This is a genomic window from Oryzibacillus soli, from assembly GCF_051594765.1.
Classification (GTDB): Bacteria; Bacillota; Bacilli; order Paenibacillales; family NBRC-103111; genus Paenibacillus_AR.
Genome location: NZ_JBPPGJ010000026.1, coordinates 1 through 57671, shown reverse-complemented (window position 1 = coordinate 57671; position 57671 = coordinate 1). Strand labels below are relative to the sequence as shown.

52 protein-coding genes and 4 tRNA genes (1 of these 56 running past the window's edge) are annotated in these 57671 nt (G+C 54.8%); 10 read left to right on the top strand and 46 right to left on the bottom strand.

Annotated elements, in window-relative coordinates:
• From ACSEXW_RS25650 to ACSEXW_RS25630, 5 genes are all read right to left on the bottom strand, one after another.
• Positions 1–22, bottom strand: the beginning of a protein-coding gene (locus ACSEXW_RS25650) for a MerR family transcriptional regulator (RefSeq protein WP_438449039.1). The gene continues 1208 nt to the left of window position 1, outside the view; 22 of the gene's 1230 nt are visible here — the first part of the coding sequence; the start codon lies at positions 20–22; the stop codon falls past the left edge of the window.
• A 109-nt stretch (positions 23–131) separates the two neighbouring features.
• Entirely contained in the window at positions 132–1082 is a 951-nt protein-coding gene (gene nudK, locus ACSEXW_RS25645) for a GDP-mannose pyrophosphatase NudK (RefSeq protein ID WP_438449038.1), read from the bottom strand.
• A 100-nt stretch (positions 1083–1182) separates the two neighbouring features.
• The gene (locus ACSEXW_RS25640) at positions 1183–1575 is read right to left on the bottom strand and encodes a nuclear transport factor 2 family protein (RefSeq protein ID WP_438449037.1); all 393 of its coding nucleotides are present in this window, start codon (positions 1573–1575) and stop codon (positions 1183–1185) included.
• 95 nt (positions 1576–1670) lie between these two features.
• A complete protein-coding gene (locus tag ACSEXW_RS25635) occupies positions 1671–2696 on the bottom strand; it encodes a leucine-rich repeat domain-containing protein (RefSeq protein ID WP_438449036.1) in 1026 nt (341 codons plus the stop codon).
• Between the two features lie 49 nt (positions 2697–2745).
• On the bottom strand, positions 2746–3036 hold the full coding sequence (locus ACSEXW_RS25630; protein WP_438449051.1) for a DUF2500 domain-containing protein: 291 nt from the start codon (positions 3034–3036) through the stop codon (positions 2746–2748).
• 269 nt (positions 3037–3305) lie between these two features.
• Here ACSEXW_RS25630 and ACSEXW_RS25625 point away from each other — a divergent pair, with 269 nt between their 5' ends.
• Entirely contained in the window at positions 3306–3722 is a 417-nt protein-coding gene (locus ACSEXW_RS25625; RefSeq protein ID WP_438449035.1) for a VOC family protein, read from the top strand.
• Positions 3723–3895: 173 nt separating this feature from the next.
• Here the strand turns inward: ACSEXW_RS25625 and ACSEXW_RS25620 are convergent, their stop codons facing one another.
• The 16 genes from ACSEXW_RS25620 to ACSEXW_RS25545 form a co-directional block, all read right to left on the bottom strand.
• Positions 3896–5404, bottom strand: a complete 1509-nt coding sequence (locus ACSEXW_RS25620) for a UDP-N-acetylmuramoyl-L-alanyl-D-glutamate--2,6-diaminopimelate ligase (RefSeq protein WP_438449034.1) — start codon at positions 5402–5404, stop codon at positions 3896–3898.
• Between the two features lie 491 nt (positions 5405–5895).
• Positions 5896–6342 (bottom strand): class I SAM-dependent methyltransferase, encoded by a 447-nt coding sequence (locus tag ACSEXW_RS25615; protein ID WP_438449033.1) that lies wholly within the window; start codon positions 6340–6342, stop codon positions 5896–5898.
• A 38-nt stretch (positions 6343–6380) separates the two neighbouring features.
• A complete protein-coding gene (locus ACSEXW_RS25610; RefSeq protein WP_438449050.1) occupies positions 6381–6767 on the bottom strand; it encodes a DUF5412 family protein in 387 nt (128 codons plus the stop codon).
• Between the two features lie 174 nt (positions 6768–6941).
• A complete protein-coding gene (locus ACSEXW_RS25605; RefSeq protein WP_438449032.1) occupies positions 6942–7799 on the bottom strand; it encodes an AraC family transcriptional regulator in 858 nt (285 codons plus the stop codon).
• Between the two features lie 133 nt (positions 7800–7932).
• A complete protein-coding gene (locus ACSEXW_RS25600; RefSeq protein ID WP_438449031.1) occupies positions 7933–8454 on the bottom strand; it encodes a DEAD/DEAH box helicase family protein in 522 nt (173 codons plus the stop codon).
• 214 nt (positions 8455–8668) lie between these two features.
• Positions 8669–9820 (bottom strand): GerAB/ArcD/ProY family transporter, encoded by a 1152-nt coding sequence (locus ACSEXW_RS25595; RefSeq protein WP_438449030.1) that lies wholly within the window; start codon positions 9818–9820, stop codon positions 8669–8671.
• 15 nt (positions 9821–9835) lie between these two features.
• On the bottom strand, positions 9836–9970 hold the full coding sequence (locus tag ACSEXW_RS25590; protein ID WP_438449029.1) for a hypothetical protein: 135 nt from the start codon (positions 9968–9970) through the stop codon (positions 9836–9838).
• Between the two features lie 99 nt (positions 9971–10069).
• The gene (locus tag ACSEXW_RS25585; RefSeq protein WP_438449028.1) at positions 10070–11236 is read right to left on the bottom strand and encodes a Ger(x)C family spore germination protein; all 1167 of its coding nucleotides are present in this window, start codon (positions 11234–11236) and stop codon (positions 10070–10072) included.
• 15 nt (positions 11237–11251) lie between these two features.
• Entirely contained in the window at positions 11252–12709 is a 1458-nt protein-coding gene (locus tag ACSEXW_RS25580; protein ID WP_438449027.1) for a spore germination protein, read from the bottom strand.
• A 75-nt stretch (positions 12710–12784) separates the two neighbouring features.
• On the bottom strand, positions 12785–14494 hold the full coding sequence (locus ACSEXW_RS25575; RefSeq protein WP_438449026.1) for a GMC family oxidoreductase N-terminal domain-containing protein: 1710 nt from the start codon (positions 14492–14494) through the stop codon (positions 12785–12787).
• Positions 14484–15110 carry a hypothetical protein gene (locus tag ACSEXW_RS25570; RefSeq protein ID WP_438449025.1) on the bottom strand — a complete coding sequence of 209 codons (627 nt, stop codon included), beginning with the start codon at positions 15108–15110 and terminating at the stop codon, positions 14484–14486. Before ACSEXW_RS25570 ends, ACSEXW_RS25575 begins: the two co-directional genes overlap by 11 nt.
• 136 nt (positions 15111–15246) lie before the next feature.
• Entirely contained in the window at positions 15247–15744 is a 498-nt protein-coding gene (locus ACSEXW_RS25565; RefSeq protein WP_438449024.1) for a VanZ family protein, read from the bottom strand.
• Between the two features lie 21 nt (positions 15745–15765).
• The gene (gene vanY, locus ACSEXW_RS25560; protein ID WP_438449023.1) at positions 15766–16623 is read right to left on the bottom strand and encodes a VanY-A/VanY-F/VanY-M family D-Ala-D-Ala carboxypeptidase; all 858 of its coding nucleotides are present in this window, start codon (positions 16621–16623) and stop codon (positions 15766–15768) included.
• A 256-nt stretch (positions 16624–16879) separates the two neighbouring features.
• Positions 16880–18367, bottom strand: a complete 1488-nt coding sequence (locus ACSEXW_RS25555) for an IS1182 family transposase (RefSeq protein ID WP_438449022.1) — start codon at positions 18365–18367, stop codon at positions 16880–16882.
• Between the two features lie 212 nt (positions 18368–18579).
• Complete coding sequence (locus ACSEXW_RS25550; RefSeq protein ID WP_438449021.1) at positions 18580–19968, bottom strand: FAD-dependent oxidoreductase; 1389 nt, start codon at positions 19966–19968, stop codon at positions 18580–18582.
• 36 nt (positions 19969–20004) lie between these two features.
• Entirely contained in the window at positions 20005–20955 is a 951-nt protein-coding gene (locus ACSEXW_RS25545; protein ID WP_438449020.1) for a D-2-hydroxyacid dehydrogenase, read from the bottom strand.
• A 96-nt stretch (positions 20956–21051) separates the two neighbouring features.
• Between ACSEXW_RS25545 and ACSEXW_RS25540 the strand changes: the two genes are divergently transcribed.
• A complete protein-coding gene (locus ACSEXW_RS25540) occupies positions 21052–21963 on the top strand; it encodes an AraC family transcriptional regulator (RefSeq protein WP_438449019.1) in 912 nt (303 codons plus the stop codon).
• Between the two features lie 168 nt (positions 21964–22131).
• On the opposite strand, the gene ACSEXW_RS25535 is transcribed toward ACSEXW_RS25540, so the two are convergent.
• The 6 genes from ACSEXW_RS25535 to ACSEXW_RS25510 all read right to left on the bottom strand — a co-directional run bounded on the left by ACSEXW_RS25535 (position 22132) and on the right by ACSEXW_RS25510 (position 28945).
• Complete coding sequence (locus ACSEXW_RS25535) at positions 22132–22824, bottom strand: YceI family protein (RefSeq protein ID WP_438449018.1); 693 nt, start codon at positions 22822–22824, stop codon at positions 22132–22134.
• A 76-nt stretch (positions 22825–22900) separates the two neighbouring features.
• Entirely contained in the window at positions 22901–23749 is an 849-nt protein-coding gene (locus ACSEXW_RS25530; RefSeq protein WP_438449017.1) for a M56 family metallopeptidase, read from the bottom strand.
• Between the two features lie 4 nt (positions 23750–23753).
• Positions 23754–24167, bottom strand: coding sequence for a BlaI/MecI/CopY family transcriptional regulator (locus ACSEXW_RS25525; RefSeq protein WP_438449016.1), 414 nt, complete (start codon positions 24165–24167; stop codon positions 23754–23756).
• A gap of 130 nt (positions 24168–24297) precedes the next feature.
• Positions 24298–26898: a chemotaxis protein CheW gene (locus ACSEXW_RS25520; protein ID WP_438449015.1), complete on the bottom strand. Its 2601-nt coding sequence runs from the start codon at positions 26896–26898 to the stop codon at positions 24298–24300.
• A complete protein-coding gene (locus ACSEXW_RS25515; protein WP_438449014.1) occupies positions 26891–27355 on the bottom strand; it encodes a chemotaxis protein CheW in 465 nt (154 codons plus the stop codon). Before ACSEXW_RS25515 ends, ACSEXW_RS25520 begins: the two co-directional genes overlap by 8 nt.
• Positions 27356–27367: 12 nt before the next feature.
• Entirely contained in the window at positions 27368–28945 is a 1578-nt protein-coding gene (locus tag ACSEXW_RS25510; RefSeq protein ID WP_438449013.1) for a methyl-accepting chemotaxis protein, read from the bottom strand.
• Between the two features lie 255 nt (positions 28946–29200).
• Between ACSEXW_RS25510 and ACSEXW_RS25505 the strand changes: the two genes are divergently transcribed.
• Entirely contained in the window at positions 29201–30364 is a 1164-nt protein-coding gene (locus ACSEXW_RS25505; protein ID WP_438449012.1) for an RluA family pseudouridine synthase, read from the top strand.
• A 200-nt stretch (positions 30365–30564) separates the two neighbouring features.
• Entirely contained in the window at positions 30565–31647 is a 1083-nt protein-coding gene (xerS, locus tag ACSEXW_RS25500; RefSeq protein ID WP_438449011.1) for a tyrosine recombinase XerS, read from the top strand.
• An 83-nt stretch (positions 31648–31730) separates the two neighbouring features.
• On the opposite strand, the gene safA is transcribed toward xerS, so the two are convergent.
• From safA to pulA, 3 genes are all read right to left on the bottom strand, one after another.
• Positions 31731–32375 carry a SafA/ExsA family spore coat assembly protein gene (safA, locus tag ACSEXW_RS25495; protein WP_438449010.1) on the bottom strand — a complete coding sequence of 215 codons (645 nt, stop codon included), beginning with the start codon at positions 32373–32375 and terminating at the stop codon, positions 31731–31733.
• 62 nt (positions 32376–32437) lie between these two features.
• On the bottom strand, positions 32438–33310 hold the full coding sequence (locus tag ACSEXW_RS25490) for a DMT family transporter (protein ID WP_438449009.1): 873 nt from the start codon (positions 33308–33310) through the stop codon (positions 32438–32440).
• A 77-nt stretch (positions 33311–33387) separates the two neighbouring features.
• A complete protein-coding gene (pulA, locus tag ACSEXW_RS25485) occupies positions 33388–35379 on the bottom strand; it encodes a type I pullulanase (RefSeq protein ID WP_438449008.1) in 1992 nt (663 codons plus the stop codon).
• 292 nt (positions 35380–35671) lie between these two features.
• On the opposite strand from pulA, the gene ACSEXW_RS25480 reads away from it, so the two are divergent.
• Together ACSEXW_RS25480 and ACSEXW_RS25475 are read left to right on the top strand one after the other, a co-directional pair.
• Positions 35672–37417 (top strand): alpha-glycosidase, encoded by a 1746-nt coding sequence (locus ACSEXW_RS25480; RefSeq protein ID WP_438449007.1) that lies wholly within the window; start codon positions 35672–35674, stop codon positions 37415–37417.
• 80 nt (positions 37418–37497) lie between these two features.
• A complete protein-coding gene (locus ACSEXW_RS25475; protein WP_438449049.1) occupies positions 37498–37986 on the top strand; it encodes a spore coat protein in 489 nt (162 codons plus the stop codon).
• Between the two features lie 74 nt (positions 37987–38060).
• Here the strand turns inward: ACSEXW_RS25475 and csaA are convergent, their stop codons facing one another.
• The 5 genes from csaA to ACSEXW_RS25450 all read right to left on the bottom strand — a co-directional run bounded on the left by csaA (position 38061) and on the right by ACSEXW_RS25450 (position 43796).
• Complete coding sequence (csaA, locus tag ACSEXW_RS25470; RefSeq protein ID WP_438449006.1) at positions 38061–38390, bottom strand: chaperone CsaA; 330 nt, start codon at positions 38388–38390, stop codon at positions 38061–38063.
• Positions 38391–38552: 162 nt separating this feature from the next.
• Entirely contained in the window at positions 38553–40235 is a 1683-nt protein-coding gene (locus tag ACSEXW_RS25465; protein ID WP_438449005.1) for an alpha-amylase family glycosyl hydrolase, read from the bottom strand.
• Positions 40236–40272: 37 nt separating this feature from the next.
• Positions 40273–41109 (bottom strand): sugar ABC transporter permease, encoded by an 837-nt coding sequence (locus ACSEXW_RS25460; RefSeq protein WP_438449004.1) that lies wholly within the window; start codon positions 41107–41109, stop codon positions 40273–40275.
• Positions 41106–42458 carry a carbohydrate ABC transporter permease gene (locus ACSEXW_RS25455; protein WP_438449003.1) on the bottom strand — a complete coding sequence of 451 codons (1353 nt, stop codon included), beginning with the start codon at positions 42456–42458 and terminating at the stop codon, positions 41106–41108. Before ACSEXW_RS25455 ends, ACSEXW_RS25460 begins: the two co-directional genes overlap by 4 nt.
• Positions 42459–42488: 30 nt before the next feature.
• A complete protein-coding gene (locus ACSEXW_RS25450; protein ID WP_438449002.1) occupies positions 42489–43796 on the bottom strand; it encodes a sugar ABC transporter substrate-binding protein in 1308 nt (435 codons plus the stop codon).
• A 384-nt stretch (positions 43797–44180) separates the two neighbouring features.
• On the opposite strand from ACSEXW_RS25450, the gene ACSEXW_RS25445 reads away from it, so the two are divergent.
• On the top strand, positions 44181–45206 hold the full coding sequence (locus tag ACSEXW_RS25445; RefSeq protein WP_438449001.1) for a LacI family DNA-binding transcriptional regulator: 1026 nt from the start codon (positions 44181–44183) through the stop codon (positions 45204–45206).
• A gap of 68 nt (positions 45207–45274) precedes the next feature.
• Here ACSEXW_RS25445 and ACSEXW_RS25440 read toward each other — a convergent pair whose 3' ends face one another.
• The 5 genes from ACSEXW_RS25440 to ACSEXW_RS25420 all read right to left on the bottom strand — a co-directional run bounded on the left by ACSEXW_RS25440 (position 45275) and on the right by ACSEXW_RS25420 (position 51049).
• Positions 45275–46987, bottom strand: coding sequence for a methyl-accepting chemotaxis protein (locus tag ACSEXW_RS25440; RefSeq protein ID WP_438449000.1), 1713 nt, complete (start codon positions 46985–46987; stop codon positions 45275–45277).
• A 393-nt stretch (positions 46988–47380) separates the two neighbouring features.
• On the bottom strand, positions 47381–49699 hold the full coding sequence (locus ACSEXW_RS25435) for a glycoside hydrolase family 65 protein (RefSeq protein ID WP_438448999.1): 2319 nt from the start codon (positions 49697–49699) through the stop codon (positions 47381–47383).
• Positions 49700–49795: 96 nt separating this feature from the next.
• Positions 49796–50497 carry a beta-phosphoglucomutase gene (gene pgmB, locus ACSEXW_RS25430; RefSeq protein WP_438448998.1) on the bottom strand — a complete coding sequence of 234 codons (702 nt, stop codon included), beginning with the start codon at positions 50495–50497 and terminating at the stop codon, positions 49796–49798.
• Positions 50498–50861: 364 nt separating this feature from the next.
• Positions 50862–50935: transfer RNA gene (locus ACSEXW_RS25425), tRNA-Pro, on the bottom strand.
• A gap of 30 nt (positions 50936–50965) precedes the next feature.
• Positions 50966–51049 (bottom strand) — tRNA-Leu (locus ACSEXW_RS25420).
• 198 nt (positions 51050–51247) lie between these two features.
• Between ACSEXW_RS25420 and ACSEXW_RS25415 the strand changes: the two genes are divergently transcribed.
• On the top strand, positions 51248–51469 hold the full coding sequence (locus ACSEXW_RS25415; RefSeq protein WP_438448997.1) for a hypothetical protein: 222 nt from the start codon (positions 51248–51250) through the stop codon (positions 51467–51469).
• Positions 51470–51475: 6 nt separating this feature from the next.
• On the opposite strand, the gene ACSEXW_RS25410 is transcribed toward ACSEXW_RS25415, so the two are convergent.
• A complete protein-coding gene (locus ACSEXW_RS25410; RefSeq protein WP_438448996.1) occupies positions 51476–53191 on the bottom strand; it encodes an ATP-binding cassette domain-containing protein in 1716 nt (571 codons plus the stop codon).
• Between the two features lies 1 nt (position 53192).
• Positions 53193–53972, bottom strand: a complete 780-nt coding sequence (locus ACSEXW_RS25405; protein WP_438449048.1) for an ATP-binding cassette domain-containing protein — start codon at positions 53970–53972, stop codon at positions 53193–53195.
• Between the two features lie 141 nt (positions 53973–54113).
• On the opposite strand from ACSEXW_RS25405, the gene ACSEXW_RS25400 reads away from it, so the two are divergent.
• Positions 54114–54716 carry a biotin transporter BioY gene (locus ACSEXW_RS25400; RefSeq protein WP_438448995.1) on the top strand — a complete coding sequence of 201 codons (603 nt, stop codon included), beginning with the start codon at positions 54114–54116 and terminating at the stop codon, positions 54714–54716.
• Positions 54717–54779: 63 nt separating this feature from the next.
• Entirely contained in the window at positions 54780–55196 is a 417-nt protein-coding gene (locus ACSEXW_RS25395) for a hypothetical protein (protein ID WP_438448994.1), read from the top strand.
• Positions 55197–55244: 48 nt separating this feature from the next.
• Here the strand turns inward: ACSEXW_RS25395 and ACSEXW_RS25390 are convergent, their stop codons facing one another.
• The 4 genes from ACSEXW_RS25390 to ACSEXW_RS25375 all read right to left on the bottom strand — a co-directional run bounded on the left by ACSEXW_RS25390 (position 55245) and on the right by ACSEXW_RS25375 (position 57603).
• The gene (locus ACSEXW_RS25390) at positions 55245–56015 is read right to left on the bottom strand and encodes an SDR family NAD(P)-dependent oxidoreductase (RefSeq protein ID WP_438448993.1); all 771 of its coding nucleotides are present in this window, start codon (positions 56013–56015) and stop codon (positions 55245–55247) included.
• 15 nt (positions 56016–56030) lie between these two features.
• A complete protein-coding gene (locus tag ACSEXW_RS25385; RefSeq protein WP_438449047.1) occupies positions 56031–57344 on the bottom strand; it encodes an MFS transporter in 1314 nt (437 codons plus the stop codon).
• A gap of 94 nt (positions 57345–57438) precedes the next feature.
• Positions 57439–57522: transfer RNA gene (locus ACSEXW_RS25380), tRNA-Leu, on the bottom strand.
• Positions 57523–57527: 5 nt separating this feature from the next.
• Positions 57528–57603 (bottom strand) — tRNA-Val (locus ACSEXW_RS25375).
• Positions 57604–57671 lie beyond the last annotated feature (68 nt).

The window sequence follows — 57671 nt, the reverse complement described above, 5'->3', positions numbered from 1 at the left end:
CTTTATCTTCACGCGCTGGCATCCACAAGATCCCCCATTGCAACGTTTGTTATCTTGCTTATTCAAATGGCATCAAAAAAGGAGTACCTCCCCCTGGGATGACTCCTCTTTTAACCATACTATAACCACATCTATACGATTCGAGGAATGTCTCTTATATCACTATAGATGACCTTTCCCATTTCCTGTGCCACGCTCACCATTTCATCGGCGCCTTGGGAGGGCCCTCCGATTCGAAGAACCGCATCGCAATGATTCAGTAGTCGAACGGAGGATGGATGGAAGATACGATTAAATATATCATCTCCGATCTGCCGTGAACCTGCTTTCTCGATTAGTGGAAGTGCATACCACTCTCCAAGTACAGGCAAATGACCCGCCTCATATACCTGAAGCGCGATATCGTTCATAAATTCGATGTTCAGATGAATCAAATCCGGATCGTCTCCCGTTCCCGAACGGTATGGTCCTGCGATGAGGATATGCTGCTGTCTAAAAACGGAATCAAGCAGCCGATTGATTTGAGCATATTGAAGCAGCATAATCGTTTTTCCGTCTTTGATCTCTCCTGTTTTTATCATATCGAGCGCCTGCTGAAAGGGATATTCCAGCACTTCAATGTTCTCTTGCTCCTCCTTGACTCCTCCGCCCTCTCTAATTTTCATAATTGGCGAGTATTCCGCGATGAAAAAATGCAAAATTTCCGTCACAGACCCTGGCGACATATAGGCTTCGCCGATTTTTTGTATGTTGGCTACCCTGTAACCGGTCTCCTCTTCGGTCTCCCGGCGAATGCTGTCTTCCGCGCTTTCCTTGTTCAACAAACCTGCGCAAGCTTCGATTAATAACCCTGTCTCGTTTCCGTTCACGTATGTCGGGATCCGGAACTGCCGCGTCAAAATAACCGTCTGCTTCTCCCGGTTATAGAGCAAGATTGTTGCACCGTTCCCACGGTCGTATGATTCTCTGGATTGACTATTCCAGGAACCATCCCTTGCTTCGCTCAAGTAAGTAATTTTCTTAAGCACATACCAGTTATCGGACAAAATTTCTTCGTTTACGATTCGGATCTTTGGATTCATCGTATTCCTCCCTCTCGATGAATCTCATTATATCGGGTAACGTTACGTCATCTTCAAGCCTTTTTTCAATTTATGGTTATCTATAAACTTCACACACAGACTAAAAACGTTCGAAGCAATCGTAATTGCGCTGGCGGTAAATTAATCCATCCTTAAATTCGAACACACAACAAAAATACGCTTTTAATTCTTGGCCTTCTTTAAAAACTCCAAGATTGTTGCCTATTACAGCTGTCCAAATTACCTCAGTTATTACAGCATCCTCTGTTTCATACGCACGCTGGATATCATATTGCTGGGATGCCAATAGTTTTGCTCCGTTAGGCATACGTTTCAACAGCATCTCCCGATTGCTAACCATAAGCTGTGAAGTCAACCAATTGGGATACTCCGTTTGTTCGATGTCAGGGTGAAAAATGTCCGTATAATCGGATTCCTCCGTCACAAATTGCTCAGTTAGAGTAAAATACTTTTTTACTATCTCCAGCTTCATCCTATTTCCAGCCTTTCCCGTTAGTGTAGTCTAAAACAGATATTCTTTCTGGTTGCCGCGGCAAGCAACTCCCTGGATAATTTCCAAACGTTTAACTACTTCAATGATACATTGATGTAACTCAGTTGTTTCATACCCTGGATAAAATCTGGCTTCTGATGGATCATACTCATTCCCAAGTCCAAGACTCGCAAGTTTTTCAGTTTCCCTAGTTCAGGTGGCAGCTCTTGAATCGAGGTGTATTGAATCGTAAGGCGCTCCAGTTGCTCCAATTCTCCAATCTCCTGGGGAATACGGTTTAGGCTAATCGCTTCCCTCGGCTTAGGGCTCCATCCGGGAGCCGGCCGATCCGAACTCGCACAATGGATGCTAAGCACTTTTAGATTCTTCAGGCAGGCTATAGATCCTGGAATACTCTCTAAATCAGCCGTCATGATGGTTAAGCGCTCCAGCTTGCTTAACGCGAACAATCCTTCCGGTAAACGATAAAGATCCTGTTCAAATATCTCTAGCTCACGTAGCTCTGTAAGCTCCCGAATTCGCTCAGGCAGCTCTGACAGCCCGTGACCACTTATATACAGCCGATCGGTTTTATGCTTAATAGCATCATCCAGCAGACGATCCAAGTCTCGATGAGCCTTTAATTCCAAAAATAACCCTGTGATCCGATCCATCAGTTCGATTGCTTCTTCCTCAGTTACTTCCAAACCATACATGTGTTCATGCACAATGGAAAAAAGATAGTCTCCACCACCTTCTTTCAAGAAACACAAATCTTCCGGCAGGCTTGGATAGATCCAATCTGACAGGCGTGTTGCCATTTTCTTCAGAAGATTCCCGCTTTCTTCGCAGCATCTATAAAAATAATACGTTCCCGCGCTATAAAAGGCCGCACTTTTGTATGTATTTTTAAGTTGTATAACCTCTTCCAAATTATCTTGGGTTACGATTGTCTTAACCAGGTATGGCTCCAGCGCTTCCAATACGCTTGAGTAACGGCTGCGATCCACATACAACGAATTCCCTATCTTCTCCCCGAGCACAAACCACTTCGAGTTTTGTATCGCCAGCTCTATTACTTGCTCGTAAGCATCACCTTTAGGGTCTGTATACATCCTCATCCGATAAGTCTCCCTATTATTCGATAATAGTCCATACCACTAAAATGCTTCATCGCTGAAAAGAGTTAAACCGCGATCCCTGATTCGTTAATCTTCCCCTGTCACCTTCTGCGATAAGCCCGTATTCCGAGCCGCTCAACTGCAGCTCTAGCCGCGACCGGTCGTCGAACTCGAATGTCACGAAGTAAGAAGTACTCGCGCTTGAATCTCCGGATCCGCCCCATACTTTCGTTCGTTTCGAGACGACTGTCGCATCCCTTCTTAGTACAGGCGATGCATTATTTCGTGCCCAGGTATTGATTCCTCTTATTGCGACAAAGACGATCATTCCAATTATCATCAACGGAATCAAGACAAACATCGCTTTAAAAATTAACGGCGGTCCATCAAAGCCCATCGACATATCAGCCACGCCCTTCCTGTAAATTTTTTCTAACAATGTATTTTACGACAATCCATGCCCCAAAGTTTCGTTACTTATGGGCTGAGTTGAGATCGAATATGCGATCTGTTAACCTAATTGAGACCGATGAATTACCGGATCGGTTGTCGTCTATATAAACGAAGGCTTAAATGAACACTAACTTATTTGACGAAGAGGTGTTTTAAATGGCGTTAACGTCCGCATTCACGAGCTTCAACCTGCCTGTAAAAAATGTAGAACAATCGAAAGCGTTCTTCACCGGACTCGGATTCAAGCTCAATACGCAATTCCCCGACAACGAGACTTCGGTAGCCATCGTGATCGGCGACAACCTGCAGGTCATGCTGATCAATCAAGCATTCTTTAATACGCTCACGGAGAAGGAATCCGTCGATACGAGCAAGTATGCACAGATGACGATCGCATTGGCCTTCGAGAGTCGGGAAAAGGTCGATGAAATCGTGAATACCGCGGTCTCCTTGGGCGGGAAATTGCACGCTGAACCTGAAGATCATGGGTTCATGTATCATTGGGGCTTCGTGGACTTGGACGGCCATCTGTGGGCCATTAACTGCATGAACACGGATGCGGCACAAGGTTGAGGCTAACGGAGTGCACGCTCGTACTAGGGTTCCTCGATCATTTCAACCCCCAGTCGAACTGGGGGTTTTCTTATACGAAAAAATGCCGCGATATACGCGGCATTTAACGAGATAATGTTCTTGTCATCCGACACTTTATCCCATTCCCCCCCCAGTGAGCAATTTCGCTCCTATTAACCGGACATTCCGACCTTCCTCTCCCGAATAGCGTCCCTCGCGACCTCACGGTCGTCAAAATGGATCTTTTCATCCTTCATTATTTGGTATGTTTCGTGCCCTTTACCTGCAATTATGACGACGTCCCCCGAATTTGCCATCGAGACTGCACGCTCGATAGCTGCGGCGCGATCCACCAATAATTCGTACCTATCAGTAGAATACTGCTTATTCAGCAGACCTTCCTCAATCTCGGATAAAATCGATTCGGGATCCTCGGAACGCGGATTGTCGGATGTGACGACAACATAGTCACTGTATTCAGCCGCAATACCACCCATGATAGGGCGTTTCGTCCGATCACGGTCGCCGCCGCATCCGAACACTGTGATGACCCTTTTCTCGGCGAATGCCCGAACAGCCCGAAGAACATTGTCCAATCCGTCTGGAGTATGGGCGAAATCTATTAACACAAGAAACGGCTGCCCCTCGTCAACGATCTCTAGTCGTCCAGAAACACCGGGCAGTGATGCAAGTCCGTCACGAATTACTTCCAATGTTAATCCCTCGGCAAGCGCAGCCGTAATTGCTGCCAATGCGTTGTAGACATTATAGGTGCCTACCATTCCGATCTTCATTTCAGCTGTTCCCTTGTAAGTAACAACCTGGAACGACGTTCCCTGAGCGCTTAATCGAATATCCGTTGCTCGTACGTCTGCTTCCTCACGGATGCCATATGTCAGTACATGAGCCGCTGTCATTTTCTGAAAAATGGACGAAACTGGGTCATCTGCGTTTAGAACGGCGAACTTGCACGCATTAGGATCCTCAGTGAACCCGTTACCGAGGCGGGAAAAGAAAAGTCCTTTTGCAGCGATATATTTCTCCATCGTGCCGTGGTAGTCTAGATGGTCCTGTGTGACGTTCGTAAACACTGCCGTACGAAAATCGCAGCCAAGTACCCGGCCAGCATCAAGCCCCTGTGAAGTCACTTCCATCAGGGCGTATGAACAGTCCGCATCGACCATTCGCCGAAGATTAGCCTGAAGTACCTGTGGTTCCTGTGTATTGATATCTGTATCAAACTGTTTATCACCAATCTTTGTTCCTAAGTTCCCCATCAGCCCAGTCTTGTTTCCGGCATAACGAAGAATCGCCTCAATCATGTGAGCCGTCGTCGTTTTGCCGTTGGTACCTGTGACACCGATCAGCTTTAACTCTCGGCTTGGATATCCGTGGAAATGTGTGGATAGCATTGCAAGGGCGTGTTGCGAATCCTTCACTATCAACACGGGCACGTCGACCTCAATACCTCGCTCCGCAACGACGGCTACCGCACCCGCACCAACTGCATCACCGGCATAAGGATGCCGATCTTCCTGATAACCTGGAATGCCTGAGATGCACACAAACAGGTCACCTGGCTTAACGCGTCGCGAATGATTGGCAATCCCTGTAATATTAACTTCTCCATCTCCCTGGACAATCGCATTCGGAATAAGTGCGGCCAATTCACTTAATTTCATTTGTTAACCTCCTCGTACTTGCACAACCTACTATTATATAAATCTCCAGTTCAAGGTTTCTTTCCCTTCACTACCAAAAGGAGATGCACTTTGTAGTCCCAGAGGTTCTCATGATTTAGTATCATTTCTTTTCGTTGATCAAATCTGCGGTTAATTAATGCCCTTAATTCACCCGCATAAGTGTAATCATAATCTAATTGGTTAAGCCCCACTTGCAGGGATTCTAAAGTCTGGTGCCGATCCTTATCAATTATCGTTAATTTCTGTTCCGTGGTGAAACTCGGATTATCGATTGCCACGGGCAATGCTATAGAGTCCACTTCCACCTCCACAAAACCTAATTGCTCAAATAGTAGTGGAATATCCCTGGGAGAAAGGGCATATGATCCAACACCTCTTTCACAATCCTTTGCATTACAGCTTTTATGAATGGGGTTCCATAATTCCTTTTCTCGATCTGTAACTAATCCTTCTGCAAATGCATCGATGGATTAATCGGGACGTGCACTCATGACAGAAACGATCCCGCCTGGTTTACAGATTCGCTTTTGTTCCAATAAGAACGGTCTGTTGGGTACGTGCTCGATCACCGTATGGGATGTACAAGCGTCTACGCTGTCAGCAACAATTGGAAGCTGTAAGGCATCACCACAAATGTAATCGATATTCCTGTGACCCTGTCTTAATGCTTCTTTTCTCGCATAATCAATAAATGAAGCATCAATGTCTACCCCGATCATTTTGGAGCTATTCAACCACCCTGCTAATTTTCTGGTCAATGTCCCCGGTCCACAACCAACATCCACGATAGTCATTCCATCAACCAAACCCATACAACGTAGAAACAAATCCTTATGTTCATCTCTAAATCTCAATTTTCTGGTAAAATCTAATGTTTGGGGTCCTTGTACAAAACTAGACCATTGGGTTATAGACATGTTCGACCTCACTTCAATATTATTTTTCAAATCCGATTTTATCTTTGATTATATTCCGGTCTCATTCGAAGTTGGTAACTAGATCCCCATATATTCAATGGAATGTTATTAATAACGACGGTGTAGTTATTTACCCATTCACCTTCTGAGGCGGATGTACTATCTTGGTAATAGATGGTCTTCTTTGTTCCATCCTCGAACTCTACTTCGCCTCTTATTGAATACGGTGAAGTTAACATTCCTGTATTCCTAATTTCATATAACCTCAGTATCCTATCGTTGCGAGGGGATGGAACAGTTAATACTAATGTACCTTTGGATAATGAAGCTAGATTATTCGCTTTATACTGATATACCATATAGACCATACTAGTGATAAAGTACAGTACAAGTAAAGTTACTGTTGCTCTTTTTAGTACCTTCATCATAAAAATCCCCGGTCCGTAAGATTATGTACTTCTCCATATAATATACAGCAGTAATGGCTATATTGGGAATATATCCCTTCCCCCTTGATCACATCTGCACGGTCATACAAAAGGCTTTTCCGGCAGCGGCATCGCCGCCTGCGGAAAAGCCCTTTTTGTCGTCTCGGATGATCAGACGACCGGAATGTAGAGATCCAGCTCGGAGTCAGGGGAGGTCGGGTGGAACCTTCCGTCGTACACCTCCAGGTCGAAGCCTCCGCCGTTCATCGTACGCAGCGTACAGCCTGAATGGGGAAGCCACTCCTCGTAGATGAAGCGGAAGGTCTCATTCAGCAGCTCCGTCGACCCCCGATGGGTGAAGACGGCATAACGTCCTGCGGGGAGCAGCTTGTAGAAAGCTCCTTCGGGAAGATCGTCCGTTTGGCGCTCCACCTCCGAGGCGGCAAGATAAGTGAAAGCCCCGTTCCGGTGGTTGCTCGCTTGCTGCGTGCTGCTCGTTTCATACAGCTCCAGTCCGAAGGCCCGGCCTTCCTTGCGGTTCGGTATAGCGCAGACTACACGGTCATACTTCTCCCAAGCGCCGGTTATGTTCCTGTCCTTCGAGGTATCCGTGCTGCAAGGGATGCCCGCCAGGAGCACACTTTCCATATCAATCATCTTCGGTTCCATCGTCGTGATATCCGTCACCCTCCTTCGGTATTGGCCGGGAGTAACTCCATAGCGGCGCTTGAATGAACGGATGAAGGTCTCCTGTGTAGAGAAGCCGCTGTCATAACCAATGCGGGTTGCGCTGTGCCGGCTGCTTCGAAGTTCGCGGACCGCAGCATCCAGCCTTCGGTCCCGCTGCCATTCCGCCGGTGTCATACCGGTCAGTCCTTGGAATAACCGGTGGAAGTGGAAGGGAGAATAGCCGGCGGCCGCAGCCAGCTCCTCCAACGTAATGCCCTCTCTCCACCGGTCATCCATCAGCCGGAACAGATGCTCCACCGCAGCTTGCAGACGGTTCTCTTGAGTGGTTTCCTTCTCCATCGTATATGCCTCCTCGCCTCTGGATTCCCCCTGCTGAAATAAGCATACTCCATGGAATGCCAGCAGGCTTGACGGTTTTTGCGAAGTTCAGGCATAGGAAGAACAGTCGTTTTACTACGATCATTGCACAGAATTACATCATATTCTGCCTAATGATAGCATCGATTTGTTTTGCGGTTTCATCTGGACTCATATGTGTATTGTCTACCAATTGGATTGTTGGGGTCGTTTTTGTGGCATTGTCTTTTAACCACTCATTAAATTGAACAGAACTTTCAATCCACTTTTCATCGATAACCCCCCTACCCAGTTTCATTCGGCTAAGGAGTTCCCTTTCTTCAGCCACAATCGCAATATATATGATCTCGGAAAAATACGTTCTCCCCTCACACATCTCAAACTGTTCAGGTGTTGCACATCCACATAATACCACCGGCATGCCGATTTGAGAGATATTACTGCAGACACGCATCCATAATTCTCGATAAGCCCTGTAATTATCTTCCGGTGTATTATACTGATCTGACCATAGTAAATCGCCCTCCATGACGATATAATCGGTTTCATTAATAAATAATCGTTCACAAGCAGTAGATTTCCCAATACAACTGGCTCCCGTAATGATATATAATTTTTCTTTTTTTGTTGGTTGCATGTACATTCCTCCCCTATAAGTCACCTACCACTTCCCCCATCATATCAAGTCTTTAGATCAATGAAAGGTAGAATACAACTATAGATAACTGCCCGTTGAAAAAAAGGCTTTCGCAAAAACGACTAATTCCGAACATAGAATCTCCAGATCTTCTCCATAAGTACCTAGACAGGACAAAAGGGCTTCGCCATTCGAAGCCCATCGAGAAGGATCATCATACCCGGATCTGTTTTTTGTTTCGACGGAACGGCCAAAAGTTGATGGATCGGAAGCTGTTTTTCTCCCCCTTTTTCAAAACAAAGGCAAATAGCAGCAACAGCAGCTCCAATACGGTTTCCACGAAGAAGGCAATGCAAGGAAACGTAAATTGCAGAAATTCCGCATTCATGGGCTGACTGGGAAAGGAGGTTTCCTCCAGTACGACGGCAACCAGGGCCGAGGACAGTATCAGAGGCTTGTAGTCCTTCAGCCCGAACGTATCGGCCAGCCCGACACTGAACGCCCAGATCAGTTGAGCGGAAGCCATGATGGCGGCGCCCACCGCAGTGAGCATCCACAGCATCTCGAACCTCTCCAGGAAGTGGCTGACACTGGCGGTTCTTAATAAGGCAAGGCTAGGGGAAATCTTGTTAATGGCTTGCTTGTATCCGAAGACCACGATACTGAAGAAGACCACGACGCCGACCAGGAATCCTCCCATGGTAACCCCTCCGAATTTCGCGAGGAAACCGTTCTCCGGCCGGTTGCAGATCGGGATGAACATGGCCATCATGATGCAGATGCCGTAGAAGGAGACGATGTAGAAGGATCCCCGAATGATGGGCTCCAATCCATCCTCAAGCAAGGGACGGATCCGATCGATGTCTGCGGATGACATCAGCATGAAGGAGACGACAAAGGCGCTGGCGAAATAGATCGGTCCCAGGATTTCCGCGATGCGTCCGATGACTTCAATCCCTTTACGCGCCGCATAGGCGACTACGGCGAAGCCGGAGAACGTGATTATGGGCAGCGGCGTCTTTGGCAAGAAAGCCGTGTGGATAATCATACCCAGACTCCTCATGACCAGTACACAAGCTAATAAAAAAAAGAGCGGGAAGCAAAGCCCGACCACCTTCCCTACTCCGCGACCCAAAATTGTTGAACTGTATTGGACAAAGTTCTCCTTTGGAAACCGGACGCCCATGTAGGCATAGGCGAGGGCCAGCATAACATCCAGGATCACCCCTCCGATTACCGCAATCCATGCATCACGGTGACCGGTCTTAATCAGGATTCCAGGCGCCTGCAGAACAGTGACCGAGGTGATGATGATAAAGAGCATCCATACAAATTGATTGGTGCTGATCTGCTCCACACGCCGCATAATCCTCCCCCTCCTCTAGTTCTTCCAGATGATCCGGCCCAATGGACTGATCCAGGCATGGAGCCCTTCGATCGGGGAAGGCCATCCCATCAGCTGGCCTCCTTGCAAACCGGAGGCGACGAGAATGAGCACGCCGATGACCCATAGCATGTCCTTCCTTTTATGCCGAATAGCGGGTAGAACATCCGACAATCCAATCACCAGTAAGGCGGCGAGAAATAAACCTATCTTAATCAACATTAAGCTTCCTCAGATCTCTATTGGATTTTTGGTAATACCCTGACGGTCGATTTCGATATTAACGGTTATCCGGGTTTGAATCCGAGGAAACACGTCTTTCCAATCCTTCTTCAGCCGATTCCATTCCGACGGGTAATCATTATGGAACTTATCCGCGAAGCCAACGAAGTCCGTCTTCATCTCCTTCTGGGCGACATCGATGGTATGCTGGATTCTGGTGGTTAGTAAGTTCACCACCGCCTTCTCCAGGTCCTCGATGATTTCCGGCTCGAAGAGGACGGCACCCTGCACTTCGGTTTCTCGAATATGAGAGGAGGCGGAACATTCGATAACCATGGTGATGGTGTCCGGCGCCTGGAAGACGGGAGTGATCCGGGTATGTCCTTTTTGGATCTCGACAGACACATTTTTCTTCAGACTGCTCTTCCCCTTCATGTAAGGGAAGGTTGCATTTCCTTGAAACAGTCGGTCTTCGAGCCATAATAAGCCTCGGGTTTCATTAACATTCAGAGTTCCGACCATCCGATCCTTCCGGAACACGGCGGTGGATTCGAATTTGATCCGTCCCCCCTCTTTGTTGACATATGGAGCTACCGCCGCGGCCGTATCCCCCTGCACGTTCATATAGAACTGAGTGAGGTTGGTCGGATGGGCCATGGAAGTGCTCTTCAGGTTCTCCAGCATGGTGACCAATCCGGACGAAGGAATGGATCCGGTTCCTAAGTCTCCTTCCAATACTTCCTTGGCAGTGGACTCAGCTACGATAAGCCAAGACGTCGGTCGGATTTCCTTCTCTCTTAAGAGATAGTCGGATATTTCTGCGATTCCGTGCTCAGCTAAGCTCTTCCCGATGACAATGAGCTTGCTATGGGGAAGAACGATTTTTTTATAGGAAATCCGGTCGATCTGGTCAAAAGCATCAAACACGGTTTCTCCCCGGATTACGTAGGTCTCGTAGGCTTTTGTGCTTCCGTTTCCTTTGGGTTCCCCGTTTTGTCCGGCGGAAGGCTTGACGGTCTGAAGGGTAAGCTGGATCGGTTGATCCCCATCCGCATAGTCAAGACCGATGCCCATGACGATCCCTAATTCCTTTACCTCGATTTTGTCCCAGCAACCGCTTAGAGGCAGTACCAAGGAGAGAGCCATCACGATCCGTACCCAAGTCGTCCGTTTCACCAGAAGTGCGCCACCTTATTGTTTTTTGTGCCCAACGCTCATCTTCGATCGCTTGGCAAGACGATTCCAGGGAAACCGGGCGCCGGTATCCTCCCAGGCTTGCAGCCGAACCGGTGCAATGGGAGACAGATAAGGAACGCCGAATGAGCGCAGAGATGCGATGTGGATGAGAACAGCCAGCATGCCAAGCAGTACGCCGTATAAGCCCAGCGTGGCTCCGATGAACATGAATCCGAACCGGAGTAAACGAAGGGATATGGCGAGATTGTAGGACGGGATGACAAATGACATGATACCGGTCAGCGACACCACAATGACCATTGCGTAGGACACCAGACCAGCCTGAACGGCAGCTTGTCCGATGACGAGGGCGCCGACAATACTGACCGCCTGTCCGATGGGACGAGGCAGCCGGATGCCTGCTTCCCGGAGAATCTCGAAGGTAAACTCCATCATCAGCGCTTCCACGAACACCGGGAAGGGAACCTTCTCGTAGGAGTTGACAATAGAGATCATGAGCGGTGTGGGCACCATCTCCTGATGGAAGGTGGTGACCGAGATATAGATCGATGGGAGCAGCATGGAAAAGGCGGCGGCGATGTACCGGAGGAACCGGATGAACCATGCGAATGGATACCGTTGGTAATAGTCCTCGCTGGAAATCAGAAGCTGAGGCAATGTAACCGGAAGGATCATTACAAAGGGGGTGCCATCCACGAACAGTGCAACCCTACCAGCCAGCAAGGCGGCGGCCACCTTATCGGGGCGCTCCGTGCTCTCCACTTGGGGGAAGATGGACAAGGTATGGTCCTCGATCCACTCCTCAATGTATTGACTCTCCAGAATGCTGTCTACGTCGATCCGGTTCAGCCGCTCCTTAACTTCGTCCAGAAGGGTCTCGGAGACTGTATCTTTCAGATAAGCGAGACGGATCTCCGTTTTGGTCACATGGCCCAGGAGATAATGCTCCGACTTCAAGCGGGTGGACCGGAGTCTTCTGCGCAGCAGAGAAAGATTGATCTGGATGGATTCATTGAAGCCATCCCGCGGGCCTTTGACTACCCCTTCCGTCACCGGCTCTGAGATCGGGCGGTGCTCCAGGTTGGAGGTGTCGAAGATGATCGCGTCGGCCGAACCCTCCCGGAGTAGGACCGAGTCGCCGGATAGAAGTGCATCTGTCAGACCCGACAACGCTTGTTCCGGGGATTCTGTCTTACCCGCGGTTATCGTCTTCTTGCAGAGATCCGCCACATCTTGTTCCCATTCCCGGTGGAAGGTCTCCAATCTGGACATGTAGCTCAACAGTTGCCGGATGCTTGGCTCATCCGACATGCCGCTTATGTAAAAAAGACATGCCGGAATCCCCTTGTCTCCACCGATCGTGAAATCATGTGCGACAAAGTCATCACACTCGGAGAACAATGAGGTCAGCATGTCTTTATTCTGCTTCAGATACAAGCTGATACCGTGCATTTCCCGGCCCCCTCCCTTCAGCCACATTGCCAAACAGGAGTTAGCATTAGGAAATTCACCTATATTTATACTTTGTTATGGGAAGTACTTCATGGCCAGCCGCTCAGCAGTCCGCGTAGCCAGAGCCTGTGTGGTGAGCGTAGGGTTGGGCCCCCCGATGGAGTTGTAATGCACGCTGTTATCGGCAATAAACAACCGGTTCACCTGTAAGGCCTCGCAATAGGGATCCGTCACCAAGCCCATTCTCATCGTGCTCTCCAAGTGGATGAACAGCTCCGGAGGCAGGTCGGACCGGTGGATACTCTTGGCGCCTGCAGCCCGCAACAGATTCGCCGCCAAGACCGCCAATCGGTTCCTTCTCTCGACGGTCTTCGGTGTCGGCGTGTACCGGATGACGGGGACCGGGCCGTGCTCATCCCTTCTGAGGGGATCTACGCTGACTCCATTCCGGTAGTCGACCTCATCATCGGTGATGATCAGCAGGTTCAAGGTTCTTGAATATTGATCCATCCTGATCTTCAATTCCGGCCCGACGACAAGACCCCGGTGATCCCATGGAGAGCCGGCCTGAATCTCATTCATGGCGGCGAAGCCCGCGCCGCTGGTTCCATAGGTCAGTCCGGCCATTAGACCGGGACTTACTCCGAAGGGCTGGAACAGACCGAGACCGGGATGATCGAACCGGGCGGCTGACGTATTCCCTACGAAAGGTCTCACATCCTCCGTTCCCAGGATGGCCATTAGATCCTTCTCCTCGAAGATGCCGGATACCAGATCGAAGTAATGGTTCGTCAGCCCTCTTCCCACCCATGGATTGTCCGGAAGATCGGAGTTGAGCCAGAGTCTCGGCGTTTCCACACAGCCTGCCGCCATGACGACCGCCCTCGAACGAAGCTCCTCCAATTCGCCGCTCCATACATTCCGGTATTGCACGCCGGTCGCCCTCACACCGCCGGCGGGGTCTTGATCCGTCATGATCCGGGTGGCAAAAGCATTGGGAATCACCGTCACATTCCCTGTTTTCAAGGCAAGAGGAATGTAGCTGACATTCGTGGACCGCTTGGCGATCCGGTCAACCGAAGGACCCGTGTCACAGCCGTTGACGCAGTGCCCGCGGAGGGTACACCCCTCCATCCGGGAGAGCTGCTCCAAGCTATAGGACGGATTCATCAGCTGCTCATTCGGCGGCAGAATGGCTGCAGGCTGCGGACGGTATCCGGGAGTGGTTACATCGAGGGTGGGTATGAGCTCCCAGCCTGCTTTCTTGGCGGCATAATAGAAGAGCTCCTCCTTCGGGGTGACGGCTGCGAATTGCACCGGAAGAGTGGCCTCCACCTTCTCATAATAAGGAACGAGATCCCGGTAGGAGAGCGGCCATTGTCCGTCGATGGCGGCAGGGTAAGCTCTGGGCGAGTTCCCCCAATAGTGCATGGTGGTCCCTCCGACTCCCGAGTTTTGCCAGAGGTACCCGTTCTGTCCCAAATTGCGGTACCACGGCGAACGTCTCCGGTCAACCGGCCCCCATCTCATTCTGCCGAAGAGAATGTCGTTCATGTTATATTCCAGCTCATTCATGGTTTTACGATACAACCCAATATCTAGATCCTCGAACCGGGAGCTGCTTTTCCCTCCGCGGTCCAGCCCGGGATGGGGCCATTGCTTGTTTCCATACCAGCCTCCGGCTTCAAGGACGGTGACCTTCAGCCCTAATTCACCAAGTTCCTTGGCCACTACAGCTCCGCCGCCGCCTGAACCGATCACGATTACATCCGCATCATAGGCCATGCTCAACATCACTCCCCCGGTTGATTCGTAACAGATAGCCCCTTAGCTCGCGGTATCCGTAAGAAGGTCCGGGATATCCCGCTTGCCTCCAGCCTTCCGGGAACCTCTCCATGACCCGGTAATCGGGACTGAGCAGCCTGGTCGTGCCATAGCCGATCCATTCCGAATAGAAGCCCATCATAGGCAGGGTCGTCAGCACATGGAACATAGTGCGGACAAATCCGGCGTTATACGTGTAGGGAGACGGCAAGCTCCCTAGTTCCAAACGGGGGCCTTGCAGGAGGGACAATGCTCCGGCACGGTCGCGGGTGTTCAAGGAGGCGAACAAGCCGGGGACAGGACATACGGGCGCCGGGGGCGAACCCGGATGTTGGACGGATATACACCAAGTTGCCGCTGCGGCATCAAGCAGAGAGGCAGTTGCGCGGGAGAGCTGCACTGGGATCTGACCGAGGTCGGATGGAACGGTAACCATGTGGTCCAACTGCCACATGATGAAGTGCTCCACACCATAATCGACTGCGCCTGGTTCGCCGTATGCAGCGGGAACAACCGTATCGGAAAGTGCCTTGAAGGCGGTGACGACATCACGTTCGGACCGGGTTGGGCGATTCACCAGCTTCCCCCTCTCAAGAATAAACTCTGACCTTACTATCATTATTGGAACTTCCGCCGGAATATGTTTGGATCATGACGAAGAGACTTCATCTTGGCCGGCCAAGAATGAAGTCCCTGTCGATGTCACCATGTCACTAAGCGTACTTTATTTTCAACTGGGAACGGTAATACAGCAATACTGCAAGTAAGAGCATACCGGCACAGATAATGACGATGTCTAATATTTTCTGATTCATATGCTTGCTGCAAAAACCATACATCTTCAGTCCAAGGATGCCTCCAAGCGTATTGGCAATGACATCTGTTATGTCTGTCGCCCCAATCGCAAAGATATATTGGAGTAATTCAAAGGTAAGGCTTAAAGCTAGGATAAAAGCAAATTTAGATGAAACCCTGATATTTTTGAAATGGACCTCTAACAGCAGGCCCAACGGAACGAAGATGACCACATTCTCTATCATCTGTCTGAAGCTTCCGTCTTCGATGGATAGCGCGACAAATGGAATGAAGTTCAGACTTCTGAAGTGATAATCGAATACGGACAAGATGTCATATTGTAGCTTGAATAACACTAACCAGATCAGCACCCCTAAATAGAAGATCAACAATCCTCTCGAACATCCTTGAATCATAACCAACTCTCCTCTATTCGTTCAACCTGATCGGATCACGGTGACGATTACACCATCCCTATTGTTGCCGGATATCTCCCAGCGAAGATTGGAAGGCACCTGGATGGTCGTATCGCGGGTTACGGGGTAATAGGTAATCTCATATTTTTTGCCATTTGACGTGGTGGATATGGACTTTTGATTCTTCAGGAAGTCCAAATATTCTTCCAACGATAAATGGGCGTCCTGCATCATGGCACTATGCGGTAATCCAACATAGCGAATGTGCCAAGGTTCATATCGAATCCCTGTGATGGCCGTTTTGTCCTTGGGATAGCGGATAATAAAACCGTATTTCCAAGCATTCTTTTCCAACCATTTGCCTTCAGGGGCTCCATCCATTTTCATTTGGGTGGATCCGACATCAAGCGATAAGCCTAGATTATGCTCGCTATGGCCTGCAGGCAAGGCATAATCTGGCCCCATCTCCTGATATAGCCCATCTTGCTCCTTATAGTCTCGATAGCCGCTATTAATCGCAAAATGGCGCACCCCATCTTTTTCAGCGGCGGCCATCATCACCGAGAAGGTTTGTGCAAGGTTCTTGGACAATTTGACATCATGATCACCCAGCTCGTAACCCCTCACCAGGTCCTTATGCTTCCCTAATAGCACCACATCTGATTTTATACTCTCTTGATGGATCGGATTTACTTGGTTAACCAAGAGCAGATTTCCTTGATAGACCTGATCTTTTGTAATCCGGATCGTTCGGAAACTTCCGGCAGCCTCCTTATTTACGTTTTGAACCACAACTTTATCTGGGTAGAACAAGTCTTTATGGGCTAGGACGAAGCTTAGACCTATGACAACGATACATATAAACGCCCACTTCTTCATCTCACAATTCCCCTTAGATAACACGTTTCACAACATGTCTCCATGTTAGCAAATCCAGATACGCCAGTTATTAAGGTGGAGTGGATTAATTCATAAGAAAATCCTAAGGTTAGGTTGATTTTTTCCTAATAGGCGAATGAGAACGACAAAAAAAAAGCGCCCCAATAGGAGAGTCCTGCAAAAGCCTTGCGTTAGGTGCAGTACGGACTCTAAATTGGAAAAATGAGCACTAAGAATTGAAAAAAGCAGTCCATCCTCAATTGAGGGCGGGCTGCTTTTGCTCTATTAGCTTGACCATCCGCTTCGCGTTTACAACGAAGGCGGTTAGATAGGCCTGCATACGCATGCGGAAGAGACCCCGGTATCTGGCGGTGTCCATGCCGTGAAATCTTTTCATTTCTGCGTTTTTATGCTCAATAATCGGCCTTCTTTTTATCCGCTCTTTGAACGTGTCACTAAGTTCGAACTCGATCTGCTCTTTGAAATGATCAGCGATGATGCGGATCGAATACGTCTTGCTTTTAGCCCCTGATTTGTAACAGCCTTCACGAAGCGGACAGGCCTTGCATTTCTCGACGTCAAAATAATACACGAGCGAGCGGCTTTCCCCACTGGTCTTGCTTCCCTGGATCGCTTTACGCTTGCTGCGCTCTCCCGCCGGGCACAAGACGAAGTCGGCATCCTTGTTATACTCAAAACCTGCCTGACGGTCGCCTCCCTCGTGGACGATGGGGTGCAGCGGTACGACCGGCGATATGCTTTCTTTCTTCATGATCGCCAAATTTTCTTTACCGGAGTATGCCTTGTCTGCGATGATCTCCTCTACGTTTATGCCATGTGTTTTGGTTTGTTCGAGCAGGACAGGAAGCTGTTTACCGTCGTCGGTACTTCCCGGCGTTACTTCTAAGGCTGTAATGATTTCTTCTTCTGTCATGGCAACATGCTCTTTGTAACCGAAAAATGATTTTGAACTGCTCTTCCAGCCGAAGCGTGCATCCGGATCAATGGCGGACAGAATGCCTTTTTGAGAAAGTAGCCGCTCGTCTTCAACGATTTGTTTTGCCGCGCCGAGCTTTTCACTCACGGCCCCTTCATGGTCCGGTAACAAGTTCTCCACCGTCTGTCCGAGTTCCGCTAGGTATGCCAGCATGGTTTGTTCCGCGTCCACTTCATCGCTTTTGATGCGCGGCAGCTTAGGGAGCTTCTTCTCTAGTTTGGGATGACGTTTGACCACAACACGAAACAGGCGCTTGGCCGCGTCCCGCAATACGTCTAATGGCTTTTGTTTTTGGCTTCCTGCCAGAGTGTGCGTAGAGTCGATAAGGATAGCCTTACTTTTAACCAAACCCTGCTCTATGCATTGGCTGACCACATGCTTTAGCACGTCTTCCACCTGACTTGCTCCCAGCCGATGATTGCGAAAACGCGAGAGTTGCGATGCATCTGGAAGCGGATCTTCCGGATTAATCCCAATAAACCATTTGTAGGCCAGGTTTACCTGGGCATCCTGGATAACACGCTCATCCGACAGACTGTACAAAATCTGCAAAAACAACAGACGAAACAGCAGCTCCGGCTCATTTGCCGGTCTGCCGTAGTACTTGCAGTAGGATTGCTCCACTAATTCATATACAAACCCGAAATCCACCGCAGCATGTATCTTCCGAAGCAGATGGTCTTCCGGTACAAGTTTATATAACTCCGCATGAAACGATGCGGTTAATTGTCTGGCTGGCTGAAGCAACTTGGCTCAACTCGCTTTTCCTTTTCCCCTAGTATACAACAAACCCAGTACCTGCGCGGTACTGGGTCGTTTTTTACAAAAACTGTATCCGTTTTGCAGGACTCTCCAATAGCAGCTTCCAAGGGAACGCGTCCACCAAAAACATAAAAGCCGCGGTATACGCGGCTTAAGGAGCTGAAGCTCTAGTCCCGGCACTCGATACGGAGAACCGATCAATCCCGGGTCATCCCCTTGCTTACAGTGGTCTGAGGGAGATACGCATCTGCGCGGCGCAGCGTGTGGACCAGCTCTTCCGTGTCCAGCGCATAAGCGGGCTGCCCCGTACGGATGGATTGGGCGGCCGCAGTACCTGCCGCTTGCCCCATCATCGAGCAGGCCGGCTGTACGCGAATCGAACCATGGACGAGAACGTCGCTGGAGACGCACCGTCCGGCCACCCATAGGTTCTCCCAACCCTTCGGAACCAGTATGCCGTACGGGATGCCAAAGTGCTCGCCCGGCTTTAATTTGAAGCGATTTATCTTCTCTTCCATATGGAGGCGATAGGCTTCCTCCGAACATTCATAGGGATGGATATCGACGAATTTGTTAAACACTCCGATCTGATCGGGAAACTCCCGCTTGGACGTATAATCCTCGATCGTCAGTTCGTATTCGCCGACAATCCTCCGGGATTCGCGGACTCCGATTAAGGAGGCGGTTGTCACATGCTCCATGTGCTCGCAACCGGGGATGTACTTGCGGTAGAACGCAAGGTACTCCTCGGCAATTTTGCGTCCGAACATCATGCCGTCCGTCAGATCCTTCACCCGCAAGGCATTGAGATGGAACAGATGCCCGCCGTTCAGATAGCCGACGTGATGGCCGACCTTCGTCAGCCCTACCAGGAATGGATCCGGTTGGGTGAAATGTCCGTCCTGGATCGCCTTCCGGACCTCAACTCCCGCCTGCTCGTTGATTTTCTCCTTCTGTTCCCAATCGATATTCGTAAACAACGACGCCAGCGTGGCCGGCATAATATGGGGCGTATCACGCCCGGCTTCCCTGCATGGGACCCCGCACAAATCCGCCAAAACGGCGTCACCGGTGGAATCCACAAAGGCTCGTGCCGGAATATAACGGTAGCCCTCGATATTGTGCACGACCACTCCGTTTACCTTACGGCTTGGTGCATCCACATCCGCATCGATCAACCGCGTGAAGAACCGGACCTCCACTCCTGCGCGGATAACCAATTCGTCCAGCACACGTTTGTAGCCCTCCACTTGGAAGGGGGACCAATGATGGTAGTACAGGCGCCAGCAATTGGGGTCGATTCCAGGGCTCATGTAGCCCCGGGCGTACATCGTCTCCACGATTTCCTTCATCAATCCGCCCACGAGCATTCGTTCGCCGTTGGCCATCGGGTCAAACGCCGTCACCAATCCGGAGGTACCCATCCCTCCCATCGTTCCTGTCGCTTCAACGAGCAGAACCTTCAACCCAAGCCGTGCGGCACATACGGCGGCCGCCACGCCTGCCGGCCCTCCGCCGGCCACAACCACGTCATATTCCGGTTCAACCGGAATATCCCTAATCAATCGATACGAGGTGTCGTACATTCCGAACATCTCCTTCCCTAAGTTGGATGGATAGGCCTACCGGTTGACCACGTTAACCGGCTGCCCGTCCAGATAACATCGAATATTCTCTACGGCCACCTCCATCAGCCTGGAACGGGCTCCCACCGTGGCCCAGGCGATATGGGGGGTGACGATGCAGCGAGGCTCCCGGAGCAGCGGATTGGCGGGATCGGCCGGTTCGATGGAGAGAACATCCAGCGCTGCTCCCGCGAGTCTCCCTTCCTGCAGCGCGTCAGCCAAGGCCTCCTCGGAGATCAACGGACCCCGGGAAGTATTGATCAAGTATGCCGAAGGCTTCATGAGCGCCAGTCGGTCCTTGTTGAGCAGCTGCGTGGTCTCCGGCGTCAACGGACAATGGAGACTAACCACATCCGCCCGCTGCAGCAGCTCCACCAGCTCCACATCTTCGTCCGTTGGGAGTGTGCTCCGATCCGCACCGGCTGCGAGGACGTTCATCCCGAAGGCTCTAGCGATCATCGCCGTCTGACGACCGATCCGGCCGTACCCGACGATTCCCATCGTCTTCCCTGCCAGCTCAACCATGGGCTGCAAGGTGAAGCAGAAGTCGGGGCAAGACGACCACTGGCCTCTTTGAACCGCCTCGGCATGCTTGCCGACCTGCTGCACCAGCTCCAGGAGCAGGGCGAAAACGAATTGCGCCACGGACTGTGTTCCATAGGACGGCACATGGGTGACCGTAATCCCGCGCCGGCGGGCAGCTTCCACATGTACCACATTGTAGCCGGTGGCCAGTACCCCGATATATCGCAGATGGGGGAGCTGCTCCATGGTTTCCTCCGTCAACGGAGTTTTGTTCGTTAATAGAACGGCCGCTCCCTGGGAACGGTTCACGATTTCCTCTGCCGGCGTCCGATCATAAACCGTAACCTCTCCCATAGCCTCCAAGCCGCTCCAGCTCAGATCACCCGGATTTAACGTATATCCGTCCAGCACAACTATTTTCATTTGTGTGTATCCTCCTGCCTTTGGTTGTATTGTCTATTCCTACTGCCTTCTGTACAATGTGCATATAAGATCGGATGACAGGATGGAGGTTGGAATATGAGCTTTCCCTTCCCCACGACCAATCGCAATACCAATCTATGGAACGGGTACGAGATCGATCCGTTTCTGCGTTTTGCGGAGCCTCTCGTCAGGAGCAGCCTGCAGATCAAGCCGAGGAAGCTGATGGACTATTGGTTATTCTGGCTGCAGGAAGGATCGGTGCGCCTAACTTACGAAGAAACGACCATCATGTTGAAGCAAGTAGACCTGATCCTGGTGCAGCCGAATACCGTGCACCATATGGAGGCACAAACACCGGTCGTACGGGGATTGTCTGCCCACTTCGATCTGTTCTTCCATCCGGATCGGGATACCATTCATCCCATTATGCCGGACATGCTGGATCCGCGCTTCGTTCCCTACATTCAGCCCAAGTGGAATGACATGGGCGGACCCCCGCTCCCCCTTGTACTCGCCCCCCATGATGCCCCCCGTTTCTTGGCCGCCTTCACGGAGGCCGTGGAGCAGTGGGAGAACAAGTCCGTCATCTCCCAGCTCCGGGCAGCCATGCGAATCACCGAGATGGTCGCCATGCTGTGGGAGCAATACGGATTTGCCGCCCATCCTGCAGATTCCGGAAGAGACGACCGTCTGCAATGGATGCTCTCCTATATCCACTATCATTTGGATCAGCCCTTGGAGGTCCATGAGCTTGCACGCTTATTGAATCTCTCCCCTTCCCGCTTCTTCTATCTGTTCAAAACCCGCCTTGGCTGCAGTCCGCACCAGATGATTCTCCGGCTTCGCCTGGAACGCGCGGAAGAGCTCCTGCGGATGACGGATCTGCCCCTGGGCAAGATCGCGGAGCACTGCGGATTTGCGAACGAACATCATTTCTCCAAGCTGTATAAGCGCAAGCGCGGAACAACTCCGGGAGCGGCAAGAAAGGCGCTGAAGCTTCAGCCGTAATTCTCTTCTTCGTGCTCACAGCTCCATTGTAGCTCGTACGGGAGGAAAACCAATGCCTATACCTCCTGATTTGCAGGGTCTAAACCTCCTGCCCCCAATGAAAAAACCGGGCATGGAGAGACTTCTCCATAACCCGGTTCATTCAAGATGGTCCATGCGCCTCTCCGATTAGGCAGAGGCTCCCTTCCCCAGCAGCAGGCGGAGCTGAACCTTAACGTCATTCTCGGTGTTGAGCACCACCGTATGGGGATTCTTCATCCCGAAGTCCATGAATGTCACCACCGTGCTTCCCTCCAGCTTCAGCTGCCCGCCGGACATCTGAACCTTGCTGTCGAAGGTTACCTCCTTGGTCAAGCCCTTGATCGTCAGCGTGCCGCTGATCGGCACGCTGATGGTCTCTCCCTCCTTCCACTCCCGGGGCAGATTGCCGAAGGACTTGGCGGTGAAGACGGCCTCAGGGAACTGCTCGACGGCCAGATAATCCTTGCCCTTGATATGATTATCGCGCTGGCTGTTGCCGGAGCCGACGGAGGTCATCTCGACCTTGCCTTCTGCCGCGTTGGCGCCAGTGTCGGAGATGTTCAGCTTCCAGCTGCCGGTTACGGACTTGCCCACAAAATTGACGGTCTCCTTGGAGGTGGTGACCGAGAAATAGACCTCGGAGCCGCTCTGGATGCTCCACGTCCCGTTGACAGCAGCGGCTTCCACCGGCTTGCCGGCGGCACTGCCCTCCACGGCTTGGGCAGCGATCACTTCCTTGACCTCCACATGATTTCCCGCATAGTAGTCATAAGCGGCATAGCCTCCTCCTGAAGCAGCTAGCACAATTCCGGCGGCGAGAGCAATCCATTTTCCTTTCATTCGGTATGCCTCCTATCCTAGATTTGAGATGATCTATATTTAACACTACGCATTGTAGTGTAAATATCCAAAAAAATTACAGCGGCGCAGGCAGCAGCAGTCCGGTTATGGCTGCCGTTACGGAGATGGAAATCAACGCCGCTTTCCATGGCATGCGGAAGGGTACCTGGGCATCCGGATCCACCAGCTGCCGAATTCTCACATTCATGGAGGTGTCCGTAAAGGAAGCATGTGCGAAGGTGACGTCTGCGGACTGAACTCGGACCAACTTCAGCAGCGCGCCCCCCAAGCCAGCCGGCGAGCCGCCGGTGCACACCACCGCGTAGCGGTCGGCCATGACCTCGCAGGATATTTTGTATACAGAATGGCACCACTTCAGGATCGGGACATACCACAGCACGGACGATGCCAGGTAAGTAAGCAGGGTCTTCAGCGGGTCCAACTGCAGCAGATGATACTGCTCATGCCGGATCACCGCCTCCAACTCCTCCCGCTCCAGAATCCGGATCAAGCCGGTTGATAGGATGATTCTGGGACGGATGAAGCCCATCGTCAAGGCCACCGGCTCGGCGTGCCCGATGACGGTTAGCCTCCCGCTCCCCCCTATGTACTCCCGGTCCAGCGCTTCCGTCAGACGTGTATGGGTCATCCGGCGGATCCGCCGCTTGGCCCGCATCAGCAGGAAGGCTTGCCTGGCGCACAGCCAGACGCTGACTGCGAAGGTGCTCACGATGAGCACATCCAGCATCATCTGAATGAAGGGCCATCCCATGGAGCCGAGCCAGGTGTGGCACAGGTTGAAGACATTCAGCGGAAGGCTCCAACGGAAGATCGATTGAAGCATATAAAGGGTCATCTGGAGCAGGAGTGTTCCGGCAATCAGCATGCAGGTCCAGAAAATCGCATGGGAACGATTGTTCGGCATAAGATCACGTGTCCTTTTTCAGAGCTTTGATTTTCTCCTCCAGCTTCAGGAGAAGGTCGGAATCCGCCTCATCCAGCGCATCGATCATGTGGGTAACCACCAAGGAACCGAAGTCCTCCAGGAGCTCATGGGTAATCTCCTTAGACTGGATCTCCATGAACTCGTCCTTGGTGTAGGCAGGGTGGTACAAGGAGGTGCGGCCCTCCAGCCTTTTGCCGAGAAGTCCCTTCTCCAAGAGCCGATTCATCACCGTCATGACGGTATTGAAGCTCAGATTCTTCTCCTGCTCCAGCTTGATCTGCACTTCCTTGATGGACAGCTCCCGGTGGGTCCATAGAATGTCCATAATCTTGGCCTCAAGCGGACCGAAGAACCGGTTGAGTCCCTTCTCGCTAAACTTGAAGTGTTGAATCTTCATCGTGTAAACCACCTCACACTACTCATTGTAGTGCAGTGAAGATTCCCCTGTCAAATGCTTCCGATACCCCGAAGAAACCGGTACGGAACATAAAAAAGAGGCTGGCAGCCCACGCCGCCAACCTCCTGTCTCATGCCACGCTTCCGGCATGCAGCTTACTCACATCCAATACCGGGATCATCCGTTCGCTGCGCTTCAGTACACGGCTCACCAACGAGGACGCATCGTGCATACCCGGTGGCACTTCCTCCACCTGATCCTCCCGGTATCCGACGACCTCGGACACTTTGTCGACCAGAATCCCCAGATCCCGCTCCCCCTGATCCAGAATGATGATCCTGGCGTTCGGACCGAATTCCGACGCCCCCTCGCCAAGGTAGCGCTGCAGATGAATGACGGGCAGCAGGGAGCCCCGCAGGTTCGATAAACCGATGACCGCCGGCGGTGCGCCTTGGATCGGGGTCAGCACCGGTACGGTGATAATCTCCTTCACTTGTCCGATATCCATACAGTACCGTTCCTGACCGGCCTGGAAGATCACCGCTTGTCGTTCCGTCTTCGTCTCTTGATCAGTCTGCGTCTCCTGCATGAATCTCCTGCCGGCCGCCCCCGACTGCCCGTCATCCCGGATCAGCGACGAGATGTCAAGAACCAGCGCCACGTTACCGCCACCCAGAATGGTGGAACCGGCGATATGGGGCACATGTCCGACGAAGGAGCCCAGGTTCTTGATCACAATCTCCTGGTTGGCAATCGTCCGGTCAACGCGGAGGCACAGCTTCTTCTCGGCCAAGCCCACTACCACCACGACGAACTTGTCTGTCGCCCGGTCCTCCGGCTGCTCCGGTATCTTCAGCTTCTCCTTCATGGACACCAGCGGCAAAATTTCCCCGCGGATCAGACAGACCCGCTCACCGTTCACCGTCTGAACCTCCTGCTCCCTGAGCCGGACGATCTCGATGACATTGACCAGGGGAATCGCAAAGGTGCCATGCCCGGCCTGTACGAGAAGGGACCGCATGATGGCCAGGGTCATGGGGAGCTTGATCGTCATGACGGTGCCGATTCCTACCGTGCTCTCCACGTCGATGATGCCATTCAGCTTCTCAATTCTGGAGCTTACGATGTCCATTCCGACGCCGCGGCCGGACAGGTCGGTCACCCGGCTGGCCGTTGAGACACCGGAGCGGAAGATCAGATTGATGGCTTCCTTGTCGGTTAACCGTCCCGCCTCCTCCTCGGTGATGACTCCCTTCGCGATGCAGCTGCGCTTCAGCTTCGCCGGATCGATTCCGCGGCCGTCGTCCGTGACGGTAATGACGATGAGATTCTCGCGATGCTCGGCCTTCAGGGTCAGATGACCGGTCCGGGACTTCCCTGCAGCGAGCCTTTCCTCGGGTGTTTCGATGCCGTGGTCCGCCGAATTCCGGAGGATATGAATGAGCGGATCGCTTAATTCCTCGATGAGCGTCCGGTCCAGCTCCGTCTCCTTGCCCTCCATCTGGAAGAGGATCTCCTTCCCGGCCTTCTGGCTCAAGTCCCGGACCATCCGGGGGAAGCGGTTGAAGAGCTGGTCCACAGGCAGCATCCGGGTCTTCATCATCGATTCCTGAAGCTCGCCGATGACCCGGGTGAGATGATTCGCCGTATCATGAAGCCCGTTCAGGTGGGTCTTGTCCTCCAGCAGCCCTGCCACCTGCTGGGTCAGCCGGTTCTTCACTTCCTGCAGCCGGGTGTGGTCAATGATGAGCTCGCCCACCAGATTCAGAAGATGCTCCAGCCGGTCCACATCCACGCGGATGGTCTGGTTCAGCTTCAGCTTCTCATCCTTCGGAGAAGCCGGTGCGGCGGCAGCCGTGCCTTCCGGAAGCTCTGTCGGAGCAGTGGCCGGCGCTTCGGGTACGTCCCCGTTCCGGGCCGACTCCTTCAGCTCCTCGGAGTGTTGCGGATTTTCGGATGCGAGCTCTTGCGCCGGCTCCCATACGCGGATGGTGCACCGTTCGATCTGGGACACCGAATTCAATTCCCGTCCGATCTCCTCCTGGGAGGAGCGGGTGCAATAGAAGACGGACCACATCTCCGGAAAAGGATCCAGATCCATCAGCACGCCGATGGACGGATCGGTCTCCAGAATCTGCCCCATGCCCTGGAGGCGGGTGCAGATCAGATGGGCGCGCACCGATCGCAAGGCAGATTCCTCCGAGAGCTTGAACGTCAGGATGTATGCAGTTTGCCCTTCCTCCATGGCCTTCAGGGCCAGGCGTGCAGGCTCCCCTGCAGCGGGGAAGTCGCCGGATGGTGCTTCCGCCGGCTCCGGCTGTTCCTCTGTCGCAGCGGTTCTTCCTGCGCTTCCTTCCTGGCACAGCGCATCCAACCGGCCCACCCGGTCGCGGATGTCCATCTCCTCCAGGGTGCCGTCCGTGATGGCGGTCCGCAGCCGCTTCAGATCATCCACCGTATCGAATACGGTATTGATCACATCGGCATAGAGGAGCAGCTTGCGGTTGCGGATCTGATCGAATACGTTCTCCAGCCGGTGGGTGAGCTGCTCCAGCTTCGTAAAGCCCATTGCCGCCGAGGAGCCCTTCAAGGTATGGGCCGCCCGGAAGATGGCGGCGATCGTGTCCGGATTCTTCCCTGATTCCAGCTGCAGCAGCTGCTCATCCAGAATCTGCAGCTGCTCCTCCAGCTCGTCCAAGAAGACGCTCAGATACGCGGAATGATTATACATCAACATTTCCACCCCCTTTGACGCTGCCATCGTGGAGCAGCTTCTCCATGTCGATGATGCTGACGAGGCCCGTTTCCGTCTGACCGACGCCGGTAAGCACGGCCGCTCCGCTCCCCGTTCGGGACGGCGGCGGCTGGATCTCCCCGATCTGGAGAACCCGGTGAACCCGGTCCACCAGGACTCCCACCGTCTCCTCGGTATAGTGCACAAGGACGATCCGGGTAGACTTGGAACATGGCTGCTCGTGCAGGGCAAGCCGCTCCGCCATGCTGAACACCGGGACGATCTTCCCTCTCAGATTAATGACCCCCTTCACGCAGGGCCGTTCACAGCCGTTCAATTCCGTGATCTCCTGCATGCGGATGATCTCGCGGATCGCGGGCAGCGGAATGGCGAAGCGTTCCGTGCCGCAGCCGATCTCGATGTACTGCAGGGAATCGTGCAACACTTGATGCATCTCATCCCCTCCTTACTTCAGCTTGAAATAAGCGATTGTGAGTGACATATCCTGGGCCAGCTGGGCCATGGACTGGGAAGCGGACGCCGTCTCTTCCGTGGCAGCGGCGACCTGCTCGCTGGCGGCCACGATGGTTTCCACCGTCTGCAGCACTTCCTTGCCCTGGGCGGACTGCTCCTCGCAGGCAGCGGCAATCTCTGCGGCTTGCTCCGAGGTGGCGCTGACCCGGCGGACGATCTCCTCGAAGGTTTCACCGGTACGGCCGGACAGGACCACCGCCTCTTGAACCGCCGTCACGCTATGCAGGGTGTTGCTCTGCATGGTTTTGATGATGGAGGCGATCTGCTTGGTGGCTTCACCGCTTCGTTCAGCCAGCTTGCGGACTTCATCGGCCACCACCGCGAAGCCTCTTCCCTGCTCGCCGGCACGTGCAGCCTCGATTGCAGCGTTCAGAGCCAGCAGGTTAGTCTGGTCGGCAATATCGTCGATCACCTCGATGATCTCGCCGATCTTGGTGGAATCCTCCTGAAGACGCTCCATCTGCATATTCAGGTTCTTCATTCCTTGTACGGAGGCCCGTAGAACGTCACCGCCCTTTTGCGCTTCCATCAGGGTCTGGTTGGACAGGTCGGCAGCGGATTCGGCATTATGGGCAACGGCATCGATGGCCCGGGCCAGCTCCTGAAGCAGCTCGTTGATCATCCGTGCGGCGCGGGACTGATCCTGGGTGCCAGATGCAATCTCCTGCGTACTGGCTGAGATCTCCTGGGAAGCGCCGGATACGCTCTGTGCGGCATAGCTGGTCTTCCCGAGAACCTCCCGCAGCCTATGGATCATCTCGTTGACCGCGTCGCCCATCTGCCCCAGCTCATCGCGGCTCTTAATCGAGACGGTATCCGTCAGATCCCCGTTCTTCACCTGCTCCACAGACCGCTTCAAGCGAGTCACCGTGCCGGCGATGGACGAGGAAACGACCAACGCCAGAGCCAGAGCGGCAATTCCTGCGGTGATCACAAGAATAAGGACGAAGAGCCGTCCGTTCGTGTAGGTTTTCTGGACGCTCTCGGTCTGGGCGTCCGAGCCCTTCTTGATGCTGGCCGTCATGCCGGCGATCAAGTCAGTGGCCTTCTTGAAGTGCTCATGCGCTTTATTATGCTGAGTGTTGAATTCCTCGAAACGGTTCGCCCGGGCCAATTCGATCAGAGGAGGGAATGCTTTGACATATTGGTCATAAGCTGTGCTGAACTGATCGTAGATTTGGCGGTCCTCCGCCGAGTGGGGCATCGATAAGAACAGCTTCCGGCTGGCTTCGGTCTTGCCCAATACCTCTTGAATCCGTCCTTCGAGCCGCTTCATCTCAGCTGGGTCCGTCTCTAGCGCCATACGCAGGAGAATCCGCTGAGTGTCCATCACATCCCCATACATCTGGCCCAGCACATAGACGTTGGGCATCCAATTGTCCCGAGTTTCCTTCGATGCCTCGCCCATCACATCCATCTTGGAGATCGCGAGATATCCCGACAGAACGAGAAGCGCGATGATGAGGCCGAAGCTTGCGATCAATTTGGTTCGGATGGTTCTAAGTTTCATTGAAGTCAACTCCTGCTCATGGGTTTTTACTTGCTTTTCAACATGATTCGACATGTTTCGTCATATTCCTCCTAGATTCCTTCCAAAAAACCTCGATGGTTTCCTCCAACCTTCCCTCGTTACAGATGAAATGTTCCGAAAACCCCCGCCGCTTCTTGAATTGGGGACTCCGAATATGTCATGATACGGATATGATGGACCGGCTGAGACAGAAGGTACCATAATCCGATTGAACCCATGAACAGGTGGTATAGAATGGCGCATAACAACAATTCACGCAATACTCCGCGCAAGGCCAATTCCTCCTCCCCGGGCCGAAAAACCGGCCGCACCCACTCGGGCGGCCAAGAGGGCCGTTCCCACCCGGACAGCAGACCCGGCAGGTCTTCCGCCGACGGCTCGAAGCGGTCCAACGCCAGAGGCTTCGGCAAGCCTGCCGATGGACAGGGACGGAACCGTACCCGCACGGGAGGCCGAGCCCCGGGAACCGACGCAGCAGCAAGCCAGCCTTCCTGGTCCGGCAAGGCTCCGGTGATGATCCCCTTGAAGGCCGGCAGGCGCAAGGGAGACTGGTACGAGATCAAGCTGCCGGACTCTTTTACCGCTGCGACCGCTTCCTCGATCCTGCGCTTTCTGCCGATCCCGCCGAAGCTGGGAAGCAAGCTGCTGGCTGAGAACGGCATCGGCAAGAACGGACCGCTCCTGAAGCTCCGCCTCTTCCCGAATGAACGCCCCGGGATGGAGCCCGATTGGAAGGAAATGAACGTCCTCTACGAGGATGACTTCATGCTCATCGTGAACAAGCCCATCGGCATGGAGGTCCACCCCAGCGCCCAAGGCCAGAAAGGCACCTTGGCCAACGCCGTGGCCGCCTACTACGAGATGACCGGACAGCCCTGCAGGGTCCGGCCGATCCACCGGCTCGATAAGGACACGACAGGCCCTGTGCTTTTTGCGAAGAATGAGTACGCGAATCTCGTCTTCGAGAAGGCCATGAAGGAGAAGCAGATCGACCGGCTGTATCTGGCCGTGGCAGAAGGCAAAGTAGCCCAGGATAAGGGCGTCATCGACGCTCCCATCGGACAAGACCGCCTGCACTCTACCCGCCGACGTGTGAGCGAGACCGGTGAGCCGGCCGTCACACGCTATGAGGTATCGGAACGGCTGCCGGGCCACACCCTGCTGCGACTGAAGCTGGAGACGGGCCGAACCCACCAGATCCGGGTCCATCTTTCCCACATCGGGCATCCGATCGCCGGCGACGGCATGTACGGCGGCACACGCAAGTACATTCACCGGCAGGCTCTGCACGGCGAGAAGCTGACCTGCTTCCATCCGTGGACCGGCGAGAGGATTCATGTCCGAGCTCCTATGCCTGACGATATCGCGGGTATGCTGCAGCAGCTGCGCGGCAAGTAACGAGAGAGGCTGTCCCCTTTACAGGTGCTGTGACCTTCCGGCGCCTTCGAGGTTGGACAGCTTTATTTAATGACATAAAGTTTACATAATTATTGTTATGTTGCGTTCTTGCGGAAGTTACATCTGGCAAACCTCTGTTCCCCTTGGTATACTGAGTACAAACCGATTGCCGATATTTCCCGTAAGTGAGGTGCCGCCCCGTGAATGTGATCAAAGCCAAGGACCGCAAGGAGCTGGACGCCAAGGTGCCCTCCATGCCCTGGTACGTGGAGAAGTTCGTCAGCTACAAGCTGCCGGACCTGTCCCCCTCCTCCCTGCTGGAGTATGTGCGGGATTACGAGACCTTCTTCTCCTGGCTCATGGCCGAGGGGCTGACCGAAGCCAAGGGAATCCGCGACATCCCTCTGGCCGACCTGGAGCGTCTTCGGATGGACAGCGTGGACAATTTCCGGATGTTCCTCGCCACTCGGCGGGAGCACGCCAATTCCCGGACGACGGTGGCCCGTAAGCTCTCCTCGCTCCGCTCTCTCTTCCATTATCTGAGCCAGATTGCAGAGGACGAAGACTTCTATCCGCTTCTGAAGCGCAATGTCATGGCCAAGGTCCAGATGAAACGGACCCACAAGCCCAAGGATACCGCCGCCAAGCTGGAGGGCAAGCTTCTGCAGGAGCACGAGATCAGTGAATTTATCGATTATATCTATAACGGTTATGCTGAGGATATCGCCTCGAACAAGCAGGCTGCTTACTTCCACCGGCTGAACAAGGAGCGCGACGTGTGTATCGTCAGCCTGATCCTCCACTCGGGGCTGCGGGTCTCCGAGGTCGTGAACCTGAATCTGGACGATGTGGATATGAAGAAGAAGCTGGCCTATGTGTTCCGCAAGGGCAAGAATGACGAGACCTTCAAGACCCCGGTCTACTTCCGGCAGCTGGCGATGGACGATATCGCCCGGTATCTGGATATTCGCGCCACCCGTTACCGCCCCGCCAAGCGGGAAAAAGCCTTTTTCCTGGCCATGGCCAACGGGAAAACGGAGGGCGAACGCATGACCAAACGGGCGATTCAGGAGATGGTGATGAAGTACGCCAAGCGGTTCGGCAAGCCGTATCTCTCGGTCCATAAGCTTCGCCACAGCTTCGCCACCGACTATTACACCCGCAACGACCTGTACAAAACCCAGGAGCAGTTAGGACACGCCTCTCCGGAGACGACCCAAATCTACGCCCATCTGACGGACAAGACCATGGCGGAAGCCATCGACCGGGATGCCGGTGAATAAAGCGAAAAAGCCTGCCTGAAGGATCGATTGACGATCCGACAGACAGGCTTTTTTGGGGTGGTTCTCCCCCGGGGCAAGACCGCTCAAGGCTTGATGAACATCTGGGTCCAGTAATACCGGTAGCTGCCCCCCGTGCAATACCCTACGCCGATCTGGGTATAATTCGGGCTCAGGATGTTCTGCCGGTGCCCGGGGCTATTCATCCAGCTCTCCATCACGGCGGCAGCCGTGGTCTGGCCGGCCGCAATGTTCTCCCCGGCGGTGGAATACGACACGTTGAAGCTCTTCATCATCTCGAAGGGACTGCCGTAAGTGGGTGAGGTATGGGAGAAGTAGCCCTTGTTCCTCATATCCTCCGATTTGTAGCGCGCCACCCGGGACAGCTGCCAATTGGGCGAGAGCGGTGCCAGGCCGTTCTTCGCACGCTCGATGTTGACGAGTCGGATGACCTCGTTCTCCACCGATTTGGTGGCGGTCAGAAGCGGCACGGTAACCTTGTCCCCCGGATAGATCAGCGCCGGATTAGGGAATTGCGGGTTGGCGGAGATGATCTCGGAGAGGCCGATCTGGTATTTCACGGAGATTTTCCACAAGCTGTCGCCGGGTTGGACGGTATAGACGTCGGTGTCGGCAGCCGGCTGGGAGCGGACCGGATCCGGGCTCATCACGGCTGCGGACAGCAGCACGGCGGTGAGCAGGGTGAGAAGCGGAAGGGTCTTGCGCGGCATGTCAGGAGTCTCCTTCACAATGGATTGGGAATCTCTCCTAATATGCGCCAAGGAAACCGGACTTATCCTTTCAGCTCGGTGATGAGAATGCCCGTCAGGATGAGCACCCCCCCTCCTACCGTTTGCAGGCTGAGCGTCTCTCCTCCCAGCAGGACGGCGGCTCCGGCAGCGAAGACCGGTTCGGAGGAGAAGATGATGGCCGTATGGGCCGGCGTCGTGAATCGCTGGAAGTAGGTTTGCGCCCAATAGGCCAACGCCGAGGCGAATACGGCCCCGATGATCAACGCTCGAAGCACCTGGGTGTTCGTCCAGATCCCGGGGTCGGCCAGCTCCCCCAGATCCTCCCACAATGCGCCGGCAGCCAGGTTCAGGAAGGCTACGACCGTGAGCTGGATGCAGGCCAGGAGCATCGGCTGATGGTGCGGCGTGTACCGGGCGGTCAGAAGGATGTGGATCGCGAAGCAAAAGGTGCAGCCCAGCACCAGCAGATCCCCCGTCTGCAACGGCTCGGTCCCCCGGATGGACAGGACGGCCAGTCCGGCCAGCGCGATAGACAGGCCCACTAGCACCGGCCGGGTCAGCTTTTGCTTGAAGAACAAGGCTCCCAAGAGGGGAACCATGACGACACACAGACCCGTGATGAAGCCCGCCTTGGAAGCGGACGTATATTGAACGCCAACGGTCTGGAAGATGAAGCCCAAGGCGACCCAGAACCCAAGAATGGCGCCCCGCTTCCATGCCAATCCGGAGACCCGTTCCCGATGCCTCCCGGCGGAATAGACCCCCCACAAGAGAAGCGCCGCAAGGGCGAACCGCACGCCCAGATGGGTCATGGGCTCCATGACCTCCACCGCCTCCTTGATGAACACGAACATGATGCCCCATACGAGTGTAACGAATAAGAGTACGCTGTCGGCTAATAACGATTTGCGCATGGATGATGCCTCCTATACAAAAAAAAGAGCCTCGGCTTCATCTGAAGCCGGGCTCCTGCTGTGATGATCTTGACGGCTTATACGTGATAATACTCCAACTCCCAATCCTTGTAAACGGCCAGCACCACGGTGCTAATGCCTTGAACAGTCATGGAGCCGCCATGAACCCGGTCGAATATACCGGCGTCGCCCGCTCCGAACTCCAGGGTCCACAATCCCGGCAGGGGGATATGAACCTGGATGGGATGATGGTTGCCGTTATGAACGACGAACAGATGTTTGGCCGGATCCCCGTTGGCATGATTCCTAAGCGTGTACGCCACGCAGGCGGAAGGTGCGCCCTCGAACACGAGGTGACGCCGGATCTGTTCCGCCGTACGCATCCGGAAGGCAGGATGCTTCCGCCGCAGCGCCGTCAGCCTGCGAATGTGTTCGACGCCGTCCTGGTTAGCCGCACAGCGCTGCCAATCCATCCGGTTGATGAGGTCCGGCGACTTGTAGCTGTTCTCCACGCCATCCTTGGTCCGCATAAACTCCTGTCCGGCGTGGAGGAACGCCATCCCTTGGGAGGTCAGCACCAGAGCGCTGGCCAGCTTATGCCGTCTCTTGCGGGTCGCTTCGTCATCGTAGGGATTGGAGAGCAGCAGCTTATCCCACAGCGTATAGTTGTCATGAGCTTCTACATAGGCCACCGATTGGACCGGCTCCGCCGCGTAGCCTCGGATATGGTCGTTGTAATGCACCGCCGCCGTGATCCCGATCTTCAGATGATGCTCGGAGCCGCCTCTGCCGCTGATGAAGCCGCCATCTCCCTCGGAAAAGACGCTTCCCTTCAGCGTATCGCGGATCCCGTCGTTAAACTGTCCGATTCCCGGCAGACGGTGGGCGTTCCACTGGTTGGCCCGCTCCGCCTCCGGCAGCTCGGTCGGCATAATCCAGCCTTCACCCAGCATCACGATGGACGGATCGATCTCATCGAGCCGCCGCCGGATTTCCCGCATGGTTTCGATATCATGAAGGCCCATCAGGTCGAACCGGAACCCGTCCAAGTGGTACTCCCGGGCCCAATACAGCACCGAATCCACGATGAACTTGCGCATCATCGGCCGCTCCGAAGCCGTATCGTTCCCGCAGCCGGAGCCGTTGGAGAACAGCCCGTCGTTCTTGTAGCGGAAGTAATACCCCGGTACCAGCTTGGTGAAATTCACCCGGAACGCATCGAACACATGGTTGTATACCACATCCATGATGACCCGGAGTCCGTGGTCGTGGCAGGTCTGGATCAAGGTCTTCAGCTCCCGGATCCGGACCGCCGGATCGAAGGGATCGGACGCGTAGGAGCCCTCCGGCGCGTTGTAATTTTTGGGGTCATAGCCCCAGTTGTAGGAGCGCTCCGGATCGGTTTCGTCCACGCTCTCCGTTGCGAAATCATAGACCGGCAGGAGCTGTACGTGGGTAATGCCCAACGACCGAATGTGATCGAAGCCCGTCGGGATTCCCTTGGGCCCCTTGGTCCCAAGCTCGCAGGCTCCAAGATATTTGCCCTTGTGAAGGACGCCGCTTAAGGGATGGATGGTTAAGTCCCGAATATGCACCTCGTAAATGATGGCGTCGATCGGATGCTCGAAGGGCGGCCTATCCCCGGTCCACCGCTTCGGGTTCGTCGTCCGGAGATCGAGGACCGCTCCCTTGTCTCCGTTGACCGATACGGCCTTGGCGTAAGGATCCACCGCCTCCTGCCATTGGCCGCTGATCTTGACCTTATACGTGTACAGCTTGCCGCTGCAATCGCCCACGACGGTCACCCGCCACACGCCCCGCTCCTCCCGGGTCATCGGAAGCTCCGCCGCCGGTACACCATCCCAGGCGTCGTAGAGAACGGCAGCCGCATCGGATGCGGTCGGCGCCCAGAGCACGAAGGACGTAGCATCCGGATTATAATGGCAGCCCAAGTCGTCTCCCTCATAGGCATACGACTCGTCGAACTCCCGGGAGAAGACCGATAAGCCGCCCGTGAGCTCCGGATCTCCGTATTGAATCTCATAGTCGATGCCCCGTTGTACCGCCATACGTTATCCCGCCTCGGTTTAGAATAGGATTGCACACGCTAGGCCCTTGCACCTGATGAATTTCATTATAGGATGATTCTTCCACCTGCGCAATGCAAACGATTGTCCTGTCTTGGGACACCATACCCATAAAACGTATCTTTTCCAAGTCAGGTGCTTCCAATCCTTCCGAAGCCATGCTATAATGCCCCTATAATCTAAAGGCAATGATTACCTGTAGAAGGTACAACCTCGTATGCATTGACGGGGATGTACCTTTTTTTATTTGCCATTCATAGGAGGTCGATCTTCCATGCAGCTTGAAGCCATCTTCCACCGCCCCAAACAAAATTGGTCCTTCGCCTACGACCCCGAAACCATCTATCTACGCATTCAGACCAAACGCGGAGATGTGGAGCGGGTCCAAGTCCTAGCTGCGGACAAATACGCCTTCGAGGCAACCCGTTCGCTGATCGGGATGGTCCGCTTCGCATCCAACGACCGCTTTGATTTCTGGGAGATCCCTGTGAAGCCGCCCTACAAGCGGCTCACGTACGCCTTCGTGCTGCATGCACGCGGGCAGTGCACCTATATGACGGAGCGGGGCTTCCAATCCGAGGCTCCGGCCGACGCCACAGGGCTGTTCGAATTCCCCTACATCAACCGGGCGGATGTATTCACGCCTCCCTCATGGGTGAAGGATGCCGTGTTTTACCAGATCTTCCCGGAACGCTTCGCCAATGGAGATCCGTCCAACGATCCGGCGGAGGTGGAGCCTTGGGGCGGCGAACCGGGACGCTCCAACTTTTTTGGAGGAGATCTGCAGGGAGTCATCGACCATGTGGACCATCTGGAAAAGCTGGGGGTGAACGCCATCTACTTCACACCCGTCTTCGAGGCCACCACCAACCATAAATACGATACGCGGGATTATATGAAGGTAGACCCTCATTTCGGCGGCAATGAAGCGCTGAAGCGTCTCGTGGAGGTCTGCCACGCCCGTGGAATCCGAGTCCTTCTCGATGCGGTGTTCAACCACTGCGGCGCCACTTTCGAGCCATTCCTGGATGTGAAGGCCAACGGCACCCTCTCCCCTTATGCCGGATGGTTTCATATCCGCAGCTTTCCGCTGGAGGTCCAAGACGGTATCCCAACCTACGATACCTTCGCTTTTGAGCCGATCATGCCCAAGCTGAACACGGAGCATCCGGAGGTCAGATCTTATCTGCTGAACGTGGCGCGGTATTGGATCGAAGAGATCGGCATCGACGGCTGGAGGCTGGACGTGGCCAACGAGGTGGATCATGCGTTCTGGAGAGAGTTCCGTAAGGTGGTCAAAGCGGCGAAGCCGGACGCCTACATTCTGGGCGAGATCTGGCATGACTCTATGATGTGGCTGCAGGGCGACCAGTTCGACGCCGTGATGAATTATCCGTTCACCGATGCGGTGCTGGACTTCTTCACCCGGGGCCGTCTGGACGGAGCCCGATTCGCCGACGCCATCGGCACCATCATGGCCCAATATCCCAAGCAGGTGGGCGAAGCCGCCTTCAACCTGCTGGACAGCCATGATACGCCGCGGCTTCTCACCCTGTGCGGCGGGGACAAGCGCAAGATGAAGCTGGCGGCCGTCTTTCAATTCAGCTATATGGGTACCCCCTGCATCTATTACGGGGATGAGATCGGATTGGACGGCGGACAGGATCCGGGCTGCCGCAAGTGCATGGAGTGGGACGAGGCCAAGCAGGATGTTGACCTCCTCGCCTTCTACCGCCGGCTCATCAGCATCCGCCGAAGCCATCGTGTGCTGCGGGACGGGGGCTTCCGCTTCCTTCAAGCCGAGCCGAACGATCAGCGCCTCATCTATGAACGGTTCGACGGGGAGTCCCGGATCGTGATTGCCATGAACGCCGGTCCCTTATCCCGGACGGTGCATGTCCCTTTGCCGGAGGGCGATTGGCTGGAGCTCTATGAGAACGGCAGCCTGTCGTCCGACGGTGGCGATCCCCTGCAGGTCCTGCTTCCTGCTTACGGCTTCCGGATATGGAAGAAAGTCTAGCGGACAACATTCCATTCGCCCATATGACGCATATTCTGCCGTGTATCTATCACGAACGGGAGTGTGTGACAGTGAACCTTATGCAGGGATCTACCCCCCATCTGGCATGGCACGAAACGATGGAGCTTCATGAGCTGGTCGCGTTTCAAACGGGACAGCTGGTCGCCTTTAAGAAGAAGCTTCCCTCTTTGCAGGATCCTGAACTCCAAGGCTTATATGCCGAAGCGATCCGGTCCATCGAGTCGAATCTTCGGCAGCTGCTGCAATTCTATCCTTACGCCCCGGGGATGGAGCGCCATGCACCGGCCGGTCACCCCGAGCTGATCGGGGCGGAATCCGCCCAGCTCCTCGGCTTTGCCAAGACAGCCGTCCGCAATTATTCCATTGCCATTACCGAAACGGCCACACCCGAGCTGCGCTGCGTATTCGTCGCCCATCTGATGCAGGCCATCGAGTTCCATGCCAAGGTATTCAACTTCATGCTGGTTCGGGGACTCTATCCCGCCTACAACCTGGATCAGCTCTTGGCCGGCGATGTGAAGAACGCCGCTCAGGCGCTGGCGCTGTAAGCCCCGGCCACCCGTTGAAGAACTGCCAAAAGACCCGCTCTTCCTTCCGGAAGAGCGGGTCTTTTGGCAGACGGTCAGGCAACCGGGGTGCCGTTGGGGACCCCGGCGTCCGGCTGCAGCAGGACCACGTCCCCCTCTTCCGGCGTGCCGCCGAGCACCAGTACCTCGGACTTGAAGCCCGCGATGCGGCGGGGCGGGAAGTTAACCACGGCCACGACTTGCCGGCCGATCAGCTGCTCCGGCTCGTAACGCCGGGTAATCTGGGCGGATGAAGCCTTCAGTCCCAGCTCGCCGAAATCGATGACCAGCTTGATGGACGGCTTCCTCGCTTCGGGAAACGGCTCCGCTTGTACGATGGTTCCGATCCGGAGGTCGAGCTCAAGAAATTGTTCGATTGTGGCCATGCGTCCGTTTCCTCCAGTGTACGATGCAGATCGAATCTTGATCCGATCCGGGTCCTCCTATTGTACACCTCATTGCCGGACAAGGCCTGGGGATCTTTTTCTTATACCGATTTTTCCCGTACCCGAACACCCCCGTCCGGATCGAACGGGGGTCATGATGGGTTACTTCAGAATGGCGGAACTGTAGGCGGGCAGTGTTACCGTCCCGTCGGACAGCCCGCCATCACCGAACAGTAGCCTGCGGAAGGATATTGCGTCCTCCGCCGTGAGCGGGATTCTCAACGCAGAGGCGCTTACATTGTGCATCACCAGCACCTGCTCGGAGCCGGTCGCCCGCTTGTAAGCCACCAAGCCCGGCGCCTCATAAGTCGTGCCGGCCAATCCGCCGTCCCGGAGGGCCGAATTGCCGTTCCGCAGACGGATCAGCTTCTTATAGTGATTCAACAGCGATTGCGGATCCTTCTCCTGCTCCGCAACGGACACCGGATTAGTCCGATTGTACTTGGACCCCAGCCAGGATGGGCTGCCCGCCCCCGTCCGTCCTCCTCCGTTCCAGGGCATGGGCTCGCGGATATACTCGTCCGGCTTCCTGCCTGACATGCCGAGCTCCTCCCCATAATAGAGGAACGGATTCCCCGGCAGGGTCAGCAGCATCGCGGCCGCCATCTTCGCTTGGTCCACTCTGCCGTTCAACACGCTCATGACCCGGTCCTGGTCATGGTTGGTTAAGAAGACGGCATCGGTGAAGCGGCTGCCCGAGGCATTGGCGTAGAGTCGGTAGATCCTCTCCAGATTGGAGGCAATGGAGCCGCCCTTCTCCAATTGGACGGCCTTCAGAATCTCGGCGGCTGTCCCGAAGTTGAAGCTGGAGTCGAAGACCGACAAATACGGAGCCACCAGCGCGGCGGAATTCTCCCAGACCTCCCCGACGAGATAGGCCTTCGGGTTCACCGCATCGAGCGCAGAACGGAAATCCTTCCACCAGCTCAGGTTCTTCTCCGCCGTTTCCTTCTTGCCCCGGTCGGACGACAGGTTCTCGTAGATGTGCTTGGCTGCGTCAAGCCGGAAGCCGTCGACCCCTTCCTTCAGCCAGAACTGTCCGACGGAAGCCAGCTCCCGGCGCACCTCCGGATTATCGAAGTTCAGGTCCGGCATCCCTTCCCAGAAGGTGCCGAGGTAGTGACCGTTCCCTCCCTCCTTTACCGGATGCCAAGCCGGAGATCCGGTAGCGCTGCCCTCCGACAGGTTCGTTCCCTCGCTTGCCCACGTATACCAAAGGCGCTTCGTAGAAGCGGGACCCGACGCCGCATCCTTGAACCAGGGGTGCTCCGAGCTGGTATGGTTGACCACCAGATCCATGATCACCCGAATCCCACGTTTATGCGCTTCCGACAAGAAGGTCCGGAAATCCTCCATGGTGCCGTAGTCGGGCTCAATCCCGTAATAATCCGTCACGTCATACCCGTGGTAGCTGGGGGAAGGCTGAACCGGCATCAGCCAGATCCCTTCCACGCCCAGATCCGAATCCGTGGCCGGATCGCCGTCATTCAGATAGTCCAGCTGATCTGTCAGCCCCCGGAGGTCGCCGATCCCATCCCCGTCGGAGTCCCGGAAGGAGCGCACGAATACTTCGTAATACACCCGCCCGGGCTGTTCATCCGGCACTTCATCCGCTTGGGCGAGCGGTGACGCCGTCCCTGATGCCGCGGTGTGAGACTTGATTCCGCCAGGGCTGCCGACCCCCGACTCCGGAGAAGCATCTCCTCTGCATCCGCCGATCAAGCCTGAGGCGCAGGTCCATACGGCTATCCAAAGGAGCTTGCGTTTACGGGGTGAGAGCTTCATCCCAAACCACCTTTTACATGATTAATTTTTAATTACATTAACCTTTTGAGGCCCCCGCTGTCAGGCCCTCCACCAGGAACCGCTGGAGGAACATGAACAGGATCGTGATCGGCACCGCCACCAGGACGGCTCCTGCCGCGAAGAGGGTAAATTCCGTGCTCTGGAACGAATCCACCAGATTCCACAAGCCGACCGCCAGGGTCCAATTCTCCCGGGAGCGCAGGATCAGACGGGCGAAGATAAAGTCAACCCAAGCTCCCGTGAAGGTCATGAGCCCAACATACGTAATGATCGGCTTGGACAGCGGCAGCATCACGTTGGTGAACACCTGCCAATGGGAAGCCCCGTCGATCCGTGCCGCTTCGTCCAGGCTCTTCGGAATCGTGTCGAAGTATCCCTTGGCCACGAACATTCCGAGCGCCGATCCGGCCGCATAGACGAGGATGATCGCCAGATGGGTATCCAGCAGGTTCATCTGCAGCAGAATGATGAAGATGGCGATCATGCTCATGAATCCGGGGAACATGCCCAGGATGAGAATCGTCGACATGATGGTCTTCCTTCCGGCGAAGCGAAAACGGGAAATGGCGTATGCCGTCAGAATCTGGATGAACGTGCCCAATAGCATGCTGCACGTGGCGATTTTGAGCGTATTCCAGTACCAGCGGGCATAGCGGATATCCTTATCCGCCTTCCCGGCGAACAGATCCCGGTAATGGTCCAGCGTCAGCTGCTTCGGAATCAGCGTCTCGCTGAAGAGCGAGTCCCCGACCTTGAAGGACGACATGACGATCCAGAGCGCGGGGTAGATGCAGGCCGCCGCCAGCAGGATCAGGAGCGCGTAGCTTAGGCTCAACTTCAGGCCTTTCCTCATTGGATCATATCCTCCTCTCGGAACGAACGGGATCGGCGGTAGTTCCACAGCGAGAACGACGCAATGATGACGAAGATGATGATCCCGATGGCGGATGCGTAATTGTATTTCTGATTATCCAGCGTCAGCTTGTAGAGCCAGGTCACGAGCAGATCCGTCGTTCCTGCGTAGGCGAAGTCCACGGTCTTGGGGTCGCCCTTGGTAAGCAGGTAGATGACATTGAAGTTGTTGATGTTGCCCGCGAACTGCATGATGAGGATCGGGCCGGTGGCGAACAGCACGTAAGGCATCGTAATGCTGCGGAACTTCTGGAAGGCGGAGGCGCCGTCCACCTCGGAGGCTTCGTACAGATCCTTCGGAATGGTGGTCAGGATGCCCGACACCAGGATCATGGACACGGGAATGCCGACCCACATATTCACCAGAATCACCGTGACCTTGGCCATGAGAGGATCCGTCAGCCACGGGACCTTGCCCAGCCCGAAGTAGCCCAGATACTGGTTGATCGGCCCGAAGTTCTCGTTTAGCAGGTTGCGCATGATGAGGAACGAGATGAACTGCGGAATCGCATAAGGAATGATGAACAGCGTTCTCCACATTCCTTTGAAGCGGATGCCCTTCTGCTGGATCAAGAGCGCAACCAGGATGCCGCCGAAGTAGCAGGTCAGCGTGGCGCTGATGGCCCAGACGAAGGTCCAGCCCAGCACCCGCCAGAACGTATAGCTCCAGTCCTTCAGGAACAGCAGGTTCTTGAAGGTGGCGAAGCCGACCCAGTCCACCAGATTCTTCGGTGGAATGTGATCCGGCGCCGAGTGGTTCGTGAAGGCCATCAGGATCATGAACACGATCGGCAGAATGGTGAAAAAGAGGACCCCGACAGCCGGAACCGCCAAGAGCAGGTAAGGGAAGCTCTTCATATTCAGGTTCCGCAAGGTCTGGGCAAAGGAGGGAACGCTCCGGCCTTGCTCCCGGAGCTTGCCCGTCAAGTAAGCGTCTCGGATGCTGATGGCATAGACGACGAGCCAGATCCCCAGCATCATAAGTGCGATCAAGCCGTAGATCATCAGGAAGACCGAGTGGTCCCCTTCCACATTCTTATAGACCTTGCCGACCTTCACCAGCTGGGTCGGAGTATCCCCCAGCGTTATTAGTCCGGCCAGGCCGCCGATCCATTGCGTCACGAGCAGGAAGATGCCCGCTGCATGAAGCGCCAGAAACAGCAAACCCTTCATCCACTGCCGGTTGTACAGCTGGCCGAAGCCCATGCCCAGCACCGACAGCACCGCTGCCGTCCGCGCATGACGGCTCCGGTCCGCCACCGCCACGGCGGTTTGCAGAGGTTCATTCATCTCTTCCACAGCCTTTCGCACGGTGTAGCCTTATTTTTTGCTGGCGGCAATGCCGTCCTTCATCTGCTTCACCATCGCATCCAAGGAGGTCTTCACGTCGGCCTTGTCGTTCCAGATGGCGCCCAATGCCGCTTCGACCGTATCCCAGTACAGCTTCATCTCGGCGATGGAGGGCATCGGCTCGGAGGTTTCGAACTGCTTCAGGAAGCCGGCCGCAATGGGATCGTTCTTGATCTTGTCGCTGGCCGCAACGGTTTTGTCCGCCGGAAGGTTGCCGAATTGTTCATAGTTCTTCATCTGCCATTCCGGAGAGGAGATGAAGTTGGCGAACAGCTTGGCGGCATTCGGGTACTTGGTGCTGGCGTTGACGAAGATGGCTTTAACGCCGGAGAACGGCTTCATGGGCTTGCCATTGGGCAGCTTCGGATATGGGGCGACGCCGAGATTTTTGACCACCTTCTGGTAGGAGCCTTTATCCCAGGGACCGCTGACGTTCATGGCCAGCTTGCCCTGCTCGAACAGGGACTTGCGGATGTCGCCGTTGATATCTCCTGTCTTAACCGGCAGAATATCCTTCAGGCCTTGGAAGAACTTGCCCGCGTCCACCGCTCCGGCGTTGTTCATGCCGATGTCATTGGCGTCCGTGCCATTCTTGCCGAAGACATAGGCGCCATAGCCGCTGAAGATGCCGTAGCTCCAGTAGCCGTTGCCCGCCTCCCACATATAGGCGTACTTGTTAGCGGCCGGATCGTTGAATTTCTTGGCAAAATCAATCACGCCCTGCCAGTTGTCCGGGACACTCGGGATCAGGTCCTTGTTGTAATACACAGCTGTGGTTTCCACGGATACCGGGTAACCGTACAGCATATTATTGATGGTGACGGCTGAGATGGCCGTATCGTAAGCACTCTTCTTGGTTTCGTCCTCGAAGAAATCATTCGGCAGGATCACCCCTGCGGAAGCCCCGCTGCCCGTTCGGTCGTGGACGGCCTTGAACACGTCGGCTCCCACGCCGGCCGGACCGTCGGTCAGCATCTGGTTCATGGCCTTGTCAGCCCCTACCTCCGCATACTCCACCTTCACACCATATTTGGCTTCGAAGGCTTTGCCCACCTCCAGAATGAAATCCTTCTGATCACCGGAATCCCATACGAGGAGCTTCGCTCCTTTTTCGGGCTGCAGGGTCTCCTCCTGCGGGGCAGCGGAAGCCGAGGATTGTGCCGCCGGAGACGCTGTCGCTCCCGACTCGCCGTTAGAGTCCTTGGTACTGCCGCAGGCCGTCAAGCCGGCCGCCAAGGTTCCCGCCATTAGAACCGATACCGCTTTCTTGTAATCCATGTTTCATGAACCACCCTTCAGGTTATGTAGGAAGCCGAATATCGCCGATAATAGCGCAAACGTTTGTGCAAAATCCGCTAAATAATCGGATCCTCTTCGAGAATCCGGCTTTATTCACGAATGGTAAGCGCTTTATGGGATAAATTCATGATACATGATGAGCTTATTTTGTTAAAACGTTTGCGCATTTCATTTTTGCTTGCCTTTCGCCCATTCTTTGGCAATTGCTCCGCCTAGGTCCGTTTTTCACAGAATTGCATCTTTTTCCATTTCCACACCGCCCCGCAGCTCCCCTTATGCGTTTTTTCGATTTACTTTCGACACCGTTTTCGGTACCATAAGAGGAACGGAAATAACGTTTGCATCCCTTGGAGGCTCACAGCTATGGTCACGATCAAAGACGTCGCCAAACGGGCGGGCGTCTCCCCTTCCACCGTGTCCCGGGTCATCTCCGGCAGCACGAGAATCAGCCCGGCCACTACGTCCCGAATCAAGCTCATCATGGAGGAGCTCGGGTACCATCCCAACATGATGGCCAAGAGTCTTGTGTCCAAGACGACTCGGACCCTCGGCATCATCCTTCCCCGTCCGGCGGAGGAGATGTTCCTGAATCTGTTCTTCTCGGAATTCATCCGGGGCATCGTGTCCCATGCCTCACGCGCAGGCTACGACCTTCTCATGACCTCGGGCGCTACCGAGCGAGAGGAAGTGGAAGCCATCACCCGGATGGTGAAGGGGCGGCGCGTCGATGGAATCCTCCTGCTGTCCTCCCGGCGGAACGATCCGGTGATCCGCTTCCTTCACGACGACAGATTCCCTTTCGTCCTTATCGGACGTTCGCCGGAATTCGACGACATTCTGTCGGTGGACACGAATAATGTACAGGCCGCCTACGATGCAACCAAGCATCTGATTGCCCAGGGGCATGAACGGATCGGGTTCGTAAGCGGCCCTCCCCATCTGGTCATCTCCCAGGACCGGATGGAAGGCTATCAGCAGGCGTTGAAGGAAGCCGGCCTTCCGATGAAGCATCAATGGACGGTGGAAGGCGAGTTTCTGCAGGAGAGCGGCTACCGGGCCATGTCCATGATCATGAGCCTCCCGGAGCCTCCTACGGCTCTGGTGGTCATCGATGACGTCGTCGCTATAGGCGTCTTGCGGGGGCTGACCGAAATCGGCTTCAAGGTGCCGGAGGATATCAGCCTGGTCAGCTTCAATAACATTGCCATGACCCAGCTTACCAGCCCTCCCTTGACCACCATCGACATCGGCATCTATCAGCTGGGCTATACGGCGTCCCAGACACTGATTGCCTCCATCCAAGATGAAGAGGGCTCCGCCCGCAACCGGATTCTAATCCCGCATCGTCTGGTGGTGAGGGAATCCGCAGGACGGATCCTGAAGTCCTAGAGCCCGTATAACACAGCAACCCTCCCCCATTTCCGCTGCCGGAACTGGAGGAGGGTTGCTTGCGCATGCTAGGCTTTGAATTGTTCGACCAGACTCTGCATATCCGATGCCATCGAGGCCAGCTGGTTGGTGGAGGAAGCCATCTCCTCCATGGTGGCCAGCTGCTCTTGCGTAGCTGCTGACATGTGCTGCATCTCAGCTGCGGACTTCGTTGTAATGCCGTAGATCCTATTCATGGCGGTCCCGATCACCACGGTTTGGTCCGCCATCATCCCCGCGCCCGAGGACATCTCTTGGATCTTGGATGCCAGTTCCACTACCGACTTATCGATCTGTCCGAAGAACCGGTCCGTCTCTTCCACAATGCCGATCCCTTCTTGGACCTGCTCCGAGGTCGAGCCCATGGAGATTACCGCCTCCCGTGTCTGAACCCGGATGTCCGTCACCAGTCCCTGAACCTGCTGGGATGCCCGTATGGACTGCTCCGCCAGCTTCCGGACCTCCGAGGCCACCACAGCAAAGCCCAGACCATGCTCTCCCGCACGCGCCGCTTCAATCGATGCGTTCAGCGCCAGCAGATTGGTCTGACTGGCAAGCTCCTTCATGACGGCTGCAATCCCGTTAATCCGGCCGGACCGTTCCTCCAAGATATGGATCGCCTTCGCCAGCTCACGGACAGCATGATCGATCTCTGTCATGCGGCTGGATACTACGCGTACCTTGCGGCTGCCCTCTTGTGCCACGTCGGCCGTTTGCACAGCCTGCTGGGCCACCACCTGAGAGCTCTTGGCCACCGTCGCAGCCAGCTCCGCGACCTGCTGCGCCGCATCCAGTCCCTCCTGCACCCTTGTCTCCTGCTCCTGCGCCCCGGAGGCTACCTCCTGCGCCGAGAAGGAGATCAGCTCGCTGGCTCGTCCGGTCTGCTCTGCACTGGCCTTCAGCTGCACCGAGGAGGCTGCAACCTGACCGGACGCATCCAATACTTGGCGGATAATCCGCCCCGTATCCTCCAGCATCCGGTTGAACGACACGGAAAGCTCTCCAAGCTCGTCCCGGGATTCGTAGCTGCTGCGGACCGTCATGTCCCCCGCTGCCGCTTGGGCCGTCAGCCTGCGAAGCTCGCGGATCGGCCGCGTGATGGATTGAGCAATGAACATGCCGACGACCGAATTCAAGGCCAGAGCCAGTATGAACACCGTGACCGATACGGCCACGGCCACCCGGTACGCCTTCAGGCGCTCGGCATAGATCTGATCCGCCACCTCGGCGTTATGATCCGCCATCTGCTCCAAGATGGTATTCAGTCCATCCAGCAGACCGGTAGCGAAGGTCGTATATTTGCTGAAGGCGGCTCCGGTGTCTCCTTCCTTCAACATGCCAACCACAACACTGCTTTGCTCCCGGTACAACACGGTCGCTTTCTTCAGCTTCTCCAATCTCTGCGCTTCCTCTGCGTCCAAATCGCTTCCTTCCAGCTCCTTCAGGAGAAGGTCGTAGCTTGCGTTCTCCTCTGCGATCTCCTTCTCCAGGAGCGAACGCTCGGCAGGCTCCTTCAGCATCATCATCCGGAAGGTATCCGCCTCCGCCGCCCGCAGGTGCGCTCGAGCCGCATTGGTCCACTTCACAGGCAGCATCCGGTTGTAGTACATGTCCTCCAGACCGGCTTTCATCTGCTGAAGATAGACGAAGCCGCTGATGCCCACCGCCGCCATGAATACCAGAGAAACGGCAGAAAGGAGGATCAGTTTTTGCGAAACCTTTAATTGCTTTAAGAATTGCACAACCTTTCCCTTCCACTGGCTCAAAACCATCGTTGTTTCCCTCCTGTTGTCGTGAATCACTCTCGGTTTTGCCGTCGAAAAAAAACAAAAAGAACCCCAGCCGTCACCGGTGCGGTTCCAAGAACGCTTCCTTCGTACGGCAGCCCCGCTGCCTTAGATCGTCTCTGTAGACCCGTGGCATGACTTCCTCATCTTGATGTAAGAGTCTGATATCTTCGTCAGTTCCCCATTATCAGGGCACCTTGTTCATTCAAGTGTAATCGTACAAAAATATCCAGAAAAGTGCAAAGGGAATAAAACAAGAAATACCAAGAAAAAAATCGGTTTATGCACACGGCAGAACTGTTATAGTACAAAAGGCTACCCCGTTAGGGATAGCCTTGTTATTTCCGATTAGACCGGAGCTCCAGCCAAGGTTTCCGTCAAGGCCCCATGGCCCGCAACCTTCCGGTCTCGGCCTTGAATACGCACGGACACCTCTTGAGCCGTTTCGTTCGTAACCGTTACACGGCCGTTCCCAACCTCAACCTTCAAGCAGGCGCCGCGGAACATCGTTTTGAAGGAGAACGCGCTCCAATGTCCCGGAAGGAACGGATTCAGCACCAGGACGCCGTCCTGCACGCGGAGTCCTCCGAAGCCCTGAACCACGGACATCCAGGTCCCCGCCATGCTGGTGATATGGCAGCCGTCCTCCGTATCGTTATTGTAATTGTCCAGATCGAGACGTGCAGTCCGCAGGTACATCTCATAGGCTTTCTCCTGGTAGCCCAGTTCACAGGCCAGAATGGAGTGGACGCAGGGCGATAGAGAGGACTCGTGAACCGTCATCGGTTCATAGAAGTCAAAGTTGCGCTTCTTCGTATCCCGATCATACAGGTGGCCGAGGAAGTACAAGCCCTGCAGCACATCCGCCTGCTTGATGTAGCAGGAGCGAAGGATCCGATCCCAGGACCATTTTTGGTTCAGCGGCAGATGCTTGGGGTCCAGCTCCGATACGGGAATCAGCTCCTTGTCGAGGAAGCCGTCCTGCTGCAGGAAGATGCCGCGGGAATCATCCGCCGGATAATACATCTTGGCGATGATCTCCCTCCATTTCGCCGTCTCCTCGTCACGGAGCCCCAGCTTGGTCTTGAGATCCTGGAGACGCGCCGGATCCAGTGCCTCCAGCTCCTTCATCACCTGCAGGGTGTACTCCATGGTCCAGACAGCGATCCGGTTCGTGTACCAGTTGTTGTTGACGTTGTTCTCGTACTCGTTGGGACCGGTGACGCCCAGCATCACATATTTGTCTTTGCCTGGCGTATAATGCACTCGCTCCTCCCAGAACCGGGAGATCTCCACCAGCACCTCGAAGCCGTACTCGCCCCAATATGCTTTATCACCTGTATAATTAACATAGTTAAAGATCCCATAAGCGATGGCGCCGTTCCGGTGAATCTCCTCGAAGGTGATCTCCCACTCATTATGGCACTCTTCGCCGTTCATGGTCACCATCGGATAGAGCGCACCCTTGGCGAAACCCAGCTTCCTTGCGTTTTCCTTCGCCTTCTCCAGGTGCTTGTAGCGGTACACAAGCAGATTTCTTGGAATTCGCTCCTCAGCCGTGCTCAAGTAGAACGGCAGGCAATAGGCTTCGGTATCCCAATAGGTGCTGCCGCCGTATTTTTCCCCTGTGAAGCCCTTCGGCCCGATATTCAGACGCTCGTCCTCTCCCGTGTAGGTCTGGTTCAGCTGGAAAATGTTGAAGCGGATCGCCTGCTGCGCCGCGACATCGCCCTCGATCACGATGTCGGATTCCTTCCACTTCCCGGCCCATACGGCCGCCTGCTCCTGCAGCAAGAGCGAGAAGCCTTTGGCAGCCGCCTCCTCCACTCGCTTCCGGCCGGTCTCGAACAGCTCCGCCACACCGTAATCCCGGGAAGTGACATTGGAGACGTACTTCCGGATGACGATCTCCTGCCCTCTGGACGCCGGGACCAGGAGCACCTGTGCGACCTTCTTCTCGGCGGTGAGCAGATCAGCCGTGCCTTGAACCGGCCGGCCGCCGGCCGTAACCACACACTTCATGGAGGAGGTCACGTAGAAATCCAGCTTCTTCGTCTTCACCGTTAGGGATGCGAATCCGTCCTCGTTGGCCTCCGATACGGCATCCCAGAATTTCTCGTCATAGTTGGAATCCTTGTTCTTCACGTCCGCATCCAGATAGAGGGTCAGCTTCAGCGTTCCGTCCACGTTGACCGGGGTAACGCGGTATTCGATGGCGCCGATTTCCTTCTCCGCCATGCTGACGAAACGGACGGCTTCCACGCGGAGCTCCCGGCCACCGTCCAACACCGCCGTAAACGTGCGCTTCAGATAGCCCTCCTTCATGTTCAGCGTCCGGACGAAATCACGCACCTGCGCTTGGGCAAGATCCAGCCTGACGCCGTCGAATTCCAGATCCAGCCCGATCCAGTTCGTGGAATTCAGCACCTTGGCGAAATACTCGGGATAGCCGTTTTTCCACCATCCCACACGGGTTTTGTCGGGGTAATATACACCGGCCATGTAACTGCCCTGCAGAGACCTTCCGCTATAATGCTCCTCGAAATTCGCACGCTGGCCCATATGGCCGTTGCCGATGCTGAAGATGCTCTCCGAGATCTCATGATTCTCCGGATCGAAGCCCTCTTCGATAATATTCCATTCGTCCAGCTTCAGATATTGTTTCATCCTAGATCCACTCTCCTTCTTCGATCCGCCACCCTATAGGATGCCGCATTTTGGGAAAAATATCGTTCGTTTCAAACCAAAACCCTTCCCCATATTTCAATCGACAGATTGAGCAAACGTTTGCGCTAAAGGGCCAAAAAGAAAAGCCCAACGTTCGGCTTTCATGGGATCTATGATGTCTTGGAACGATTCCATTACCATATCCGCCTCCCGGAGCGTCTCCGCCCGGCCTACACCGACCACAGCCATCCCTGCGCGTTTGGCCGCTTCCACTCCCGCCTCCGCGTCCTCGAACACCACACATTCCCCTGGACTCACACCAAGTTCCTGGGCACCCAAGAGGAACACTTCGGGGTCGGGCTTAGCAGCCGCCGTGCGGGTTCCGTCAATGATCGCGTCAAAATACGGCGTCATGCCCGTATTATTCAGGATCAGCATGGCATTCTTACTGGCCGAGCCCAAGGCGATCCGGATGCCGGATTGGCGCAGCGCTTTCAGGAACGGTTCCACGCCGGGCAGAACCTCCGACCTGTCCATCTTGGTAATGTACTCCACATACCATACATTTTTCTTCTCCGCGAGACGCACCTTTTCCGCCTCGTCCAGCTTCAATTGCCCGATCTCCAGCAGGATCTCCAAGGAGCGGGTTCGGCTGACGCCCTTAAGCCTTTCGTTGTCCCGGACAGTAAAATCGAAGCCCAGCTCTTGCGCAAGCCGCCTCCAGGCGAGATAATGATATTTGGCAGTATCTACGATCACGCCGTCCAAGTCGAATAAGCATGCTTTTATTGTACCCATGGATTCCCTCCCCCGATTGATATCCTCATTATAAAGCCTTTTCACCAATTGCGAAACCGTTTGTACAAAAATTTCGAGACATTTTTCTTTCTTTGCGCAAACGTTTGTACAAATGATGACGAAGATACCTGCTTATGTTCTTCGGACCCCTATTCATCTTGCAGAAGAGAGCAGACAGGAATCCTGCAAAGCGATTGCACCCAGCAGGAATGAAGACAAGAAGTTAACCGTAATAATAATTATAAAGTGATTGAAGCCCTTCAATCTTCGTCAGCCAGCACCGAAGCCGCTCCCTCTGCATGAAAAAAAACGCAAGCAGCGTATACAGCCGCCGCATGCGTTTTCTTTCTCTCTTCCTTATCTATCGAGACGACAGGATTCGAACCTGCGACCTCTTGCTCCCGAAGCAAGCGCTCTACCAAGCTGAGCCACGTCTCGACATGTCCTCCCGCAGGAGGAGATACGTAGTGCGGTCGAGAGGACTCGAACCTCCACGGCTGTTACACCACTAGAACCTGAATCTAGCGCGTCTGCCAATTCCGCCACGACCGCATATGTTCGACACGGGTTATCCCGGCCGGAATTACAATATACCACACCTTTGCATTTTCGTGCAACCTCTTTTTTCTTCCAAATGGTTAAACATCTGTTAGGAAAAATAATGCCCTTTTGATATCCCTCTGAAAGGATTCTAACTTTTTTCCGATATGATAGTTTCATAGATAAGAGAGTGTTAGGAGGGAATAACTAATGAAACCGACCGTCATCAAATTTAAGGACCGTACCATTCCGGTTACGTTCTTCAATAAAGAAGCCGCTTCCGTCGATGCCTTGAAGAAGCTGTTCGTATCCATGGAGCTGAATTTCGAATTCAGACGCAAGCTCCGCAAGATCTCCTCCATCGAGATGGTAGGAGAAGTCGCTGTTTTCAAGTACTTCGACGGAACCAAGCTCTATATGGAAGTCTGCTGAAGACTCTTAGAACCGGCCAGCCAGAACCAAGATCCCAACCATAACGATTCCGATTCCGAATGCCGTTCCGTCCTGCCTTGTAAAATGCAGCGGAACGGCATTCGTGCGTTCCTGTCCGGAGCCCGTATGGCCGCGGGCTTCCATGGCCAAGGCTACGTCCTCTGCATGCTGCATGGCTGCCAGCAGCAGCGGGGTGAAGAATGCCGGGAGCTGGCTTAGGCGGATCTTACCCGGAGTAACTGCGCGCTTCCCGCGGGAAGCGGCCAGCATGGCGAAGCGCTCCAACTCGGTTGGAACCCATCTCATGAATCGGAACATCAGCGATGTGCTCCATGCCAGGACCTGCCCTACCCGCCTCAAGCGCGGAAAGGCCTGCAGCGGCTTCTCCAGCCCCTTCTGCATCGTGATGGGATCCGTCGTCTTTCCGAATAGGATTCCCGCCGCCATTACGGGAAGGAACGAGGCGAGCCGCTCGATTGCCTGCTCCCCTTGGCTCCATACGAAATGCACCCCTGTTACGGATACAGGATGAATAGATAAGGAAAGCTCCAATCCTGCGATGCCGAACGAAAGCAGCATGAACAGAAGCATGGGAGTCAGCGGTTTGAGCCAATAGTCGGGCTTGATCCCGGCATACACGCCTAACCCGATCACCATGAGCATGGATGCTGAAGTAACGGTCCATACGGGTTGAAGCAGTACAACAGCGCTGAACATCAGATAGATCAGCCACTTGGTCCGGGGATCCAGCCGGTTCAAGTTGGAATGCCGTGATGAGGCACTCAGCGGTTCCTGCTTCCAAGGCAAGCCGTTGGGAGAATTCTGCCTCCGAACGTGCTGTTTGGCATTCGGTTCTTCCGGTTCCGTCATCAACGGCTCCGTTCGGGCTTGAAGCCGTTCCATCCACCGGTCTGCTAAGGCGGACACGCTGAACCCGTTCTCTCCACTTGCTGATCCGGTCCAGGCCGCCAGCTTGATACTGTCCGTCATCCCGATACCGGCATCCTCCCAGAGATCGGGCAGCCGTTCCAGCTCCGAAGCCGTCCAGCTTCCGAATACCGTTCCTTCCAACAGCATGACCACCCGGTCCGCAACAGGAAGGAACACGTCCAGATCATGGGTGGCGATAACGACGCCTCCTTCCCCGCCTTTGCTCCGTTTCCATTCGATCAGCCGGTCTGCCAGCCATGCTCCCATTGCGGGGTCCAACCCCGATGACGGCTCGTCCAAGAGCAGCCACTCCGGCTCGGTCACCCAGACGGAGGCCAACGCCGCCTTCCTCTTCTCCCCTCCGGAGAGGAAAAAGGGAGTACGGTCTAGCAGCTCGTCAGACAATCCGCAGTGCTGAAGAGCCGTTCGAATTCGGTGCTCTTGTTCCGCCGCGGATAGCTTGAAGGGCTTCAAGGAATATTCGAGCTCCTCCCGGACGCTGGGCAGGAAGAACTGGTGCTCCGGAACCTGGTGCACATAGCCGATCTTACGAATCAGAGCCGGATTCGGCTTCTTCCCCCCCCATAACGGCTCATCGCCGATTCGGACCTCCCCGCCCATATCCGGCTTCCGGAGTCCCGCCATCACCTGGAGAAGCGTCGATTTGCCTGCGCCCGCACGGCCGGCGATCAGTGTGATCTCCCCCGGCCGGATATGCAGGTCCAGCCCGTGAAGAATAGACGAGCCGCCGGAGGAACGGTACGATACCTTTTCCAGCACAATCCCTTTCATGTTACATCACCGCCCTCTCCCATTCCTCCGGAGTCATGGGGTCCCCTTGGATTCGAATCCCGCGCTTCTGCAGCTCCTTGGCCAACCGCACCGTATACGGCGGCAGCATTCCCATTCTCTCGCAAGCGGCCGGATCTCCGCCCGTTCCTTCATAGTAGAATCCGGAAGGCGTTCCGTCATAACCGATCCGTCCCTGGTCCAGTGCGATAATCCGGTCACAGTGAACCGTTTCCTCCAGCAGCTGGGTGATCATAACGACCGCCGTTCCCTCCTGCTTCAGATCGTGGAGGACGCTCATGATCCGCGCTCTTGAGGCGGGATCCAGCATGGAGGTAATCTCGTCGGCGATCAGGACCGCGGGCTTCATCGCTATCGCCCCGGCCAAGGCCAGAAGCTGCTTCTGGCCGCCGGAGAGCTGGCGGACCGGCTTATCCTCCAGCCCGTTCAACCCCGACAGACTAAGGGCATACTCCGCATCGGAACGGCACTGTTCGGGAGAACAGCCCCTGTTTTCCAGACCGAACCGCACATCCTCCAGGACAGTCTCTCCGATCAGCTGGGCTTCCGGATTTTGCATCACCCAGCGGACTTGCTTCGTTTCTCCCATGGGAGCTCGGAGGATGGTACCAGTATAACGCCCTTCCAAGCCGGCGAGAAGCTTGCCCAGCACGCTCTTCCCGGATCCGTTGCGTCCGGCGACCGCGAGCCATTCCCCCGATTGAACCTCCATTGATAAGCCTTCTAATAGAGGCTTCTCCCGATCCGGCAGATATACATCCACTTGCTCCAACGCTATCCATACCTCGTTCAAAAAAATGTCACCACCATCTGGTCAACCCGATTCATCCATGCTACAATGGCAAATATTGATTGTTAACCACGGCCTTGTAATTTAGGTTAACAAATAAAAGGAGGAAAGACAATGGCTTTTCGATTGAACTCCCGTGCTCTCGTATTTACCGCATGCTTCAGCGCTCTGTTCATCTGGTCCAGCTATCTGAACGTTACGTTGGGCTTCTCTCCGGTACCGATCTCGCTCGAGAACTTCGTCGTGATGCTGGCGGGCGCCATACTAGGTCCTCTCTATGGCTTCCTGAGCATCGCCCTGGTCCTCCTCTTGACCGCGCTCGGACTACCGATCATCCATGGCAGCGGCGGGCTCTCGCTTCTGCTCGGAGCTACCGGCGGTTATCTATGGATGGACCCCTTGGCCGCCCTTGGAATCGGTTGGGTTGCCTCCAGGCTCAAAGGCCGCCGCGGCCTCTCCATGGTCGCGCTGTTCGCCGCTATGGAGGTCTTCGGTTCCCTCCTGTTGTATGTAGGCGGTGTGCCTTGGCTGGCAAACGTAGCCGGTTACTCTTTCGCCAAAGCCATGTCCGCCGGCTGTTACCCGTATCTGCCGGGTGATGCCGTGAAAGCTCTAATCGCCGCTCCGATCGCCATGACCGTTCGTCAGGTTTTCCCGATGAGCCGTATTCTAGGGTTGAATCGTTACGGGACCGCGAATTCCTCCAAGGCAGCCTAAGGCGAACCCTTGCCCATCCGCCCACATATGATGTAGCAAAACAGGTGCATCGAGGTGTCAGCCATGTGGGAAGATTGGGAGAAAATCATGAAGCAGGTGGCGAAGACCTCCCAACAATTCGTCCGGATGTTAGATGAATTCCGGGGTCCAGAGCCGTACGTTCGGGTCCATGATCTGGACCGGGAGGTCAAGGTCGTCATCACCCCAGCCGAAGGCCAAAAAGTGACCAAATGGGCGGTACGCGTTTGGGAGGATCGGTTGTTTATCCGAGGCCGTTATACAGTCGAATATTCGGTCAAGGACGATGTGGACGGCACACTCCGGCAAGAACGCCGTTCCGATGAATTCATCAAGGCCGTCCGGTTGCCCTCCCCCGTTGAGCCCCAGCCTCTCCTCTCCCGGAAGGAAGGAGAGACGGTCGTCGTCACCTTCGCGCGGCGGAAGGATGCGTTTACGGACGGTTGGGTGGAACTCAGATAAGCTTTCTCCGAACAGAACTCCCTGGCTGTCTGCCAGGGAGTTCTTCTGTTAGAAGCCGTATATGGTCATGCCGCCGTCTACGAACAAGGTTTGTCCCGTGACATAGTTGGCAGCCTCCGAGGACAAGAACACTACGGGGCCGACGAGATCCCGCAGATCGCCGATCCGTTTCAGCGGCGTTCGCGACAGCACTTCTTGGACGAAATGTTCGTCCTCCAGCAGCTTTTCCGTCAGCGGAGTCTTGAAGTACCAGGGTCCGATAGCATTGACCAGGATGTTGTGCTTGCCCCATTCGAGAGCCAGAATCTTGGTCATCTGGATCAGCGCCGCTTTGGTGGAGCCGTAGACCACTCCGGTACGCAGAGCCACGTGCCCAGCCACGGAAGACACGTTAATGATCCTTCCTCCTCCGGCTTCCTTCATGTGACGTCCGACGGTCTGAGACATCATAAATGCGGACTTCAGATTCGTCTGGATAATGGTCTCCCATTCTTCATCCGTCACCTCCAGCGCCGGCGTCCGGATATTCATCCCCGCGTTGTTCACCAGCACATCCACCCGGCCCGCTTGGGCAACTGCCGATGCCACCGCGGCCTCCACTTGCTCACGCGAGGTAACATCCGCCGGTAACAGGTATGCCTTACGGCCGAGCTTGCCGATTTCTTCGGCAACCTCCAACAGATGTTCTTTTGTACGGGAGACGATGGCAACATCTGCACCCGCTTGCGCCATGCCCAAAGCCAGAGCTCTTCCGATCCCCCGCCCAGCCCCGGTCACCAGCGCCGTTTTTCCTTCCAAACTGAATGATGGCAGCCACATCCGACAGTCACTCCTCTAAGATTGTTGTTGAGATCCCCCGGCCGCAGGCGAAACCTTTATGAACCAAGCGGACGCCAACGCCAGTATACTTACGATCAATCCATATAGGAACACATGTGTGATTCCATCATAGAAATGCGCCGCACTGTTCAGCAAAGCCCCCATGACTGTTACCCCTATGGCCGTTCCGATGTTGCGCGCAAACATCTGAAGCGAAGTGGAGATTCCCTTCCGATGGGCTCCTACGAGCTGCTGCGCGCCGATAATGGATACCGTAACGATGAGCCCGAAAGCGACCCCCTGCAGCAGCATGGCCAAGCTGACGTACCAGAGCCCACTGCCTTCCTGTAACCAAGCCAACAGGATTCCCGATACCGTGGATACCCCGTTGCCTAACAGAAGAAGCGGCCGGTAGCCCCTGGAGACGATCCATTTGCCCGCCTTGATGGAGACCGCCATCCACCCAAGAGACATTCCCACCAACGGGATGCCGCTCCAGAGAATGGAGTAACCTTCCTGCTGCAGATACAGCGGAATATAGCTGGAGGTCCCGAAGAGGGCTGCACAGGCCAGGAACGAATTCACGATCATCCAAGCGATAGGCGGATTTCTCAAGAGGTCCAAGGGGAGGATCGGTGCTTCGACTTTCCGCTCGAACTGGATAAATCCAGCCAACAGCAGCACTCCAGCTACACCGTACCACACCTGTCCGGATTCTACAACCGTCGTTAAGAGCAAGAGGCTGATTGCCGCGGAGAACAGAATCGCACCGGTCACGTCCACTTTCGCTTTTTTGGGCGCATAGACCTCTTTATACGCATGAAGCAAAACGAGGGAGATGAGACAGATCGGAACATTGATGTAGAAGATCCAGCGCCAGGTCATCTGCTCGACGAAGAATCCGCCTAGCAAGGGGGCCACGACGGAGCCGATCCCCCACATGGCCGAGAAGAAGGCCTGGATCTTCCCCCTTTGCTCGATGGCAAATAAATCCCCAGCAATAATCGCCGGGAACGGCATCATGAACCCGGCACCGAAGCCCTGGATGCCGCGAAAGATAACGAGTTGGATCATCGTACCGGACAAGCCGCACAACATCGAGCCCAAGGTAAAAAGAATGATGCCCGCACCGAATACCTTCTTCCGCCCGAACATATCCGACAGCCTTCCTGCGATCGGCGCGATCACAGTGGAGAAAATCATATAGGATGCGAAGGTCCAGGCATACCATTCCTGGCGCCCTAATTCTTTGGCAATTACGGGCATGGTCGTATTCATGATGGTCGTGTCCATCGAGGAGATCAGCATAGCCAGTATGATGCTGGCCATTACAGGAATCCGGTTGTTCTTCAAACCCTTCCCTCCTTTTATCGGATCAAAAAACAAAAACACCCAGCCGATGACTGGGTGTTGATGCTGCTAGTGCGGTCGAGAGGACTCGAACCTCCACGGCTGTTACACCACTAGAACCTGAATCTAGCGCGTCTGCCAATTCCGCCACGACCGCAAATATGGTGGGCGCTGACGGGATCGAACCGCCGACCCTCTGCTTGTAAGGCAGATGCTCTCCCGGCTGAGCTAAGCGCCCGGGAATGGAAATGACCCGTAGGGGATTCGAACCCCTGTTACCTCCGTGAAAGGGAGGTGTCTTAACCC

Bases quoted from the DNA above. Each gene is read 5' to 3' on its own strand.
- nudK (WP_438449038.1), bottom strand. From the start codon at position 1,082: ATGAATCCAAAGATCCGAATCGTAAACGAAGAAATTTTGTCCGATAAC.
- ACSEXW_RS25640 (WP_438449037.1), bottom strand. From the start codon at position 1,575: ATGAAGCTGGAGATAGTAAAAAAGTATTTTACTCTAACTGAGCAATTT.
- ACSEXW_RS25635 (WP_438449036.1), bottom strand. From the start codon at position 2,696: ATGAGGATGTATACAGACCCTAAAGGTGATGCTTACGAGCAAGTAATA.
- ACSEXW_RS25630 (WP_438449051.1), bottom strand. From the start codon at position 3,036: ATGATAATTGGAATGATCGTCTTTGTCGCAATAAGAGGAATCAATACC.
- ACSEXW_RS25625 (WP_438449035.1), top strand. From the start codon at position 3,306: ATGGCGTTAACGTCCGCATTCACGAGCTTCAACCTGCCTGTAAAAAAT.
- ACSEXW_RS25620 (WP_438449034.1), bottom strand. From the start codon at position 5,404: ATGAAATTAAGTGAATTGGCCGCACTTATTCCGAATGCGATTGTCCAG.
- ACSEXW_RS25615 (WP_438449033.1), bottom strand. From the start codon at position 6,342: ATGTCTATAACCCAATGGTCTAGTTTTGTACAAGGACCCCAAACATTA.
- ACSEXW_RS25610 (WP_438449050.1), bottom strand. From the start codon at position 6,767: ATGAAGGTACTAAAAAGAGCAACAGTAACTTTACTTGTACTGTACTTT.
- ACSEXW_RS25605 (WP_438449032.1), bottom strand. From the start codon at position 7,799: ATGGAGAAGGAAACCACTCAAGAGAACCGTCTGCAAGCTGCGGTGGAG.
- ACSEXW_RS25600 (WP_438449031.1), bottom strand. From the start codon at position 8,454: ATGCAACCAACAAAAAAAGAAAAATTATATATCATTACGGGAGCCAGT.
- ACSEXW_RS25595 (WP_438449030.1), bottom strand. From the start codon at position 9,820: ATGCGGCGTGTGGAGCAGATCAGCACCAATCAATTTGTATGGATGCTC.
- ACSEXW_RS25590 (WP_438449029.1), bottom strand. From the start codon at position 9,970: ATGCTATGGGTCATCGGCGTGCTCATTCTCGTCGCCTCCGGTTTGCAA.
- ACSEXW_RS25580 (WP_438449027.1), bottom strand. From the start codon at position 12,709: ATGCACGGTATCAGCTTGTATCTGAAGCAGAATAAAGACATGCTGACC.
- ACSEXW_RS25575 (WP_438449026.1), bottom strand. From the start codon at position 14,494: ATGGCCTATGATGCGGATGTAATCGTGATCGGTTCAGGCGGCGGCGGA.
- ACSEXW_RS25565 (WP_438449024.1), bottom strand. From the start codon at position 15,744: ATGATTCAAGGATGTTCGAGAGGATTGTTGATCTTCTATTTAGGGGTG.
- vanY (WP_438449023.1), bottom strand. From the start codon at position 16,623: ATGAAGAAGTGGGCGTTTATATGTATCGTTGTCATAGGTCTAAGCTTC.
- ACSEXW_RS25550 (WP_438449021.1), bottom strand. From the start codon at position 19,968: ATGTACGACACCTCGTATCGATTGATTAGGGATATTCCGGTTGAACCG.
- ACSEXW_RS25545 (WP_438449020.1), bottom strand. From the start codon at position 20,955: ATGAAAATAGTTGTGCTGGACGGATATACGTTAAATCCGGGTGATCTG.
- ACSEXW_RS25540 (WP_438449019.1), top strand. From the start codon at position 21,052: ATGAGCTTTCCCTTCCCCACGACCAATCGCAATACCAATCTATGGAAC.
- ACSEXW_RS25535 (WP_438449018.1), bottom strand. From the start codon at position 22,824: ATGAAAGGAAAATGGATTGCTCTCGCCGCCGGAATTGTGCTAGCTGCT.
- ACSEXW_RS25530 (WP_438449017.1), bottom strand. From the start codon at position 23,749: ATGCCGAACAATCGTTCCCATGCGATTTTCTGGACCTGCATGCTGATT.
- ACSEXW_RS25525 (WP_438449016.1), bottom strand. From the start codon at position 24,167: ATGAAGATTCAACACTTCAAGTTTAGCGAGAAGGGACTCAACCGGTTC.
- ACSEXW_RS25520 (WP_438449015.1), bottom strand. From the start codon at position 26,898: ATGTATAATCATTCCGCGTATCTGAGCGTCTTCTTGGACGAGCTGGAG.
- ACSEXW_RS25515 (WP_438449014.1), bottom strand. From the start codon at position 27,355: ATGCATCAAGTGTTGCACGATTCCCTGCAGTACATCGAGATCGGCTGC.
- ACSEXW_RS25510 (WP_438449013.1), bottom strand. From the start codon at position 28,945: ATGAAACTTAGAACCATCCGAACCAAATTGATCGCAAGCTTCGGCCTC.
- ACSEXW_RS25505 (WP_438449012.1), top strand. From the start codon at position 29,201: ATGGCGCATAACAACAATTCACGCAATACTCCGCGCAAGGCCAATTCC.
- safA (WP_438449010.1), bottom strand. From the start codon at position 32,375: ATGCCGCGCAAGACCCTTCCGCTTCTCACCCTGCTCACCGCCGTGCTG.
- ACSEXW_RS25490 (WP_438449009.1), bottom strand. From the start codon at position 33,310: ATGCGCAAATCGTTATTAGCCGACAGCGTACTCTTATTCGTTACACTC.
- pulA (WP_438449008.1), bottom strand. From the start codon at position 35,379: ATGGCGGTACAACGGGGCATCGACTATGAGATTCAATACGGAGATCCG.
- ACSEXW_RS25480 (WP_438449007.1), top strand. From the start codon at position 35,672: ATGCAGCTTGAAGCCATCTTCCACCGCCCCAAACAAAATTGGTCCTTC.
- ACSEXW_RS25475 (WP_438449049.1), top strand. From the start codon at position 37,498: ATGCAGGGATCTACCCCCCATCTGGCATGGCACGAAACGATGGAGCTT.
- csaA (WP_438449006.1), bottom strand. From the start codon at position 38,390: ATGGCCACAATCGAACAATTTCTTGAGCTCGACCTCCGGATCGGAACC.
- ACSEXW_RS25465 (WP_438449005.1), bottom strand. From the start codon at position 40,235: ATGAAGCTCTCACCCCGTAAACGCAAGCTCCTTTGGATAGCCGTATGG.
- ACSEXW_RS25460 (WP_438449004.1), bottom strand. From the start codon at position 41,109: ATGAGGAAAGGCCTGAAGTTGAGCCTAAGCTACGCGCTCCTGATCCTG.
- ACSEXW_RS25455 (WP_438449003.1), bottom strand. From the start codon at position 42,458: ATGAATGAACCTCTGCAAACCGCCGTGGCGGTGGCGGACCGGAGCCGT.
- ACSEXW_RS25450 (WP_438449002.1), bottom strand. From the start codon at position 43,796: ATGGATTACAAGAAAGCGGTATCGGTTCTAATGGCGGGAACCTTGGCG.
- ACSEXW_RS25445 (WP_438449001.1), top strand. From the start codon at position 44,181: ATGGTCACGATCAAAGACGTCGCCAAACGGGCGGGCGTCTCCCCTTCC.
- ACSEXW_RS25435 (WP_438448999.1), bottom strand. From the start codon at position 49,699: ATGAAACAATATCTGAAGCTGGACGAATGGAATATTATCGAAGAGGGC.
- pgmB (WP_438448998.1), bottom strand. From the start codon at position 50,497: ATGGGTACAATAAAAGCATGCTTATTCGACTTGGACGGCGTGATCGTA.
- ACSEXW_RS25415 (WP_438448997.1), top strand. From the start codon at position 51,248: ATGAAACCGACCGTCATCAAATTTAAGGACCGTACCATTCCGGTTACG.
- ACSEXW_RS25410 (WP_438448996.1), bottom strand. From the start codon at position 53,191: ATGAAAGGGATTGTGCTGGAAAAGGTATCGTACCGTTCCTCCGGCGGC.
- ACSEXW_RS25400 (WP_438448995.1), top strand. From the start codon at position 54,114: ATGGCTTTTCGATTGAACTCCCGTGCTCTCGTATTTACCGCATGCTTC.
- ACSEXW_RS25395 (WP_438448994.1), top strand. From the start codon at position 54,780: ATGTGGGAAGATTGGGAGAAAATCATGAAGCAGGTGGCGAAGACCTCC.
- ACSEXW_RS25390 (WP_438448993.1), bottom strand. From the start codon at position 56,015: ATGTGGCTGCCATCATTCAGTTTGGAAGGAAAAACGGCGCTGGTGACC.
- ACSEXW_RS25385 (WP_438449047.1), bottom strand. From the start codon at position 57,344: ATGGCCAGCATCATACTGGCTATGCTGATCTCCTCGATGGACACGACC.